General features: G+C 61.9%; 51 protein-coding genes and 8 pseudogenes (1 of these 59 only partly in view). 39 read left to right on the top strand and 20 right to left on the bottom strand.

The features are described from left to right. Window positions 1–811, bottom strand: partial view of a bifunctional 5,10-methylenetetrahydrofolate dehydrogenase/5,10-methenyltetrahydrofolate cyclohydrolase gene (locus tag ACFWYE_RS26050; RefSeq protein ID WP_379115086.1) — the 5' portion only. It extends 116 nt beyond the left edge of the window; only the first 811 of its 927 coding nucleotides appear in the window; the start codon lies at window positions 809–811; its stop codon lies beyond the left edge, outside the window. A 299-nt stretch (window positions 812–1110) separates the two neighbouring features. Next, window positions 1111–1941: a L,D-transpeptidase gene (locus ACFWYE_RS26045; protein ID WP_379115085.1), complete on the bottom strand. Its 831-nt coding sequence runs from the start codon at window positions 1939–1941 to the stop codon at window positions 1111–1113. 220 nt (window positions 1942–2161) lie between these two features. Here ACFWYE_RS26045 and ACFWYE_RS26040 point away from each other — a divergent pair, with 220 nt between their 5' ends. Then, window positions 2162–2797, top strand: coding sequence for a DNA-3-methyladenine glycosylase I (locus tag ACFWYE_RS26040; RefSeq protein WP_379062806.1), 636 nt, complete (start codon window positions 2162–2164; stop codon window positions 2795–2797). Between the two features lie 2 nt (window positions 2798–2799). Here ACFWYE_RS26040 and ACFWYE_RS26035 read toward each other — a convergent pair whose 3' ends face one another. Then, the gene (locus ACFWYE_RS26035; RefSeq protein ID WP_379115084.1) at window positions 2800–3045 is read right to left on the bottom strand and encodes a hypothetical protein; all 246 of its coding nucleotides are present in this window, start codon (window positions 3043–3045) and stop codon (window positions 2800–2802) included. A 300-nt stretch (window positions 3046–3345) separates the two neighbouring features. Between ACFWYE_RS26035 and hisS the strand changes: the two genes are divergently transcribed. The 5 genes from hisS (at window position 3346) to ACFWYE_RS26010 (ending at window position 9098) form a co-directional block, all read left to right on the top strand. Continuing rightward, window positions 3346–4845: a histidine--tRNA ligase gene (gene hisS, locus ACFWYE_RS26030; RefSeq protein ID WP_379115083.1), complete on the top strand. Its 1500-nt coding sequence runs from the start codon at window positions 3346–3348 to the stop codon at window positions 4843–4845. Next, window positions 4842–5210, top strand: coding sequence for a VOC family protein (locus tag ACFWYE_RS26025; RefSeq protein WP_379115082.1), 369 nt, complete (start codon window positions 4842–4844; stop codon window positions 5208–5210). The genes hisS and ACFWYE_RS26025 overlap by 4 nt, the downstream gene beginning before the upstream one ends. Continuing rightward, window positions 5207–6325, top strand: a complete 1119-nt coding sequence (locus ACFWYE_RS26020) for an ATP phosphoribosyltransferase regulatory subunit (protein ID WP_379115081.1) — start codon at window positions 5207–5209, stop codon at window positions 6323–6325. The genes ACFWYE_RS26025 and ACFWYE_RS26020 overlap by 4 nt, the downstream gene beginning before the upstream one ends. Continuing rightward, on the top strand, window positions 6322–7023 hold the full coding sequence (hisG, locus tag ACFWYE_RS26015) for an ATP phosphoribosyltransferase (RefSeq protein ID WP_379115080.1): 702 nt from the start codon (window positions 6322–6324) through the stop codon (window positions 7021–7023). The genes ACFWYE_RS26020 and hisG overlap by 4 nt, the downstream gene beginning before the upstream one ends. 326 nt (window positions 7024–7349) lie before the next feature. Then, window positions 7350–9098, top strand: coding sequence for an AMP-binding protein (locus ACFWYE_RS26010; protein ID WP_379115078.1), 1749 nt, complete (start codon window positions 7350–7352; stop codon window positions 9096–9098). Window positions 9099–9102: 4 nt separating this feature from the next. Here the strand turns inward: ACFWYE_RS26010 and ACFWYE_RS26005 are convergent, their stop codons facing one another. Beyond that, window positions 9103–9540, bottom strand: coding sequence for an Lrp/AsnC family transcriptional regulator (locus ACFWYE_RS26005; protein ID WP_379115077.1), 438 nt, complete (start codon window positions 9538–9540; stop codon window positions 9103–9105). Between the two features lie 145 nt (window positions 9541–9685). On the opposite strand from ACFWYE_RS26005, the gene rocF reads away from it, so the two are divergent. Both rocF and ACFWYE_RS25995 read left to right on the top strand, forming a co-directional pair. Further along, window positions 9686–10606 (top strand): arginase, encoded by a 921-nt coding sequence (rocF, locus tag ACFWYE_RS26000; protein WP_379115076.1) that lies wholly within the window; start codon window positions 9686–9688, stop codon window positions 10604–10606. Between the two features lie 2 nt (window positions 10607–10608). Then, window positions 10609–11670, top strand: coding sequence for an ornithine cyclodeaminase (locus ACFWYE_RS25995; protein ID WP_379115075.1), 1062 nt, complete (start codon window positions 10609–10611; stop codon window positions 11668–11670). Window positions 11671–11673: 3 nt separating this feature from the next. Here ACFWYE_RS25995 and ACFWYE_RS25990 read toward each other — a convergent pair whose 3' ends face one another. Beyond that, a complete protein-coding gene (locus ACFWYE_RS25990) occupies window positions 11674–12585 on the bottom strand; it encodes a LysR substrate-binding domain-containing protein (protein WP_379062788.1) in 912 nt (303 codons plus the stop codon). Window positions 12586–12815: 230 nt separating this feature from the next. Between ACFWYE_RS25990 and katG the strand changes: the two genes are divergently transcribed. Beyond that, window positions 12816–14999, top strand: a complete 2184-nt coding sequence (gene katG / locus ACFWYE_RS25985) for a catalase/peroxidase HPI (RefSeq protein WP_379115074.1) — start codon at window positions 12816–12818, stop codon at window positions 14997–14999. 106 nt (window positions 15000–15105) lie between these two features. On the opposite strand, the gene ACFWYE_RS25980 is transcribed toward katG, so the two are convergent. Continuing rightward, window positions 15106–15783 (bottom strand): MIP family channel protein, encoded by a 678-nt coding sequence (locus tag ACFWYE_RS25980; RefSeq protein ID WP_379115073.1) that lies wholly within the window; start codon window positions 15781–15783, stop codon window positions 15106–15108. 178 nt (window positions 15784–15961) lie between these two features. Between ACFWYE_RS25980 and ACFWYE_RS25975 the strand changes: the two genes are divergently transcribed. From ACFWYE_RS25975 to ACFWYE_RS25955, 5 genes are all read left to right on the top strand, one after another. Continuing rightward, window positions 15962–17251 (top strand): RsmB/NOP family class I SAM-dependent RNA methyltransferase, encoded by a 1290-nt coding sequence (locus tag ACFWYE_RS25975; protein ID WP_379115072.1) that lies wholly within the window; start codon window positions 15962–15964, stop codon window positions 17249–17251. Window positions 17252–17450: 199 nt separating this feature from the next. After that, the gene (locus ACFWYE_RS25970) at window positions 17451–17909 is read left to right on the top strand and encodes a PaaI family thioesterase (RefSeq protein WP_129411191.1); all 459 of its coding nucleotides are present in this window, start codon (window positions 17451–17453) and stop codon (window positions 17907–17909) included. Window positions 17910–18008: 99 nt separating this feature from the next. Further along, window positions 18009–18650 (top strand): 5'-methylthioadenosine/S-adenosylhomocysteine nucleosidase, encoded by a 642-nt coding sequence (locus ACFWYE_RS25965; protein WP_379062781.1) that lies wholly within the window; start codon window positions 18009–18011, stop codon window positions 18648–18650. 73 nt (window positions 18651–18723) lie between these two features. Then, window positions 18724–20280 (top strand): glutamine-hydrolyzing GMP synthase, encoded by a 1557-nt coding sequence (guaA, locus tag ACFWYE_RS25960; RefSeq protein ID WP_379115071.1) that lies wholly within the window; start codon window positions 18724–18726, stop codon window positions 20278–20280. Window positions 20281–20572: 292 nt separating this feature from the next. After that, window positions 20573–21829, top strand: a complete 1257-nt coding sequence (locus tag ACFWYE_RS25955; protein WP_379115070.1) for a tyrosine-type recombinase/integrase — start codon at window positions 20573–20575, stop codon at window positions 21827–21829. On the opposite strand, the gene ACFWYE_RS25950 is transcribed toward ACFWYE_RS25955, so the two are convergent. Both ACFWYE_RS25950 and ACFWYE_RS25945 read right to left on the bottom strand, forming a co-directional pair. Continuing rightward, a complete protein-coding gene (locus tag ACFWYE_RS25950; protein ID WP_379115069.1) occupies window positions 21795–22076 on the bottom strand; it encodes a helix-turn-helix transcriptional regulator in 282 nt (93 codons plus the stop codon). The genes ACFWYE_RS25955 and ACFWYE_RS25950 overlap by 35 nt on opposite strands. Before the next feature lie 342 nt (window positions 22077–22418). Further along, a complete protein-coding gene (locus tag ACFWYE_RS25945) occupies window positions 22419–22649 on the bottom strand; it encodes a hypothetical protein (protein WP_379115068.1) in 231 nt (76 codons plus the stop codon). A gap of 119 nt (window positions 22650–22768) precedes the next feature. Here ACFWYE_RS25945 and ACFWYE_RS25940 point away from each other — a divergent pair, with 119 nt between their 5' ends. Then, window positions 22769–23056, top strand: coding sequence for a DUF2158 domain-containing protein (locus tag ACFWYE_RS25940; protein WP_379115067.1), 288 nt, complete (start codon window positions 22769–22771; stop codon window positions 23054–23056). A 92-nt stretch (window positions 23057–23148) separates the two neighbouring features. On the opposite strand, the pseudogene ACFWYE_RS25935 reads toward ACFWYE_RS25940, so the two are convergent. The 6 genes and pseudogenes from ACFWYE_RS25935 to ACFWYE_RS25910 form a co-directional block, all read right to left on the bottom strand. Continuing rightward, a pseudogene (locus ACFWYE_RS25935) lies at window positions 23149–23250 on the bottom strand (ATP-binding protein); the annotation flags it as partial. Beyond that, window positions 23248–23532, bottom strand: a pseudogene (locus ACFWYE_RS25930) (IS21 family transposase); the annotation flags it as partial. The pseudogenes ACFWYE_RS25930 and ACFWYE_RS25935, both read right to left, overlap by 3 nt. Window positions 23533–23766: 234 nt before the next feature. Then, a complete protein-coding gene (locus tag ACFWYE_RS25925) occupies window positions 23767–25650 on the bottom strand; it encodes a right-handed parallel beta-helix repeat-containing protein (protein WP_379115066.1) in 1884 nt (627 codons plus the stop codon). 219 nt (window positions 25651–25869) lie between these two features. Continuing rightward, window positions 25870–26581 (bottom strand): annotated as a pseudogene (locus tag ACFWYE_RS25920) (transposase); the annotation flags it as partial. Then, on the bottom strand, window positions 26547–26687 hold the full coding sequence (locus tag ACFWYE_RS25915; protein ID WP_379115064.1) for a hypothetical protein: 141 nt from the start codon (window positions 26685–26687) through the stop codon (window positions 26547–26549). The pseudogene ACFWYE_RS25920 and the gene ACFWYE_RS25915, both read right to left, overlap by 35 nt. Continuing rightward, on the bottom strand, window positions 26684–26908 hold the full coding sequence (locus tag ACFWYE_RS25910; protein ID WP_379115063.1) for a DDE-type integrase/transposase/recombinase: 225 nt from the start codon (window positions 26906–26908) through the stop codon (window positions 26684–26686). The genes ACFWYE_RS25915 and ACFWYE_RS25910 overlap by 4 nt, the downstream gene beginning before the upstream one ends. Between ACFWYE_RS25910 and ACFWYE_RS25905 the strand changes: the two are divergent. The 7 genes and pseudogenes from ACFWYE_RS25905 to ACFWYE_RS25875 all read left to right on the top strand — a co-directional run. After that, window positions 26866–27587 (top strand): annotated as a pseudogene (locus tag ACFWYE_RS25905) (IS21 family transposase); the annotation flags it as partial. The gene ACFWYE_RS25910 and the pseudogene ACFWYE_RS25905 sit on opposite strands and share 43 nt — an antisense overlap. An 809-nt stretch (window positions 27588–28396) precedes the next feature. Continuing rightward, window positions 28397–28756: a RidA family protein gene (locus ACFWYE_RS25900; RefSeq protein WP_379115167.1), complete on the top strand. Its 360-nt coding sequence runs from the start codon at window positions 28397–28399 to the stop codon at window positions 28754–28756. A 170-nt stretch (window positions 28757–28926) separates the two neighbouring features. Then, window positions 28927–29793, top strand: a complete 867-nt coding sequence (locus ACFWYE_RS25895; RefSeq protein WP_379115062.1) for an aldose 1-epimerase — start codon at window positions 28927–28929, stop codon at window positions 29791–29793. A gap of 385 nt (window positions 29794–30178) precedes the next feature. Continuing rightward, a pseudogene (locus tag ACFWYE_RS25890) lies at window positions 30179–30496 on the top strand (Arm DNA-binding domain-containing protein); the annotation flags it as partial. A gap of 30 nt (window positions 30497–30526) precedes the next feature. After that, window positions 30527–30706: pseudogene (locus ACFWYE_RS25885) on the top strand (hypothetical protein); the annotation flags it as partial. A 28-nt stretch (window positions 30707–30734) separates the two neighbouring features. After that, on the top strand, window positions 30735–31112 hold the full coding sequence (gene trbK-alt, locus ACFWYE_RS25880; protein ID WP_379115061.1) for a putative entry exclusion protein TrbK-alt: 378 nt from the start codon (window positions 30735–30737) through the stop codon (window positions 31110–31112). Then, a pseudogene (locus tag ACFWYE_RS25875) lies at window positions 31033–31194 on the top strand (P-type conjugative transfer protein TrbL); the annotation flags it as partial. The gene trbK-alt and the pseudogene ACFWYE_RS25875, both read left to right, overlap by 80 nt. Window positions 31195–31370: 176 nt before the next feature. Here the strand turns inward: ACFWYE_RS25875 and ACFWYE_RS25870 are convergent. The 3 genes from ACFWYE_RS25870 to ACFWYE_RS25860 form a co-directional block, all read right to left on the bottom strand. Continuing rightward, window positions 31371–32258: a sugar phosphate isomerase/epimerase family protein gene (locus ACFWYE_RS25870; RefSeq protein ID WP_379115060.1), complete on the bottom strand. Its 888-nt coding sequence runs from the start codon at window positions 32256–32258 to the stop codon at window positions 31371–31373. A gap of 165 nt (window positions 32259–32423) precedes the next feature. Then, complete coding sequence (locus tag ACFWYE_RS25865) at window positions 32424–33464, bottom strand: zinc-binding dehydrogenase (protein ID WP_379115059.1); 1041 nt, start codon at window positions 33462–33464, stop codon at window positions 32424–32426. Continuing rightward, complete coding sequence (locus ACFWYE_RS25860) at window positions 33452–34474, bottom strand: LacI family DNA-binding transcriptional regulator (RefSeq protein WP_379115058.1); 1023 nt, start codon at window positions 34472–34474, stop codon at window positions 33452–33454. Before ACFWYE_RS25860 ends, ACFWYE_RS25865 begins: the two co-directional genes overlap by 13 nt. A 206-nt stretch (window positions 34475–34680) precedes the next feature. Here ACFWYE_RS25860 and ACFWYE_RS25855 point away from each other — a divergent pair, with 206 nt between their 5' ends. Genes ACFWYE_RS25855 through ACFWYE_RS25815 form a run of 9 tightly spaced genes read left to right on the top strand, consistent with a single transcriptional unit; the run spans window position 34681 to window position 43893 of the window. Next, the gene (locus ACFWYE_RS25855) at window positions 34681–35826 is read left to right on the top strand and encodes a hypothetical protein (protein WP_379115057.1); all 1146 of its coding nucleotides are present in this window, start codon (window positions 34681–34683) and stop codon (window positions 35824–35826) included. Continuing rightward, window positions 35823–36890 (top strand): Gfo/Idh/MocA family protein, encoded by a 1068-nt coding sequence (locus ACFWYE_RS25850; RefSeq protein ID WP_379115056.1) that lies wholly within the window; start codon window positions 35823–35825, stop codon window positions 36888–36890. Before ACFWYE_RS25855 ends, ACFWYE_RS25850 begins: the two co-directional genes overlap by 4 nt. A gap of 2 nt (window positions 36891–36892) precedes the next feature. Further along, window positions 36893–37900: a Gfo/Idh/MocA family protein gene (locus ACFWYE_RS25845; RefSeq protein WP_379115055.1), complete on the top strand. Its 1008-nt coding sequence runs from the start codon at window positions 36893–36895 to the stop codon at window positions 37898–37900. 17 nt (window positions 37901–37917) lie between these two features. Beyond that, entirely contained in the window at window positions 37918–38949 is a 1032-nt protein-coding gene (locus ACFWYE_RS25840) for a Gfo/Idh/MocA family protein (protein WP_379115054.1), read from the top strand. Next, window positions 38946–40028: a Gfo/Idh/MocA family protein gene (locus ACFWYE_RS25835; protein ID WP_379115053.1), complete on the top strand. Its 1083-nt coding sequence runs from the start codon at window positions 38946–38948 to the stop codon at window positions 40026–40028. The genes ACFWYE_RS25840 and ACFWYE_RS25835 overlap by 4 nt, the downstream gene beginning before the upstream one ends. 24 nt (window positions 40029–40052) lie before the next feature. Then, on the top strand, window positions 40053–41303 hold the full coding sequence (locus tag ACFWYE_RS25830; RefSeq protein WP_379115052.1) for an ABC transporter substrate-binding protein: 1251 nt from the start codon (window positions 40053–40055) through the stop codon (window positions 41301–41303). Between the two features lie 21 nt (window positions 41304–41324). After that, window positions 41325–42281, top strand: a complete 957-nt coding sequence (locus tag ACFWYE_RS25825) for a carbohydrate ABC transporter permease (protein WP_379115051.1) — start codon at window positions 41325–41327, stop codon at window positions 42279–42281. Beyond that, window positions 42278–43105, top strand: a complete 828-nt coding sequence (locus tag ACFWYE_RS25820) for a carbohydrate ABC transporter permease (RefSeq protein WP_379115050.1) — start codon at window positions 42278–42280, stop codon at window positions 43103–43105. The genes ACFWYE_RS25825 and ACFWYE_RS25820 overlap by 4 nt, the downstream gene beginning before the upstream one ends. A gap of 29 nt (window positions 43106–43134) precedes the next feature. Continuing rightward, complete coding sequence (locus ACFWYE_RS25815; RefSeq protein WP_379115049.1) at window positions 43135–43893, top strand: glutamine amidotransferase; 759 nt, start codon at window positions 43135–43137, stop codon at window positions 43891–43893. 113 nt (window positions 43894–44006) lie between these two features. Here the strand turns inward: ACFWYE_RS25815 and ACFWYE_RS25810 are convergent. From ACFWYE_RS25810 to traA, 3 genes and pseudogenes are all read right to left on the bottom strand, one after another. Then, window positions 44007–44233: pseudogene (locus ACFWYE_RS25810) on the bottom strand (helix-turn-helix transcriptional regulator). A 290-nt stretch (window positions 44234–44523) separates the two neighbouring features. Next, window positions 44524–44733, bottom strand: a complete 210-nt coding sequence (locus ACFWYE_RS25805) for a helix-turn-helix transcriptional regulator (protein WP_379115048.1) — start codon at window positions 44731–44733, stop codon at window positions 44524–44526. A 128-nt stretch (window positions 44734–44861) separates the two neighbouring features. Further along, on the bottom strand, window positions 44862–47855 hold the full coding sequence (gene traA / locus ACFWYE_RS25800) for a Ti-type conjugative transfer relaxase TraA (protein WP_379115047.1): 2994 nt from the start codon (window positions 47853–47855) through the stop codon (window positions 44862–44864). Between the two features lie 183 nt (window positions 47856–48038). On the opposite strand from traA, the gene ACFWYE_RS25795 reads away from it, so the two are divergent. The 8 genes from ACFWYE_RS25795 to ACFWYE_RS25760 form a co-directional block, all read left to right on the top strand. Next, window positions 48039–48365 (top strand): conjugal transfer protein TraD, encoded by a 327-nt coding sequence (locus ACFWYE_RS25795; RefSeq protein ID WP_379115046.1) that lies wholly within the window; start codon window positions 48039–48041, stop codon window positions 48363–48365. Between the two features lies 1 nt (window position 48366). Further along, a complete protein-coding gene (locus ACFWYE_RS25790) occupies window positions 48367–48606 on the top strand; it encodes a conjugal transfer protein TraD (protein ID WP_379115045.1) in 240 nt (79 codons plus the stop codon). A gap of 108 nt (window positions 48607–48714) precedes the next feature. Next, window positions 48715–48894 carry a DUF882 domain-containing protein gene (locus ACFWYE_RS25785; protein WP_379115044.1) on the top strand — a complete coding sequence of 60 codons (180 nt, stop codon included), beginning with the start codon at window positions 48715–48717 and terminating at the stop codon, window positions 48892–48894. 361 nt (window positions 48895–49255) lie between these two features. Beyond that, complete coding sequence (locus tag ACFWYE_RS25780; protein ID WP_379115043.1) at window positions 49256–50740, top strand: ROK family protein; 1485 nt, start codon at window positions 49256–49258, stop codon at window positions 50738–50740. Beyond that, complete coding sequence (locus tag ACFWYE_RS25775) at window positions 50737–52251, top strand: sugar ABC transporter ATP-binding protein (RefSeq protein ID WP_379115042.1); 1515 nt, start codon at window positions 50737–50739, stop codon at window positions 52249–52251. Before ACFWYE_RS25780 ends, ACFWYE_RS25775 begins: the two co-directional genes overlap by 4 nt. Continuing rightward, window positions 52238–53263, top strand: coding sequence for an ABC transporter permease (locus ACFWYE_RS25770; protein ID WP_379115041.1), 1026 nt, complete (start codon window positions 52238–52240; stop codon window positions 53261–53263). Before ACFWYE_RS25775 ends, ACFWYE_RS25770 begins: the two co-directional genes overlap by 14 nt. 41 nt (window positions 53264–53304) lie before the next feature. After that, window positions 53305–54270 carry a substrate-binding domain-containing protein gene (locus ACFWYE_RS25765; protein WP_379115040.1) on the top strand — a complete coding sequence of 322 codons (966 nt, stop codon included), beginning with the start codon at window positions 53305–53307 and terminating at the stop codon, window positions 54268–54270. Window positions 54271–54616: 346 nt separating this feature from the next. Continuing rightward, window positions 54617–56526, top strand: a 1910-nt coding sequence (locus ACFWYE_RS25760; protein WP_379115039.1) for a formyltransferase family protein, incomplete at its 3' end; no start/stop codon positions are given.

The following is a 56526-nucleotide window of genomic DNA, read 5'->3' as shown; positions in this document are numbered from 1 at the left end:
GGCCGACGCCGCCCGGCACCGGCGTGATCCAGGACGCCACTTCCTTGACGCTTTCGGTGTCGACGTCGCCGACGATGCGGGTGGTGCCGTCCGGCAGCGTTTCCGAATTGATGCCGATGTCGATGACGGCGGCGCCCGGCTTCACCATGTCCGCCTTGATCAGGCGCGGCTTGCCGACCGCAACGAACAGCGCATCGGCGCGGCGCGCATGCACGGCCAGCGAGCGTGTCATGTGGTGGCAGACGGTGACGGTGGCGCCTTCGCTCATCAGTAGGAAGGCGATCGGCTTGCCGACGATCTCGGAATGACCGACGACCACGACTTCGAGACCCTTCAGGTCGAGCCCGGTTTCCTTGAGCAGCTCGACCGAGGCGGCGGCGGTACAGGGGGCCAGGTCGAGCTGGTTGTAGACGATGTTGCCGATCGAGGCCGGGTGCATGCCCTCGACGTCTTTCAGCGGATGCACCGCGCTCTGCAGCGCCTTGACCGGGATATGCTTGGGCACCGGGCGCTGGATGATGATGCCGGTGACGCGCGGATCGGCATTCATGCCATGGATGGCTGCCTCGAGTTCGCGCGCGGTGACGTCGGCCGGAAAGCGGCGTTCCTCGAAATCGATGCCGGCCTGGGCTGCCTTGGCGCGCTGGTTGCGCACATAGACATCGACCGCGTCGACATCGCCGACGGTGATCGAGACCAGCTTCGCCGGAAAGCCCTCTGAGCGCGCCTCTTCGGCGGCGATGCGGACACTTTCAATGATGCGCTTGGCGACGGGGCCACCCTTCAGGTAGCGGCTGTCGGTGGTGGACATGGGCGGATTTCCAAAGTTCTAGCGTTTGCAAGTGCTAGAGCGCCCTTTGCGCGTCCGAATAGACGCGCGGCGCTCTCGGTTGCGGGCGACATAGCAGGAGAATGCCGCCGGCGGGAGGCTGAATCCGTCCTGCCTTAGTCGATTATGGTCACTGGCGGCCAAAAACCCGTCTAGCGGGCGAAAGCAGAAAGGGCAGCGCGGCGTTGCCGGCTGCCCTTTCTGGACCGGCCATGTCCCCACAAGGCCCGTCCCCCGTTATTTCGTCGGTCGGCGGTTGAGGCCGACTCAATGCGCAAACATTACATCACGACGACCGTCGTGCCTACCTTCACCCGGTCGTAGAGGTCGACGACGTCCTCGTTGCGCATGCGGATGCAGCCGGAGGATACGGCGCCGCCGATCGTCCAGGGCTGGTTGGTGCCGTGGATGCGATAGAGCGTCGAGCCGAGATACAGCGCGCGGGCGCCGAGCGGGTTTTCCATGCCGCCGGCCAGGAAAGTCGGCAGGTAGCGGCCCTTGGCCTTTTCGCGTGCGATCATCTCGCTCGGCGGGCGCCAGTCCGGCCACTCGCGTTTCTGGCTGACCTTGTGCGTGCCGGCCCATTCGAAGCCCGGCTTGCCGGTGCCGACGCCGTAGCGGCGCGCCTTGCCGCCTTCCCCTACCAGATAGAGGAAGTTCTGCGTCGTATCGATGATGATCGTGCCGGGTTTTTCCTTGCCGTCAAACGCGACTTCCTGCGGCAGGTAGATCGGGTTGATCTGCGGCCGCGCCACTGTCCGCCGAACCTGCTGGCCGGGCACTGCTGCGGTGCGCACGCGGTCGGTTCCGGCCTGCGGCCTGACCTGACGGTATTGGACGCGCGGTTGCGCCTGGCCGTAATATTGATCCTGCGGGGCGGCCTGGCGGTAACGTACCTGCGGCTCTCCCCATGGCCGGACGGCACGGCTCGCCCTGACCACGCCCGGCGCGCGGCCGAGCTGCGTGACCCAGGGCGCCGACAGATCCGGGCTCACCATCACCGGCGGACGCTCGGCGTAGCGGTCATTGGCAAGGGCAGGGGTGGCAATCGCCGCCAGCGCACCGATTGCGCCGAACAGAGGCAGAAAAAGCTTTCTCGTGGTTGTTCGCATGGGGACGCACTCTCAACTCGATCGTCGCGCCGCGCAGGAAACGGGTGTTCCTCACGGCCTCGATCGGCATGTTGTCCGGATGCGGCAAGCGAATGGTGAATCGCGAACGTTTAAAATGCCGCTTTGTCAGTAAACCTTTTGGTGTGGTTACCGGCCGGTTCAGGAATCTGGTAAAGCCCCGGTAAAGCACGCCTTCCAGGCGTTAACGAATGGATTTGCAATGAGTGACAACAATGGTTTGATCACCGGGGAAGACGGCGTCACCCGGTGCGCCTGGCACGGCAACCTGCCCGACTACCAGCTTTATCACGACCATGAATGGGGCAGGCCGGTGACCAGCGACCGCCGCCTGTTCGAGAAGATCTGCCTGGAAGGGTTCCAGTCGGGCCTGTCCTGGCTGACCATCCTGCGCAAGCGCGAGGCTTTCCGCGAGGCGTTCGCAGGTTTCGATTTCGACAAGGTCGCGCGTTTCACCGATGCCGACGTCGAGCGGCTGCTGACCAATGCCGGCATCATCCGCCATCGTGGCAAGATCGTCTCGACCATCAACAATGCCGGACGTGCGCAGGAACTGGTCAAGGAGGCCGGCTCACTCGCCGCCTGGTTCTGGAGCTTCGAGCCGGGCCCGCAGGAGCGGCCTGCGGTGGTCGACATCGCGCATCTGCGCGCCAACCCGACCACGGCGGTATCGACACGCATCTCGAAGGAACTGAAGAAGCGCGGCTGGACCTTTGTCGGCCCGACCACCGTCTACGCCTTCATGCAGGCCATGGGCATGGTCAACGACCATATCGAGGGCTGTGTATGCCGTGCCGAGGTCGAGGCCGAGCGGCGGGCGCTCGCACGACCGAAGTAATTTCAGCCGCGTGACAGCATCAGCCCTATGATGATGGCGGTGATGGTGGCGAGCGCCGGATAGATCACCAGCAGCCCGGTGATCAGGATGTCGCCGAGACCCGAACCCTTGCGTTCGGCTGCCGGCACCTCGAACGGTCCGGCTTGCTGGCTGACCGTGGGCGCGACGGTTTCGAGGCGACGCAGCGGGATCACCTGTGCCGTCATGACCGGTTCATCCAGCAGTTCGATTTTGTGCGCTGCGGCCATTTCAGTGCAAGTCCTTGGTTTCAAGCCGCTTATCAGCGTCGATTATGTCGGCACGATGCTGCGATAATGGCCAAATTGGTGCGTTTTGGCGCATTTGGCCGCAATGGTTGACGAGTGGTTAGCCGGGGAAGCCGCGAGGCCGGCATTCCGCCGTTTCTGCCGCCGCGAAACCGCTATCGCGCTGCAAGGTGTTGTCTCCGGCAAACGCCTTGCCGCACCTGCCAGCATCGGCTAGGACAACCGCGCCGCGAAAGCGGCAGTTTTCGACATGCCTGCACCATCGACAGCGAGTTCACGACCATGGCCGACAAACCGGAAAAGATGAAGGCGCGGCTGCCGCGCGGCCTTGTCGACCGCAGCGCCGAGGACATCCGCGCCGTCGAAAAGATGATGGCCACCATTCGCGCGGTCTACGAGCTCTACGGTTTCGAGCCGGTCGACCAGCCCCTGATCGAATATACCGACGCACTGGGCAAGTTCCTGCCGGACCAGGACCGTCCCAACGAAGGCGTCTTTTCCTTCCAGGACGACGACGAGCAGTGGCTGTCGCTGCGCTATGATCTGACCGCACCGATGGCGCGTTTCGTCGCCGAGAATTACGAGCGCCTGCCGAAGCCCTATCGCAGCTATCGTTCGGGTTGGGTGTTCCGCAACGAGAAGCCAGGCCCTGGCCGCTTCCGTCAGTTCATGCAGTTCGATGCCGACACGGTCGGCACGCCGGGCGTGGCGGCGGATGCCGAAATGGCCATGATGATGGCCGACGTGATGGAAGCGCTGGGCATCGGGCGCGGCGACTACGCCATCCGCGTCAACAACCGCAAGGTTCTCGACGGCGTGCTGGAGGCGATCGGCCTGGGTGGTGACGACAATGCCGGCCGCCGGCTCACGGTGCTGCGTGCCATCGACAAGCTCGACAAGGTCGGGCCGGACGGCGTGCGTGCGCTGCTCGGCAAGGGCCGCCTCGACGAGAGCGGCGACTTCACCAAGGGCGCCGGACTGGACGCCGCGCAATCCGATCGCGTGCTGCTTTTGACCGCGCCGGGAACGGGCGACCTTGCCGACACGCTGGCCAAGATGCGTGAGGCCGTCGCAGGCTCTGAACGCGGCGCCGAAGGCGTGCAGGAACTGCAGGACATCGGCGCGATGGTCGCGGCCGCGGGCTATCTCGACACACGCGTCAAGATCGATCCTTCCATCGTTCGCGGCCTCGAATATTACACCGGCCCGGTCTACGAGGCGGAACTGCTGGCCGAGATCCCCAACGACGAAGGCAAGATCGTGCGTTTCGGTTCGGTCGGTGGTGGTGGACGCTACGACGGGCTGGTCTCGCGCTTCCGCGGCGAACCGGTGCCGGCGACCGGCTTCTCCATCGGTGTCTCGCGCCTGATGACGGCGCTGAAGAACCTCGGCAAGCTCGACACCTCCGACATCCTGCAGCCGGTGATCGTGCTGGTGATGGACAAGGACACGGAAAGCCTCGGTCGCTACCAGAAGATGGTGTCCGATCTGCGCCGGGCGGGCATCCGCGCCGAGCTCTATCTCGGTGGCGCCGGTATGAAGGCGCAGCTGAAATATGCCGACCGGCGCGGTTCGCCGATCGCCGTCATCCAGGGCTCCAGCGAGCGCGAGGCCGGTGAGGTCCAGCTGAAGGACCTGATCGAAGGCGCCAGGCAGGCGGCGGCGATCGCCGATCACGCCGAATACAAGGAAGCACGGCCGGGCCAGGTCACGGTGAAGGAAACCGATCTTGTCGCCGAGGTGAAGAAGATCCTCGCCGCGCAGGCCGCCGAGCGCCAATGACCCTGCTCGCCATCGATCACGTCCAGCTTGCCATGCCGGCCGGGCGCGAGCCCGACGCACGCGCATTCTATGCCGGCATACTGGGCCTGACCGAAGTGGCGAAACCCGACGACCTCGCAAAACGGGGCGGCTGCTGGTTTGAAAGCGCTGCGGTCAAGGTGCATCTCGGCGTCGATCCCGACTTCCACGCTGCCGCCAAGGCGCATCCGGCCTTCCTGGTCGACGATGTGAAGCGGCTGGAGGTATTGGCGACAAAGGCTGGCTACCGGACGGCTACAGACGTGCCGCTGGAGGGTTATGAGCGCATCCATGTCTATGATCCGTTCGGCAACCGCATTGAGCTGATGCAGAAGGTGGCGTCATGAGGAGGCCTCCTGCCTTTGCCGAAGAAATGGTGACGCTGCTCGAACGGCGTGGCGTCGGCCTTGTCGACGTCGCGGTGCTGCAGCCCGCCGATCCGTTCCTGGACATGGCCGGCGAGGACCTGCGCCGCCGCATCTTCCTGACCGAAAGCGAGACCGGCCAGACACTCTGCCTGCGTCCCGAATTCACCATTCCGGTCTGCCTCGACCATATCGCCAGCCAGGCAGGCACGCCGCGCCGCTATGGCTACCTCGGCGAGGTCTTCCGCCAGCGCCGCGACGGCGGCAACGAGTTCTTCCAGGCCGGCATCGAGGATCTTGGCGACAGCGACACCGCAGCAGCCGATGCCCGCAGCGTCGCCGACGCCCATGCCTTGCTGTCGATGGTGCTGCCGAAGCGTGCGCTTTCGGTCACGCTGGGTGACCAGGCCATCTTCGAGGCGGTGCTGGCAGCACTTGGCCTGCCGCGCGGCTGGCGCATGCGGCTCGCCCGCGCCTTCGGTTCGAAAGCGATGCTGGAGGCGGCACTTGCCGACCTCGCCAACCCGCCGCGCAACGGCCAGCTGCCGCCGCCGGTTGCAACACTGGCACTGGATGCCGACCTCGACGCCCTGACGACGCATATCGCCGCCGACATGGAAAAACTCGGCCTTTCCGCTTCCGCCAGCCGGACGCCGGCAGACATCGCGCGCCGGCTGATCGAGAAGGCGCAACTGCGTTCCGTACGGCTCTCGGAAGAGGCTTTCGCTGCGCTGAAGACATTCCTCGCCATCCATGTGCCATTGTCGCAGGCGGCCGAGGCGTTGCAGGGGTTTGCTTCCAATGCCGGGCTGGCGCTTGGCTCTGCGCTCGAGACCTTCGCCGCCCGTGCACAGGCCGTTGCCGGCCATGGCCTGACGGGCGATGCGGTCCATTACGACGCCGCCTTCGGCCGTCCGCTCGACTATTATACCGGTCTCGTCTTCGAGATCGCATCCGGCGACGGCGAACGCCCGCTGGTCGGTGGCGGACGTTATGACCGCCTGCTGACGCTGCTTGGCGCCAAGGGCCAGATCCCGGGCGTCGGCTTCTCTGTCTGGCTCGACCGCATCGAGGCGCTGCGGGGTGACGCATCATGACCGTGACGCTGGCGATCCCGTCCAAGGGGCGGTTGAAGGAACAGGCGCTGGAAGTGCTGGCCAGAGCCGGGCTCGCCGTCAGCCTGCCGGAAGACGACCGCAGATATCACGCCCGCATCGCCGGTCGTGATGACATCGACGTGGCCTTCCTCTCGGCTTCGGAAATTGCCGGCGAGATCGGGCAGGGCGCCGTCGATCTCGGCATCACCGGCGAGGACCTGCTGCGCGAGAACCTGGCAGACTGGCAGTCACGCGCCGAGATCGCCGCGCGGCTCGGCTTTGGCCATGCCGATGTCGTGGTGGCGGTGCCGAACATCTGGTTCGACGTCGACAGCATGGCCGATCTCGACGATGTCGCCGCCGACTTCCGCCAGCGCCATGGCCGCAGGCTGCGTATCGCCACCAAATACTGGCGGCTGACGCAGCAGTTCTTCACCGCCAAGCACGGCATCCAGGTCTACCGCATCGTTGAGAGCCTGGGCGCGACGGAAGGCGCGCCCGCGGCAGGCTCGGCCGACATCATCGTCGACATCACCACCACCGGCTCGACGCTGAAGGCGAACCATCTGAAGATCCTGTCGGACGGTATCGTGCTGAAGTCGCAGGCCTGCCTCGTTGCCTCGAAGAAGGAACGCAAGCCGGCCGATGCCGCCCTTATCGCCGACGTCGCCGCGAAGGTCGCTGCATCGCTGGGCTGAAGCTTTGGCCCTTCGGTGCGTCCTTCGAGGCTCGCTTCGCTCGCACTCAGGATGAGGACCGTTTTGCAAAGTCTCTTCATTCTGAAACATTGGAGAATTCAAGAGGCCTGCACGGCGGTCCTCATCCTGAGGTGCGAGCCGCATTTCGGTTGAAGACATGGCTTATCTGTTGCGGGGCGAGCCTCGAAGGACGCGCCGTCAAGTGCTGACCTCAGTCCTCGAGATAAGACAGTTCTCGTTTCGCCGCTTGCGCCATCCGACTTTTGGCCTGATTTTCGGATCGGTGGTCGGCTGCTAGCCTTCCATCGCTAGCGGAGGAGGAGGCCATGGCGATCAACCCGGACGAACTGAAAGGCACGCGACCGTCGAACCCCGCTCAGGCGGGCATTGTCTTCATTGCCCCGAAGGAAGGGCTGTCGCATGTCTCGGGCGAGCGCCTGCAGCCGCTGCTCGACAAGACCATTCCGCAGCTTTTGGCCGACACGGTGCGCGCTTATGGGGCGCGTGATGCCGCGGTGTTCCCCAGCCAGGACAAGCGCTTCTCCTGGGACGAACTGGCGCGCGTCGTAGACGACTTCGCAGCCGGGTTGGCGAAGCTCGGCCTGGTGAAGGGCGACCGCGTCGGCATCTGGTCGCCGAACCGCTGGGAGTGGCTGGTGACGCAATACGCAACCGCGCGCATCGGCCTGATCCTCGTCAACATCAACCCTGCCTATCGGCTCGCCGAGCTCGAATATGCGCTGAACAAGGTCGGCTGCAAGGCGCTGGTCACGGCGGCGCAGTTCAAGACCTCCGACTATCTCGGCATGATCCGCACACTGGCGCCTGAGATCGACAGTGCCGAGCCCGGCAAACTCGCGTCGAAGAAACTGCCGGCGCTGAAGACTGTCATCCGCATGGGCGATGAAGTTTCGCCCGGCATGTTCAATTTCGGCGACGTGCTCGATATGGGCACGGACGCCGACCGCGCCGGGCTCGATCGCATCAGCGCGAGCCTGACGCCCGACGATGCCATCAACATCCAGTTCACCAGCGGCACCACCGGGGCACCGAAGGGAGCCACGCTCACCCACGCCAATATCGTCAACAATGGCAATTTCGTCACCGCCGCCATCCGGCTGACCTCGAATGACCGGCTCTGTATCCCGGTGCCCTTCTATCACTGCTTCGGCATGTCGATGGGCTCGATGGGCTGCGTGTCCAAGGGCGCCGCCATGGTCTTCCCGGGTGAGGGCTTCGACCCCGGCGTGACGTTGAAGGCCGTATCCGAAGAGCGCTGCACCGGCCTGTACGGCGTGCCGACCATGTTTGTCGCCATGCTCGACCATGCCGATTTCAAGAGCTTCGACCTGTCGTCGCTGCGTACCGGCATCATGGCCGGTTCGCCTTGCCCGATCGAGGTGATGAAGAAGGTCATCGCCCTGATGAACATGTCCGAGGTGACGATCGCCTACGGCATGACCGAAACCAGTCCTGTCTCCTTCCAGAGCGGGGTCGACGATCCGCTCGAAAAACGCGTTTCGACCGTCGGGCGCATCCATCCGCATGTCGAGGTCAAGGTGGTGGATGCCGAAGGCGAGACCGTGCCGGTCGGCGAACGCGGCGAGCTGTGCACCCGCGGCTATTCGGTGATGAAAGGTTATTGGGAAGATCGGGAAAAGACCGACGAGGCGATCGACCCGGATGGCTGGATGCACACGGGCGACCTTGCCACCATCGACGAGGAAGGTTTCTGTAACATCGTCGGCCGCGTGAAGGACATGGTCATCCGCGGCGGCGAGAACGTCTATCCGCGCGAGGTCGAGGAATTCCTCTACCGGCACCCGAAGGTCAAGGAAGTGCAGGTGTTCGGCGTGCCTGACGCCAAATATGGCGAGGAGATCGCCGCCTGGGTCGTGCTGAAGCCGGGCGAGACGATGAGCGAGGAGGACATCAAGGCCTTCTGCGCCGGCCAGATATCGCATTACAAGGTGCCGCGCTACATCCGCTTCAAGGACAACCTGCCAATGACGGTGACCGGCAAGGCGCAGAAGTTCGTCATGCGCGACGCCATGGTCGAGGAACTGGGTCTCTAGCCTGTTAGAGACGCGCCCGCGTCGAGCGTGGCGTCGCGAGCAGCAGCGTGGTTTCCGAGCCGGTGATGGCCGGAATGAGCCGCACCTTGCGCAGCACGGCATCGAGCTGCGTCAGCGTTTCGGTGTTCAGTTCGACGACGAGGTCCCAGCGGCCGTTGGTGGTGTGGATGGCCGAGATTTCAGGGAAACCGCCCAGTGCCCGCACCACCCGGTCAGCGGCATGGCCTTCGACCTCGATCATCATGATGCCGCGTACGCGCTGTTCCAGCGCATCCGCCCGCAGGATCACGGTATAGCCGAGAATCTCCCCCTGCCGCTCGAGCCGTTCGATGCGGGCACGCACCGTCGCCCGCGATACGCCGAGATCGCCGGCAAGGTCGGAGATGGAGCGGCGGCCGTCATGCCTGAGCAATGTCACCAGCTTTTCGTCGAGTGAATCCACGCCGGAATATCCATGATCGACCATATTGGCATTCGATATTGTCGAAATGATAAGGCAATGAGCGTTATTTGCCAAATCAGTTTGTTCATTCCGCCAGTCGAGTGCGCTTTACTCGAAGGCAACGAGACAGGTTGGGAAGAACGCCATGCGTTGCAGGATAGTGGGTGCGCCGGAGCAGGACGGCGCCGGGCATCTGGGATGCGAGATGGGGCCAAGCGCGCTGCGCACGGCAGGGTTGATTTCGGCGCTGACTGAACTTGGCCATGAGGTCGAGGATCTGGGCACGGTGCAACCGGCCGCGGCCCAGCCGGTCACACATCGCAATCCGGCGCTGAAGAAGCTGCCGGAGATCGTCGCCTGGACGGCCGCGATCGCAGAGGCAGCCTACCAGGCCAGCAACGACGCCATGCCGATCTTCCTCGGCGGCGATCATGCCATTTCCGCCGGCACGCTGTCCGGTATCGCCCGTCGCGCCGCCGAAACCGGTCGGCCGCTCTTCGTCCTGTGGCTCGACGCGCATCCTGACTATCATACGCTCGACACCACCACGAGCGGCAACCTGCATGGCGTGCCGCTTGCTTATGCCAGCGGCCTGCCCGGCTTTGACGGTGTCTTCCCGGACCTGCCCGTGCGGGTCGAGCCGACGCGCATCTGCACCCTTGGCCTGCGCAGCGTCGATGCGCCTGAGCGCGAGGCGCTCAAGGCAGCCGGCGTGACCGTGCACGACATGCGAGCCATCGACGAACATGGCATTGCGCCCTTGCTGCGCGCGTTCCTCGCGCGTGTCGCCGACGAGAACGGCCTTCTGCATGTAAGCCTCGACGTCGATTTCCTCGATCCGTCGATCGCGCCGGCCGTCGGCACCACGGTCCCGGGCGGCGCCACCTTGCGCGAGGCGCATCTGGTCATGGAAATGCTGTCCGACAGTGGGCTGGTCACCAGCCTCGATCTCGTCGAGCTCAATCCTTTCCTCGATGAACGTGGCCGCACGGCCACCTTGATGGTCGACCTGACGGCCAGCCTGATGGGCCGTCGCATCATGGACCGTCCGACGAGGAGCTTCTGACCATGACCGCAGCGAAGCTGAACATCGTTCCGTTCGTGAGCGTTGATTCCATGATGAAGCTGGTGCTGGCCATCGGGGTCGAGCGCTTCCTGACCGAACTGGCCAGCTATATCGAAGAGGACTTCCGCCGCTGGGAACTGTTCGACAAGACGCCGCGCGTCGCCTCGCACAGCCATGACGGCGTCATCGAGCTGATGCCGACCAGCGACGGCCGGCTCTACGGCTTCAAATATGTCAACGGCCACCCGAAGAACACGCGCGAGGGCCTGCAGACGGTGACCGCTTTTGGTGTTCTGGCCGATGTCGGCTCGGGCTATCCGATGCTGCTGACCGAAATGACCATCCTGACGGCGCTGCGCACCGCAGCCACCTCGGCGCTGGTCGCAAGGTACCTGGCGCCGAAGGGTGCCCGCACCATGACCATCATCGGCAATGGGGCGCAGTCGGAATTCCAGGCCATCGCCTTCAAGGCCATCACCGGCATCGACAGGCTGCGCCTCTACGACATCGATCCGTCGGCCTCGAAGCGCTGTGCGAAGAACCTCGCCGGCATGGGCTTCGACATCACCATCTGCGCCTCCGGCCAGGAGGCGGTGGAGGGAGCGGACGTCATCACCACGGTGACGGCCGACAAGCAGTATGCGACGATCCTGACCGACAACATGGTGGGCTCGGGCGTGCACATCAACGCGGTCGGCGGCGACTGCCCTGGCAAGACCGAGCTGCATCGCGACATCCTGCTGCGCTCCGACATCTTCGTGGAGTTCCCGCCGCAGACGCGCATCGAGGGCGAGATCCAGCAGCTGGATGGCGATCATCCGGTGATCGAGCTGTGGCAGGTGATGGCGGGCAAGGCAGCCGGGCGCACCAGCGACAAGCAGATCACGCTGTTCGATTCGGTCGGCTTTGCCACCGAGGATTTCTCGGCGCTGCGTTATGTGCGCGACCAGCTGCAGGCCACCGGCCTCTATGAGGAACTCGACCTGCTCGCTGATCCCGACGAACCGCGCGACCTCTTCGGCATGCTGCTCAGGGCAGGGGCAAAAGAGGATCTTACAGCCTAGTTCCTAATGGGCGTGCGCGACACCGGCCCGCACGCCTTTCAACACCTGGACCAGCGCCTTGCATTCCGCCTGGCGATGGCCGTTGCGCCGCCAGGCCAGTGCGACGGTGCGGGAAGGCATCGGTTCGGCAAAAGGCACGACGCGCAGGTCGGGCAGTGCCGCGGTCGGTGCCACCGCCATCTCCGGAACCAGGGTTACCCCGAAGCCATGTCCCACCATCTGCAGAAGCGTGGTCAGGCTGGTCGCGCCGTAATTCGCCATGGCGGTCGGGCGCACGCTGCCGCACAGCTGCAGCGCCTGTTCGCGCAGGCAATGGCCTTCTTCCAGCAGCATCAGTCTTTCCAGAACCGGGCTTTCCGGTGGCACGGGAGGTGCCACCAGGTCGGGCTCCGCGCGCGGCACCGCCAGGAAGAAACGGTCCTCGAACAGGGCTTCCGTCGTGAGTCCCGGCTGGTCGAGCGGCAGTGCCGCGATAAAGGCGTCGAGGCTGCCGAGTGCTGCCTCCTCGGCCAGCGTGTCGGTCACCGCCTCGCGCAGTTCGAGCCGCAGTTCCGGATAGCGCTGCCGCAGTTCCGGCAGGATCGACGGCAGCAGATAGGGCGCAACCGTCGGGATGATGCCGAGCCGGAAGCGACCTTCCAGCGCCTTGCGGCCTGCCATGGCGGCCTCTTCGACGTCACGCGCCGCCGCCAGCGCCCGCGTGATCAGCGGCAGCAGCGTCGCGGCCTCCGGCGTCAGGATGGCGTTGCGGCCGGAGCGGTCGAACAGCTTGCTGCCTAGTTTTTCCTCCATATCGGCGATCTGCGCCGAAAGCGCCGGCTGGCTGATGCCGCACAATGCTGCCGCCCTGCCGAAATGCAGCGTCTGCACCAAAGTCTCGAAATACTGCATCTGCCGCAGTGTCAGTTTTATCATAAGAAAAAACTATCGAAAAAAACAGAAAAGGCAATTTGCTTTTATAGAATGGAGCTTTTAGGCTGCCATCGTTCCACAATTCGGCGGGCGCCTTTGGGCAGCTCTTCGGCAACCCACCCATTCACGAGGGAGGCAGCCATTATCAGCCTCTCTCCAGACCAAAGTCCGCTGTGTACCCTGTAGGGTGTATGGGATTTGGCATCGTTTGAAGATCAGCGTTGGAGAAAGAAATGGACGCAAAGACCGACGACAAAAGCGCAGGCAAATGCCCGTTCAGCGGCCAGGGACCGAAAAACCAGAGCTGGTGGCCGAACCAGCTGGATGTCCAGATCCTGCATCGGCATTCCAACCTGTCCGACCCGATGGGCGAGGCGTTCGACTACGCCAAGGAATTCGAGAGCCTCGACCTCGACGCAGTCATCGCCGACCTGAAGGCGCTGATGACTGACTCGCAGGATTGGTGGCCGGCCGACTTCGGTCACTATGGGCCGCTGTTCATCCGCATGGCCTGGCACAGCGCAGGCACTTACCGCATCGGTGACGGCCGCGGCGGCGCTGGCGCCGGCCAGCAGCGGTTTGCCCCGCTGAATTCCTGGCCGGACAACGTCAATCTCGACAAGGCCCGCCGCCTGTTGTGGCCGATCAAGCAGAAATACGGCCGCAAGCTCTCCTGGGCCGACCTGCTGATCCTGACCGGCAACGTCGCGCTGGAATCGATGGGCTTCAAGACGTTCGGTTTCGCCGGTGGCCGTGCCGACGTCTGGGAGCCGGAGGAGCTCTATTGGGGGCCTGAAGGCGTCTGGCTCGCCGACGAGCGCTACACCGGCGATCGCGACCTGCAGAATCCGCTCGGCGCCGTGCAGATGGGCCTGATCTACGTGAACCCGGAAGGGCCGAACGGCAGGCCGGATCCGCTGGCTGCGGCACGCGACATCCGCGAGACCTTTGCGCGCATGGCGATGAATGACGAGGAGACCGTTGCGCTGATCGCCGGCGGCCACACCTTCGGCAAGACCCATGGCGCCGGCGACGCGAAGCTGGTCGGAGCCGAGCCGGAAGCAGCCGGCATCGAGCAGCAGGGCCTGGGCTGGGCGAATGCCTTCGGCACCGGCAAGGCTGGCGATGCCATCGGCAGCGGCCTGGAAGTCATCTGGACGACGACGCCGACCAAGTGGACGAACAACTTCTTCTGGAACCTGTTCGGCTACGAGTGGGAGCTGACCAAGAGCCCGGCCGGGGCCCACCAGTGGACGCCGAAGCATGGCATGGGTGCCGGCACGGTGCCGGACGCACACGACAAGTCCAAGCGTCACGCGCCGTCGATGCTGACCACCGACCTCGCCCTGCGTGTCGACCCGGCCTACGAGAAGATTTCGCGGCGTTTCTACGAGGACCCGGACGCGTTCGCCGATGCCTTCGCACGCGCCTGGTACAAGCTGACGCATCGCGACATGGGCCCGCGCGCCCGTTACCTCGGCAAGCTCGTGCCGGCTGAAGTGCTGCCCTGGCAGGATCCGATCCCGGCGGTCGACCATCAGGTGATCGACGAGGCCGATATTGCCGCGCTGAAAGCCAAGATCCTGGCGTCGGGCCTGTCGGTGTCGCAACTGGTGTCGACCGCCTGGGCCTCGGCCTCGACCTTCCGCGGTTCCGACAAACGCGGCGGTGCCAACGGCGCGCGCATCCGCCTTGCCCCGCAGAAGGACTGGGCGATCAACCAGCCGAGCGAATTGAGTGCGGTGCTGCAGAAGCTGGAGGCGGTCCAGGCGGAGTTCAACGCCGCGCAGCCCGGCGGCAAGAAAGTGTCGCTCGCTGACCTGATCGTGCTCGGCGGTGCCGCAGCGGTCGAGAAGGCGGCCAAGGATGCAGGCCAATCCGTGACGGTGCCGTTCACGCCCGGCCGCATGGACGCGTCGCAGGATGATACCGACGTCGCCTCCTTCGCACCGCTCGAACCGGTCGCCGACGGTTTCCGCAACTACAGCCGCGGCGCCCAGCGTCTCTCGGCGGAGACGCTGCTGGTGGACAAGGCGCAGTTGCTGAACCTGACCGCTCCGGAGATGACCGTGCTGCTTGGCGGCCTGCGCGTCCTCGGCGCCAATACAGGCCAGTCCACGCATGGTGTCTTCACCGAACGGCCGGAGACGTTGAGCAACGACTTCTTCGTCAACCTGCTCGATATGCGCACCGAATGGCGGCCTTCCGCCACCGAGGGTGTGTTCGAAGGACGCGACCGCGGCACCGGCGAGGCCAGCTGGACCGGCACCCGGGTCGACCTGATCTTCGGCTCGCACGCCCAGTTGCGCGCGCTTGCCGAGGTCTACGGCAGCTCCGATGCGCAGGCGACGTTCGTGAAGGACTTCGTCGCGGCCTGGAACAAGGTCATGAACGCCGACCGCTTCGACCTCGTCTGAGTTCGAGCTTAGCCAAAACAAAACAGGCGCGGAGTGATCCGCGCCTGTTTCACTATCGGGCGTTAGGCGCGGCACCCGGTTGAGCGCCGCACCTGATGGTTTCGGTTCAGTCCTTTTCGAACATGCCGGTCTTGGCGACGACGCCGGCAATGGCGCCGCCGATCAGCGGAGCGACGATGAACAGCCAGAGCTGGCTGATGGCTGCACCGCCGGTGAACAGCGCCGGGCCGATCGAGCGTGCCGGGTTGAGCGAGGTTCCGGTCACCGGGATGATGGCGAAGTGCAGACCCGCCAGCGTCAGGCCGATGACAAGCCCGGCGAAGGCCGTCGAGTGCTTGCCGCTGGTGACGCCGAGAATGACGGTCACAAACGTGAACGTGCCGATCAGTTCCCAGAGGAACGCAGAACTCATGCCCCATTTCGTCTCGTCCCAGCCATTGGCGCCGAAGCCGCCGGTATGGCCGCCGGTCTGTCCCGAAACGATAACCCACAGCGCCAGCGAAGCGATGATGGCGCCGATGATCTGCGCGATCCAGTAGGGGATCACGTCCTTGGCCGGCAGGCGACCGGCCAGGAAGACGCCCAGCGTGACCGCCGGGTTGAGATGCGCGCCGGAAATCGGTCCGATCGCGTAGGCCGCGGCGATGAGGCCGATGCCGAAAGCAAGGCCGATGCCTTCCTGTCCGAGCGGCAGGGCGCCGCCGAACCCTCCGGTCACCACCGAAGCGGTGCCGATGAACACCAACAGAAATGTACCCAGAACTTCAGCCAGATAAGATTTCATAGTCCCTCTCCTCGAAAGGGCCCTGCCAGGCTCTGGCAAGAGCCGCGAATCGCAAGTGGGAGCGTATGCTTAAGCCGAACCGTTTTAAAGCAGTGGATATTACGCCAGTTCAACAGCTTGTGCATTCGGGTTGCGCCCATTACAGCAGGGACGAAATCAATCCTTTGCGGCGAGACGAATGCGACTGGGCGGAAGGCTGGCGGCAGCCATCGAGGTTCTGGAAGATATCAACCGACGGCATCGCCCGGCGGCGGATGCCCTGCGCGACTGGGGGCTGTCACATCGCTTTGCCGGTGGCGGCGATCGTGCCGCGATCGGCAACATCGTCTACGATGCGCTGCGTCGCAGACGCAGCGCCGGCTGGCTGTTCGATGACGAGACGCCGCGCGCCGTCGGTTTCGGTGCGCTCTTGCTCGAATGGGGGCAGACGGCGCAGTCGCTGAATGCCGCGCTCGAAGGGGACAAATTCGCGCCGCCCCTGCTGAGCGAGGCCGAACTGGCGACCGTTGCCGGGCGCAAGCTTGCCGATGCGCCCGACGAGGTGCGCGCCGATTGCCCCGACTGGTGCGTGCCGCTGCTCAAGGAAGCCTTCGGCGAGGCATGGGTGGAAGAAGGGGCTGCCCTTGCAGCCCGTCCGCCGCTCGACCTGCGCACCAACACCTTGCAGGCTGATCGTGCCAAGGTGCTGGCGGAACTCGCCGAGACGGGCGCCGAGCCTGCGCATCTCGCCACCCAGGGCATTCGTATCGCGCCGATCGCCGGCGATGGCCGCCACCCCAATGTCCAGGCCGAACCGGCTTTCCAGAAGGGCTGGTTCGAGGTGCAGGACGAAGGCTCGCAGATCGCCGCGGAACTCGCCGATGCAAAACCCGGCATGCAGGTGCTCGATTATTGCGCCGGCGCCGGCGGCAAGTCGCTGGCCCTGTCGGCGGCGATGCAGAACAAGGGGCAGGTCTTTGCGCATGACGCCGAAAAGCAGCGTCTGGCGCCGATCTTCGACCGCATGCGCCGCTCCGAAAACCGCAACATCCAGGTGGTCGCGCGCGAACAGGAACTGGCACCCCTGACCGGTCATATGGATATCGTGCTGGTCGATGCGCCCTGCACCGGCTCCGGCACCTGGCGGCGTCGGCCCGATGCCAAATGGCGGCTGACCAGCCGTCAGCTCGATGCGCGCAAGGCCGAACAGTCGGCCATCCTCGATGTGGCCAGGGGTTTTGTGAAACCCGGCGGCCTGCTGGTCTACATCACCTGTTCGGTCTTTCCTGACGAGAACGGCGAGCAGGTGTCGGCTTTCCTGGCACGCCACAAGGGCTTTGCACCCATCGACCATGCCGCACTGTGGCAGGCGCGGTTCCCTGGCCATGACGCTTCGGCCCGCATCGGCTCGCAATTCGGCATTTCGCTGTCGCCGGCGCTGAGCGGTACCGACGGTTTCTATTTCTGCGCCCTGCGCAAGGTTGCGTGATGCCCTGGCCCATGCTGCAATGCAGCATGGGCATTGCCTGCGCGATGCCTCTGCGGTAAGCCGGCTATCGCATCGGCTCGAAAATCGGAAACGATTTTCGGAAAGTACGATGCGCAGCTAAAAGCATGATCCTGGAAAGTTTCTGGCTTTTTGGGCAATGAGCGGATGGCAATCCGCTGACACCTTGGGGGCAAACGCCATGGCAGCCAAGATCGTACCGGCCCCGAACTACGAGGAGCGCGTCAGGACCTCGTTCTCGCGCCAGCAGGCCATGGCCACGATCGGCGCGGAACTGACGCTGGTCACGCCGGGCATCATCGAGATCGAGATGCCGTATTCGACGGCGCTGACCCAGCAGCATGGCTTCCTGCATGCCGGCGTGATTTCCACGGCGCTGGATTCTGCCTGTGGTTACGCCGCCTATTCGCTGATGCCGGAAAATTCCGGGGTGCTGACCATCGAATTCAAAGTGAACCTCCTGGCGCCCGGCAAGGGTGAACGCTTTCTGTTCCGTGGCTCGGTCACCAAGCCCGGCCGCACCATCATCGTCGCCGACGGCCAGGCCTACGCCTTCGCCGCCGATGGGGAAGCAAAGCTGATCGCCACGATGACCGGCACCATGATGACTGTGACCGGACGCGAAGGCATCGAGGGGTGAGCAGCCGGTTCGCGAAGCGAATTCGTCGTGTAACTGACACGACGAAACGCTACGCAGGCCGCACCAAGCCGTAGCGTCCTGTCCCGAGGTGTTTAGCCAATGAGCCCCAGTTCCGCAGACCTGCTTGTCGATCTCGCCGGCCGCAAGGTCCTGTTCGTCATGGCGGCGGATGCGGAATATGGCCCGCATCTGCAACGGCTGTTCAAGCCGTTGATGACCGGCGTCGGCCCTGTGGAGGCGGGGGTGCGGCTGGGCGCCGAGTTCGCGCGCCTGCAGATCGCCAATCGATTGCCCGATCTGGTCGTCTCGCTTGGCTCCGCCGGCTCGCGCCGTCTTGAGCAGACCGGCATCTATCAGGCGACGTCCGTCTTCTACCGTGACATGGACGCTTCGGCGCTGGGCTTCGAAAAAGGCGCCACGCCTTTCCTCGACCTGCCGGCGACCTTGCCGCTCGGCCATCGCATCGCCGGCATCGAAGGCGCGACGCTTTCCACCGGCGCCAACATCGTGTCGGGTGCGGCCTACGATGCCGTCGCCGAAGACATGGTCGACATGGAGACCTTCGCGGTGCTGCGCGCCTGCCAGCTGTTCTCGCTGCCCTTGATCGCGCTGCGCGGCATCTCCGATGGTGCGGCAGAGCTGAAGCATGTCGGCGACTGGACCGAATATCTCCACGTTATCGACGAAAAGCTGGCCGCCGCCGTTGGCCTGCTCGCTGCATCACTTGCCGCCGGCAGTTGAGACATTGACACCGTGACAATCCTTCCGGGGTGAGCCCATTGCGTCGAATCGGTTCTTTCTCTAAAGGCTCGCCATGACGACACATCCCCAGACAGTTCTCATCATCGACTTCGGCAGCCAGGTCACGCAGCTGATCGCCAGGCGTTTGCGTGAGGCCGGTGTTTATTGCGAAATCGTGCCGTTCCAGTCGGCCGACGAAGCCTTCAGGCGGATCAATCCGAAGGCGGTCATCCTCTCCGGCAGCCCGCATTCCACCGTCGATATCGGCAGCCCGCGCGCGCCAGAGGCGGTCTTCACGGCTGGCATTCCCGTGCTCGGCATCTGCTACGGCGAACAGACCATGTGCGCCCAGCTCGGCGGCAAGGTCGAAAGCGGCCATCACCGTGAATTCGGCCGCGCCTTCCTCGACGTCGAACAGGATTGCGCGCTCTTTGACGACGTCTGGGCAAAGGGCACCCGACACCAGGTGTGGATGAGCCACGGGGATCGCGTCACCGCCATCCCGCCAGGCTTCAAGGTCGTCGGCACCTCGAACGGCGCGCCGTTCGCCGCGATCGCCGACGAAGAGCGCAAATTCTACGCCGTGCAGTTTCATCCGGAAGTCGTGCACACGCCCGACGGCGCCAAGCTCTTGCGCAATTTCGTGCACAAGATCGCCGGCATCGAGGGCGACTGGACCATGAAGGCTTACCGCGAGCACGCGGTCGAGGCGATCCGCAAGCAGGTCGGCACGGGCAAGGTGATCTGCGCGCTCTCGGGCGGGGTCGATTCTTCCGTCGCCGCGCTGCTGATCCACGAGGCGGTCGGCGACCAGCTTACCTGTATCCTGGTCGACCACGGACTGATGCGCAAGAACGAGGCGGCCGATGTCGTCGCCATGTTCCGCGAGCACTACAACCTGCCGCTGATCCTTGTCGATGCCTCCGACCGCTTCATCTCCGCGCTGGAAGGCGAGAGCGATCCGGAAAAGAAGCGCAAGACCATCGGCCGCCTGTTCATCGAGGTGTTCGAGGAAGAGGCCAAAAAGCTCGGCGGCGCCGATTTCCTTGCGCAGGGCACGCTTTATCCGGATGTCATCGAGAGCGTGTCCTTCACTGGCGCCACCTCGTCGACCATCAAGTCGCACCACAATGTCGGTGGCCTGCCCGAACGCATGAAGATGCAGCTCGTCGAGCCACTGCGTGAACTGTTCAAGGACGAGGTGCGCGTTCTTGGCCGCGAGCTTGGCCTGCCCGACAGCTTCATCGGCCGCCATCCCTTCCCGGGACCGGGCCTGGCCATCCGCTGCCCGGGCGGCATCTCGCGAGAGAAGCTGGAGATCCTGCGCGAGGCCGATGCCATCTATCTCGACGAGATCCGCAAGGCCGGCCTCTACGACGCCATCTGGCAGGCATTCGCGGTGTTGCTGCCGGTGCAGACGGTGGGCGTCATGGGCGACGGCCGCACTTACGAATTCGTCTGTGCCCTGCGCGCCGTCACGTCGGTGGACGGCATGACGGCCGATTTCTACCACTACGACATGGAATTCCTCGGCCGCGCCGCCACCCGCATCATCAACGAGGTGCGTGGCATCAACCGTGTCGTCTACGACGTGACCAGCAAGCCGCCGGGCACGATCGAGTGGGAATGATTTTTGTCCATCCGAGGGTATCCGAAACTACGCCACAGTTCTCCATAACCCATTGGTCAAAAAGAAAAATTACCTCAGCATCTATCGATATCTATCGGTGGGCACAGATCAGGCGTGACGGTCTGCGTGACGGGTCTCGCCCATATTGATCAGCTCCAAAATCCGAAGTACCGTCAGGGCAGATGAGGTCCTTGACGGTACTTTTTTGGCTGTAAGTAACTGATACTAAGCCATATTTTCCGCGCAGGGCCGCCCAAAACCGGATGACGGTACTTTTTGGAGGTGTCGCGGAATGCTGACGGATGCTGCGATCAAGGCCCTGAAGCCACAGAGCAAGATGTACAAGGTCGCGGATCGGGACGGCATGTACGTTCGCGTCATGCCTTCGGGAGCGATATCCTTTCGACTCGACTACCGCCTGAATGGACGGCGCGAGACTGTCTACCTAGGAAAGTACGGGCGCGACGGAATCTCACTGGCCCGAGCTCGCGAACTCTGCATTGATGCAAGAAGGGCCGTCAGCGAAGGGCGGTCACCCGCGATCGAGAAGCAACGCGAGAAGCGACGGATCAAGGAAGCCAAGAGCTTCGGCGAGTTCGGAGAGAAATGGCTCCTGAATGCGCCGATGGCTGACAGCACGCGGGCGATGAGGCGTTCGATCTTCGAAAGGGAACTCCTTCCAGTATGGCGCAATCGGCTTCTCACGGAGATCACGCCGGACGATCTGCGTGCGCATTGCGGGAAGATCGTCGATCGCGGCGCGCCGGCGACGGCGATCCATGTTCGGGACATCCTGAAACAAATCTACGGGTTCGCCATCCTGCACGGCGAAAAAGTTGCAAACCCAGCCGACGACGTCGGCCCGGCATCAATCGCGACCTTCGTACCGAAGGATCGCTCGCTATCTCCTACCGAAATCCGGATCATGCTCAGGCAGCTCGAGAACATCGCGACGCTGCCGACCATCCGGTTGGGGATGAAACTGTATCTGCTGACGATGGTGCGAAAGAGCGAGCTGCAGGATGCAGTTTGGGATGAGGTGGATTTCGAGAATGCAGTCTGGACGATCCCGAAGGAGCGCATGAAGCGATCGAAGGCTCACAACGTTTATCTCTCCCGCCAGACTCTCGACATCATGACCGCGCTCAAGACCTGTGCGAGCAACTCGCGATATCTGCTTCCGTCCAGGTACGACGCCGATGCTCCGATGTCGCGCGCCACCTTCAATCGCGTGACCTATGCGGTCGTTGAGCAGGCCAAGAAGGATGGGCTGCCGCTGGAGCCGTTCACCGTCCATGACCTGCGGCGCACGGGCTCTACGCTGCTTAACGAGCTAGGCTTTAACAGCGATTGGATCGAGAAGTGCTTGGCGCACGAGGACGGACGTTCATCGCGCGGGGTCTACAACAAGGCGGAGTACGAGGTCCAGCGTCGTTACATGATGCAGGAATGGTCGGACATCATAGACGCTTGGGTGGAGGGACGTAAACACACACCCGTGCTCTTGCCGCCGGCTATGCCTCTGATGGAGCTTGATCCTGCCCTTTGACTGGCCGCGTTTTCCGATTTGAAACGTCCGGGTGCTGAGCGCGTCGGATCGGCAAGGCGCGGCGCGCCAGCAGCCAGGCCTCAACTTCAGCTAAGTCCCAGACGATGCATCTAGGCGATAGCGCAAAGCGGCGGGGAAATTCACCACGCTGCTCCATTTCGTAGATCGTGCTGTCGGCCAGCGGGATCATCTGCCGCAACTGCTGGCGTCGGATAGTCCGTCGGAGTGGGGTGTAGGATAACGCCATGCTTTTCTCCTATCACTTGAAGGTCCAGGAGATAGAAAGCAATAGATCTTGAAAGATGGAAGTCCCGTCATCGCTCCGTGCGGGAATAGCGTATCATAGCGTGCAAATCGGATGGGTGTTTAGGGACGGGTCTTGGTTATTCCGTATGTTGTTGCTTGATAAAATACCGATGGTGCGAAAACTAGTGCCGGGCATTGGGGCAGTCGACCATATCGCAGAGCGCCGCCATTCATTTCATCGCAGCCGACTTGGTGAGGCTGCCGTAGGCGTTACCGTCATCCAACGCGTCCTGTGCCGCGAGGTTCCCAGCAGGGAGAACCCGGCGAGTTTCAACAGGACGCTTCATATGACATCGGTATCTTCTTCCAGCACGACTCCGCTTCCATCTTCGCCGGACTTGCTCCGATCGCCATTGCAGTCTCCCTGGGTTTTCTCGCGTTCAGCTTTCCCTTTGGAGCGCTGTCGCTTGAAATCGGCGGCCGCCTCGGCTGCGGCACGGTAATCGTGGGCTCCGTCATCGGCCTGCAGGATCGGTACACCATATATATATCCATACATATTGACGTTGGGCACGGGGCGATCTCCTAGCATGTGCGTGCCTCCACCCATGGTGATGGGGACGTGAGCGGGCTTATTGTGACCTTCTCCGGTGCCTGGCGAGGACAGATAGGTATCGAGAAGGACCGCGGAGAATGGATGTTACCGAATTCAAGCCCGGCGATCTTGTGCGGGTGAAGTCAGACGGGCCGATCATGACGGTCGAACAGGTCGGGAAGACGGCCATGCTGGAGGAGGATGCCGTCTGGTGTGTCTGGTTCGAGAAGGTGGGCAACAAGCAGGTCGCGCGGAAAGACACGTTCGCGCCGGTCGTGCTGGAGAAGGCTGAGAAGCCACGAGCCGCGTTCTCGTCGGCGTCGTTCGGGCGTAGCGTGGTGCCTCATGCCGTTTCGCGGCCTGTTCATCGGCATCGACCGTTATAGCTCGACCGGCATCGATGAGCTGACCTGCGCGCGTCGCGACGCGACGGCGCTGGAGGCACTGTTCTTCGACACGCTGGGCGGCAGCACCGTCTTGTCATCTTGGCATCGCCGAAGACGCTAGCCCATTCGCTGAAGCTGAGATTGATGGTGATAATGACGCTGGTGCGCTCGTAGAGTTTGCTCAGCAGGTGGAAGGAGCCGTCATAGCCGAGGCTCACAAGATCAGAATACAACTGCTTCATCGTCCGTTTCTGCTTGCGGCTCTTTTTGGATTCCGTCTTCAGCCAGACCGATAAATGATCTGCAAACGGATCAAGCTTGCTCGGTCGCTCCGGTGCCTTCAGTCTCGGCTGCACGTCGCCGCCACGCAGGTATTTGCGGATAGTATTCCGCGATAGGCCCGTCCTGCGGCATATCTCTCGGATCGATAGATCATCCCGAAAATGCCAGCGTCGGATTACGCTCAGTAACGCCATGTCGATCGCTCCAGAGCCCCGCTGAAACCACAGGGGATGATTGAAACATGGGTCAATTCTCAGTGATATTTTCCCGCAATCCCGGGTTAGCTCTCAGTGCAAATCAACAGCCCGCCCACAAAATCCTCATGCTCCCCCAGAACTCCAGCCGCCAGATTCTTCAAAGCTTTACGTGGGTGGTGTGCAACCGCAAGATCCTTGTCGCGGCGGCCGGACCTATGCGTCGCCTTGGCGTCAGGTCTTTAACACATTGGCCCGACAGGCGATCGAGCGGACCGTATCAGCGTTGTAGTAGAGCCGTGGAGGTTCGATGTCCTCCTGCGTCGTCCAGCTATTGCCTTCCACCCACAGGCCAGTCCCCAGCTCGGCGCGAATGCTGCCGCGCATCTTCTCTGCAACCGGCGCCTCCTTGAGATTCGTCACGCGGTTGTTCCTGATCACCAGGTTCTTGAACGAGGAGGCTTGTACTACGGGGCCCGGCATTTCTGTAAATTCGTTCTTCTCAAGCAACACTCCATCGAACAGAGGATACGCAGTGCTGGCGTCGCCGACCACCTTCGTGTCTAACTGAATGACTGGTCCATCGTCGGCTCCGTAGGAATTGGATGACTCGAACTTGTTCCCCCGGATGATGACGTTGCGCGCGCCGAAGCCCTCTGCGTCGAAAGGGAACGCGTATGGTTGCATCAGCATGGCCGCGAACTGGTTATGAAAGAAACGGTTATCTTCGACGAGCCAGTCGGCGCTGTTGCACAAGATGCCTCGCGCCCGATTCTCGTGGAAGTAGCAATTGCGAACAATGACATTGTGTGAACCATAGCGTCGATTGAAGAGAATGGCGTCATTGGCGATGCGCGTGGGAAGCTTCTGGCTGAAGATCAGTGTGGCTTCGCTCTTCTCGGAGTCCACGGCGACAGATTTCAGCTTGGCGGTAAAGCCGGTCGGCGATAGATCAGCCTTGCGGAGCTCGACTGGATCGCCAGCCGAGAAAGGAGTTCGCCAATCGATGAAGTTGGTTGCGACCAGGGTGTAGTCATCCACGCGGCGGACGCCCATGTGGATGTTGTCGTGAATGTTCACGCAGTCGTCGCCCATGAAGCTAAACTCGCACCGCTCAAGCCGGATGAAGCCTTGCGACTGCCCGACATGAAATCCGTCGGCCGTGGTGGTGATGGATCGGAGCTCGTTGGCAGGAGGGGCGATGCGGCAGTCGACCAGCTCGAAGTGATGCTGATCGCCGCCAGTGACGAATCCCTCGCCGGGAAACGTGTAGATGTTCACGTTGCGCAACGAGAGATGGGAATTGCCGACCATGACAACGGCGTGCTTTTCGTAGGTGTAATGGCGCAGTAGGTAAAGGCGGCCTACGATGGGGTTGATGGGTTCGGTTGGCCACACGCGCACCGTTTGCTCATCGAGCTTCTCAATCTTGGTGGGTGCGAAGCCGTCGAACTCCGTGCCGGCGCCCGGTGCACGCAGCTCTTCATCGAGCGGGTTCATCGTGACCCAAACCTTGGGATCGAGCGGCGCAGCCGTCTCGAAGCGCATCACGAAATTCGATTGATCGTCGGCCAGTTCGGTAACTCTGCCTACCCAAGCAGGCGGATCGATCGCGCAATCCCAGTCCAGATTGAAGTTGGAGAACACCGATCGTCGGCAGTTCTTGATCGAGATGCCTTCGCCACCTTCGATCAGGTGGAAGAGAAACGTCGCCCCGCCGCCATCGAAGGTGAAGTCACTGAACCCATCGAAGACAATCGATTCGCCGGAAGTGAAGCGGTAGATGCCCCTGCCGACGACAAGCTTGGCCGCCTTTGTCTTACGGCACTGGTCGAGCGCGGCCTGTAACGCAGCCAGGTTGCGGTCCGGTCCATCGACCGGAGGCTCGACACCATCGGCAATGGCACCGAAATCAGCCAGATGGAAAACCGGCCCATTGGGGTTCGCCGGCGCATCAATTGTAAAGGGCTGCGCCCCGGTGGCTCTGGGCGTCGCCGCGCTTCCGATCGATTCGGTAAGGGAATGTTCGGCCCATCCCGAGCCGCGCGCGATCGGCGCCGCGCTCCCTGGCGTGGGGGCTGCCAGCGACCAGGGCACGGCGAAGGAAGCCGCGGACATGGCGACGCCCTTTAGGAACCGTCGACGCGATGTGGCAGCCGCCGGGAGCGGCTCACGCCTGTCTCGCGCTAGGATTGACGCTTCTTCGATTTCGGACCGATGCTCGTCGCACATCTAGCTCTCCGGCTCCGCCCCGACGCACAGCTATCAGCACAATGTGGGCCAAGATGTCAATCGGCATGGAATGGGGGTCTGGCGCACTCTCGCCGCATCTCGCGATCATACGGAACCGATCAAGCGAGCTTGGAGCAGGTCAATCTTCGCTCGGCCGCACATCTGGCGCTTGACGAGCTTGAGCTTGGTTACCTGCCCCTCGGTCTGGCCGTTCGACCAAGGTAACTCGATTGCGGTACACACGGCCGCCTCGTCTTTAACGACGCCGCGTGCAAAGGAGGCGACGAGGCCTTGCAGCGTACGCTCGATCCACCTGGGGAGTCCTTCGGGATCCTTGCTGCGGACCAAGGCATGGAAGTCTGCGATGGTCTCGCGCGCCTCGACGAGGGCCGGGACGCGGCCTTCGACGGCGGCGACGATCACTATTTCGGCCTTCGAGAGGTTGTCGCGGCCGATTGTCATCAGCCGCGCGATGGTGCGGGCCGAGGGGCCGCGCGTCAGCGTGCCGGCATCCGCCTTTTCGGCTCGGCGCTGGCGGGTCGCCCATTCGCCGACGACGCGCAGGGACCCACGGAAGCCCTGACCTTTGAGCTTGCGCCAGAGATCGGTTGCATTCCTGGCTCCACTGTCCCACTGCGCGTTGGGGCAAGTGGAGTTCCCGCGAACTCTCGCGGGTCCGGAAGACGTCGCTGCGCTCGCCTCGGGCGACGGCGCGCACGGCGTCGAGGAACGCCCTGCTGGCGTTCTCCATGAGGTGCCAGCGATCAGCAACCTGGACAGCATCAGGCAAGGCGCGCGTGATAGCCTCGCCATAGCCTTCGCTTGTTGTAGGCTTCCTCGATTAAGTGAGGAAGATACTCGATGACGTCCTCGAAGGTTTCGAACGCCATCGGGTAAACGGCCTCGACCTTGAGCGTCTTCATGAAGCTCTCGGCCTTGGCATTGTCATAGGGATTGCCCTTACGCCCATCGACCTGATCAGATCGGCGTCTGCCAGGACCTGTCGATAGATCTCCGCTGCGTATTGAGCCCCGCAATCGGAATGATGAATGCAGCCGGGTGGCGGCCGTCTGCGGGCGATCGCCATCTTAAGGGCTGCCGTGGTCAGGCGCGCATCAATGGATCGGCCGATGGCATAGCCCACAACGAGGCGCGACCATGCGACTCTGTCATTGCCGCTGTCGTTCGGGCCTATCCGCGCGAGACGCAGGAGGCAGGAGATGGTGTTCGACGCACATGACCGGGCGTTCGCCTTCTTCCGCGGCGCCTGCACACGTGGCATCTACGACAACATGAAGACGGCGGTCGACGCGATCTGGTGCGCGAGCGCTTCTTCACGCCGAGGTTGCGCTTCAAGACCCTGGAGGATCTGAACGGCTGGCTGGCCGACAAGTGCGTCGCCTACGCAAAGGCGCACAAGCATCCCGATCAGGGCACGCGCACGGTATGGGAAATTCGAGGAGGAGCGGACCAGCTTCATTCCCTATGCCGGCCGCTTCGACGGCTTCCACTGCATTCCGGCCTCCGTGTCGAAGACCTGCACAGTGCGCTTCGACAACAATAAATACTCGGTGCTGTCGCGTGCCGTCGGTCGACCGGTCGAGATCCATGCCTATGCCGATCGCATTGTCATCCGCCAGGACGGCGCGGTCGTTGGAGAACACGCCCGCTGCTTCGGCCGCAACGAGGTGGTCTACGATCCCTGGCACTATGTGCCGGTGCTGGCTCGCAAGCCCGGAGGACTGCGCAACGGCGCACCTCTCAAGAACTGGGTTCTGCCGTCGGCCATGGAGAAGGTGCGCCGCAAGCTCAAGGCCGCCGCGCCTCCGATCCCACAAAACCTTACTTGCTTCCAAGCAACCAAGGCTTTTCCGAACCTCTCGGTTCCGAAGGGAACGTCCAGCAAGCGTCACAGACAAAGCAGCTTCCGGTGCGAGCGCATGGTGGCGGGCTTTGCCGTCACGTGTTCTCAGGTGGAGGCTTTCCGATTGAAACGGCGGTCCCCGGCGGGCATTATCATAAAGCGCTTCCATGCCGCGCTATTCGCACAATGTCATCAAGTGCCGAGCGCACCAGTGGCCAGGGGAAATCCGTACAGTCCCCGAAGTATTCGCCTTCACGCATGACCACATCGAGCTTGCCCGCTACGCCACCAAGCGTCGTGGCGGGCGTAGCCGTCAGGGCGTCTACCAGTTCCTGCTCACGGGCGGCGGCGACCCGTTCCGCCTGCATAGCTACGGAATAGCCAACGCGTTCATCCTCGGCGTCCCGGCGGGCCTGATGAGCGGCCAGATCGGTCTCAGCTACCTCCTCGACAGAAACATTGAGCGTCGTCGGTATTTACCGGAACTCGGATTCGGGGCGAAGCGAAATTTTCGTGCCTCAATGATCATAAATCATACATTATTTTTTGACATTTGCGTAGTATGTCGGTATTGGCCGCTGCTCGTTGGACACATTTTTGCATTGCGCTATGAGAGGATGACACGTGGTTACAAAGAAGATTTGCCCACCTCGCTTTCCGGCAGAATCGTCATTGTTACCGGAAGTGGAGCCGGTATCGGCCTTGGTGTCGTCGAAGCGGTCAGCGCTGGCGGCGCCCGCGTTGTCGTCGCTGAGAAACAAGACACCGATTGGCGGCACGGGTGCGCACGGGCTACCGTTTTCAAAAGCAATGCGCGCGGGCGATTTCGTTTTTGTCTCTGGTCAAGTCGCATTCGATGACTACGGTCGCCTCGTTGATGGAGGAATCGAGGCACAAACGTCGCAGGTCCTTCGCAACATCGAAGCTGTTTTGAAAGAAGCCGGCTGCACACTCGATGATGTCGTGAAGGTCAACGTCTGGCTCGATGACCCAAGAGACTTTGGTCGATTCAACGCGACCTACGCCACCTTCTTTCCAATGCATCCACCTGCGCGCTCCACTGTCGAGTCGCGTATCATGATTGACGCCAAAGTCGAGATCGACTGCATTGCCTACAGCCCTGCCTGACCTGTTGCCCATAGCCCCGCCGGAGTGGGCAAGGCTGCTTTTAGCTCATTTTGTTATGCGCACGCATGGTTCCAGAAACGCTGCCCGATCGGTGCAGCTGGAATCGATCGCTACCCAGAACACGGACACCAGCGGTGATGCAACACTTAAGGACGAAAACAAGCTCGCTGGTGATCCAGCCCGAATGTGGGTCGATCCGCGCATGGCAGGTTTGGCACGGTGGCCGATTCCGCGACTTGCTGCGTCCGGTCGACCTCGACGTCGTGAACGAGGCAGAGCCACTTGTCATGGGATGCTTTGCTCTCGTGCCCTATTCGGGTCCCGTGCTCGGTGGGCAGTTCAGTTTCCTTGGCAATACATATCGGCTCCCGAGAACCCATCATAGCCAAACGACACCGATCCACGGTGACGGGTGGGTTTCACCTTGGCAGACAAGCTATAAGGCTAAGGCCAGTCTGGATCTGGTGCTCGAGCATACTGGCGTTACCGGATTTCCCTTCAAATACAACGTCCAACAGAGATTTCGGCTGTCGCCAAACTGGCTCGAGGTAGAGTTGGCGGTGACAAACGCCGGGCAAAAGTCGATGCCGATCGGCATCGGCTTTCACCCGTTTTTCCCAAAAGACGATGACACAACTGTAAGAGCAGTAAACCCGCTGGTATGGTCGCAGCCGGAGTCGGGAGAATCGAGCGATCCACAACCAACGCCGCCAGAATGGGACTTCTCGGCTGGTCGCAAGCTTGAAGGTATGGTTCTCGATCATTGCTTTTCGCAGTGGGGCCGCCAGGCAATCTTGACTTGGCCAAGTCGCGGCTACAGCCTTGTCCTTGAAGCAGACGAAGCCCTCGACAAGCTTGTGCTCTTCGCGCCTGACCAAGAGGGCTATTTTTGTGTCGAGCCGGTGAGCAATGTGGACGACGCATTCAACAAGATGGCTCGTGGGGCGTCCGGACATGGCGTGCAATGCCTCGCGCCTGGAGGCAGTATTTCGGGCCGCATGCGACTACGCTTCGTCGATCACGCCGCGACATCCTAAATATCGGAATACCTTCGATGCCAGCGAGTTTAGGCGCAAGGCCAAAGCAGGGCGGTCGGTTGGCATTCGTCCGCTGGCGCGAACGTGGTGTCCTTCGCGGCCTATCGTGAACTGTCGGAAACCAACTCTAAGTACCTGATTTGAAAAGTATAAATTTTCCCCATCTATCGGGAACTATCGCGTGCAAAAGGACCGCTCCGACGGTCCTTCTGACCGTTTTCTTGTCCGAGCGCTTACCGTCAGCCCAATTCGGCTGATGACGGTCTTTTTTCGGAAGATAACGCGCTGAATTTGTTGGGGAAAGCAGCGTTTAAGCGGCCGAATTTTGCTCGACGGTCCTTTTAGGCTGCAAGTCGATCAATTTCCGCCGGAAATGGAGGTCACCTTGCTGACGGACACGGCGCTTAGGTATCTGAAATATAAGGCAAAAGACTGCAAGGTCACCGACCGTGACGGTATATACGTCCTGGTCAAGAGCTCCGGCGCGCTGACCTTCCGGTACGACTACCGGATCAACGGCCGTCGCGAGACCGTAACGCTCGGACAATACGGGCCGGACGGCGTAACACTCGTCCGCGCGAGAGAATTGTGTCTCGATGCGCGCCGTATGGTGAGGGCGGGAATCTCGCCTGCTTAGGAGAAGCAGCGACAGAGACGCCGCCTGAAGGAAGCGAAGAGTTTCGGCGAGTTCGGGGAACGCTGGTACAAGGAACGGCGGATATGCTATCGGCTCATGCTTGCAGCCGAGGGCCGCGCGGCCGCGCTGGAAGAAGCGCGGCATGCGGCCGCCGAAGAGCAGGCCCGCGAGCAGTTCGGTCGTTTCATGTCTGGCCGCAGCTACAGCCCGTCCACCGAGATGTTCCACGACTGGGTGGACCGCTTGCGATGGTTGCGAAGATCGCCGCCCGGATGATTGCTGTTCTTGCCGTCGGCGCCGGGCCATGAGTGCTGCCCTCATGGCCCGGCGCGGCAGAGGCACGGAGGACGCCGCCTCCCACTTCCTCCGGCATCCGGGCGGCGAGCCAGCAACTGCCGAACTTGCGCGCTGCCGTAATGTCGGCATCGCGGCCGCCGGCGATCCTGCCTGCAAAAAGGCGTGGGCTCAAAACCGCCGTCGTTTCCTTCGGACCGGGGAGCCCGAGCATCCGATCGCTCCGAAATCCAAGGGGCTTGGCAATGGCGTGCAGGGCAATGAGACCCTGAAACCGTCAATCCGCCGATCAGTCTGCCGGTGTCGCCATGAACGACGTCGGCGTCATCGATCGCTTCCTCGAGACCTTCACCTCCTACATCGACAGCGGCTTCGGTCTGCTCGGTAGGGAGGTGGCGTTCCTCACCTCCTCGCTGATCGTGCTGGACATCACCTTTGCCGGCCTGTTCTGGGCCTGGGGCGCCGAGGAGCGCCCGTGGCTGGCTTGTCTTGCCTGTCCGCAGCGAGCCGCTTGATGACATCACTTATCACCGGCAGATCCCGGATGCGTGTTTAGCGTGCTGCTGCGTGCCCGACAATTCGGCGCGCAGCGGTAAGATCATCAATCGATAAGGGGTTGAGGCCGAAACTCCGAAGCGGGCGTCGGTCACAGTTGGGTCGTCCTTTCGATAGCGGGGGTGCGTTCCAATATTTCGGCGAGGAAGCGGACGCTTCGCTCGGCGGCGGACAAACCGTCCTCGAACGCTACGTTGGTGCCCTCGTTTGGCGGCGTCTCGACGACAAGCCTGCCCCTATAACCGACCTCCTGGAGTGTCTGCAGGCATTCACTCCAGGGTACATCACCGTCGCCACAGGTGCGGGTCCCGCCACCGGGACCGCGCCCGTGGTCTTTGGCATGTACAAGCCCGATCCGGTTGCCGAGTTCCAGGACCCAGTTCTCCGGAAAAGGTTGCTTGTCGGCCAAGGCATTGCCTAAATCTAGACAAGCTTTCACGGCCGGCGATCCCACGTCGTCGAGCAGGGCTCGGAACTCGCGTGGACTCTGCAGGAAGCCGATGGGAACGTTCTCGACGGTGATCGTAACTCCGTCGGACTCGGCGTACCGAGCTGCCTGCATTAGCGTCTGCACTGCAGCGTCGTATGTGGCCTCGTAGGAAACACGCCGCTCCTGCGAGCCGGGGACGACGATCACGGTCTCCACGCCGAACTCGCGCGCGACGCGGAAGCCATCGCGCATGGCGCGCAGCGCGCGCCCACGCACGTCCGCGGACTGTGAAGCAGGATTGTGGGTGAAGAAATGGCGCAGCGCGATACCGCTCACTCGCAACCCATTGCGTTGGAGCGCATCCTCGAGTTCCTGCTTCATGCCGAGCGCCCAGTCGAAGGTCCAGCGCTCGTCGTCAAAACCGATCTCGATTCCGGAGGCACCGGCGCGGGCAAGCCGCGAGAATACGCGCTCGTCGATCGTGAGCGTGTCAGGCTCCCAACCATAAACGGTCCAGAGGTTGACGGCGATGTCCTTGTTCAACGCCATGGTGTGGTCCTTTCGTTTGCGGGGGCGCTTCGATGCTTTGGTGCGGAAGCAAGTGGTCTCGATTCCGGATGCCCCGGCGCGGGCAGGCACGAGATGGGCGCTCATCGATCACGAGCGCGCCGGGCTCCCAGTCGTCGACGGCGGGGTTGACGGCGATGCCACGGATCAACGCCATTCGACCAGTACCTTGATCGCTGTGTCCGGCCGGGTCTGGAGCGCCTCGTAGCCTTCCCCGATCCTCTCGACTGGGAGACGGTGCGTGATCAAAGGGGCGACCCGGACCTCGCCTCGGGCCAGCAATTGCAGGCTCTGCTCGTGCGTCCGTCGCCATGTCCAGCGATAATAGGGGTCCGGCAGTTCCAGCTTCGGGCCGGCCTGGCGCGAGACGATGACGTCTAGCTCGCGTGCGAACAGATCCCAATAATCGAAGATGATCGGACGCGCGTACATGCCTGCGAGCACGAGTCGGCCACGCTCGCACGCCAACCGACCAGCGGCCCCGGCGAGCTCCGCCGAGCCGCCCGCCTCGATCACGACGTCGGCCCCTCGTCCGGCGCTCAGCGCCGACAGCCGAGCTTCCGCCTCCGCTACAGACTGCGCCTTGACAACCGCGGTCGCGCCCAGCAACTTCGCAACATCGAGCCGGCTCGCAATCCGGTCGACGGCGACGACACTGCGCGCACCCATTGCCCGGGCGATCTGGAGAGCGATCAGGCCGACTGTACCTTGCCCGAGGACGACAACGTCGTCGCCGAGCGATACGGTTGCTCGCTGGAGGGCGTGCAAGGCTATCGACGTCAGGACCATGAAAATCGACGTTTCCGGCTCGAGCCCTTCCGGTAGCCGAAACGCCTCGTCCTCGGGCACGGCGACAAGCTCACTATGCGCTCCCCAGCACGAGTGCAGACCCGGGAAGCTCGGCGCGCCCTCGCAGACGACCCAGTCGCCCTCGCGCAGGCCACTCACGGCCGGCGCGACCTCGACGACGCGACCGACATTTTCGTAGCCAGGCACGAGCGGATACCGGATCGCCCCACCATGGACGCCGGGAAGGTTGCCCGCGAGCACGGCAAGCTCGGTGCCGGCGCTGATGGCGCTGAGATGGGTCTCCACCAACACCTGCCCAGGCCGGACAGAGGGACGAGGGATCTGCCGGACCTCCACCTGCCCGGGCTTTGGGACAACGACGACCTTCAAAATATCCACCTCGCTCTCGCCCCGGATGATTCCCGCACCACCAGCTCGCTCGGAAGCACCAGCGACCGCGGTCGCACCTCTTCGCCCTCGATCAGGCGGAGGAGCATCTCCGCCGCATTCCGCCCCATCTCGCCGATCGGCATCCGTGCAGTGGTTAGCGACGGCTGCACGTGTGCTGCTAAGGGCTGGTCGTCAAATCCGGTGACAGCGATGTCATGCGGCACGCGTAGCCGTCGAACGCGCGCGGCATCGAGGCAACCGGCTGCAATCACGTCGCTGGCGGCGACGACGGCTGTCGGTCGCACCGCTGCCGGAGCGTTGAGCAAGTCCTGCAGCGATTCAAAACCGTGCCTCGCCGTGAACGGCCCCTGCCGCTCGAGTTCGATGCGATGCGCCAGTCCGTGCTTTTCGAGTGCCCGCCGATACCCATCGCGCCGGAGGATGCAAACGCTGAGGTCGAGCGGTCCGTTCACGAACGCAATCTGCTTGTGGCCGGATCCGATCAACTGCGCGGTCAACTCGAAGACCGCCTGATCGTGATCGCAATCGACCCAGAGGACCCGGTCGTCGCGATGCCCGACGACGACCGCGGGGAATCTGCGCTCGACGAGTTGGTCGAGCAAGTCGTCGCCGACCCGGACATCGGTAAGGATGAGACCATCGAGCCTGCCGCGCGTGACCTCGGCAAGAACGCGACCGTTCCGGTAATCTGCGGGCACGCTCAGCAGCATCAGGCTGTAGTCCGCCTCCCCCACGACGTCGCCGACCGCGCCAAGCAGTTCGGGGAAGACCGGATGCATGACCAGTTCGGACGGAAGCACCGGGAAAACGACTCCAATGGCGTACGCCTGCTTTGTCGCAAGGTTCTTGGCGAAGAAGCTCGCCTGGTAGCCCTGCTCGGCAATCAGCGCGAGCACCCGCTCGCGCGTTTCTTGGCCGACGCCGTCGCGTTCGTTGACGACGCGCGAAACCGTGCCCGTAGACACCCCGGCCATCTGCGCGATGTCAATGATCGTCACCCGGCGATTTGTGGAGGCCTTGCGGCTGAAAGCGTTCAGTGAAAACGTTCCTTGGATAACGATTTACGCAAACGCTTGCGTAATGGATTTAATAAGAATACGGTAACTGTGGCTGAAGTCAAGATGCTCGCCGAGAAAGCGCGTGGCGACAAGATCAGGTTTCGGCCGGCAAACGAGCTGGAAACGTCTGGGACGAAGTCGGGCCAATGCGGCAGGAACTGGTGAAACAGGTTGTTGACAAAATTGGGCGGGGCGAGGTGGGGGCTGCGGGCAAGTCGATGACGATCGGCTTCGATGGATTCATCGATTCGATCGTGAGGATAGTCAGAGAGCACAGCGAGAGCGGCGCGGAGCACTATCGGTCGAAAGCCAGCTTTGGCCAAAGCCTTACGCAACTGGCGACACGCAATGCGAGTTTCGAACTCACCGAAGTCACGACAAAGATCGGCGGCAATATGCCGATCGCCGCCCACGCGCTCGCCCGGTTGGGCGTGCACGTGAGGTGCATCGGCATGCTGGGATGCCCCGTGCCTGATCCGCACTTCGCGTCGATGGACGGCAACTGCGAACTGCACAGCTTCGCTAATCCGTCCCACAGCATGGCGCTCGAGTTCGAAGATGGGAAGATCCTGCTCGCCAAGAGCGACTTGCTGCGGACGATTGGATGGCAGGAGATTGCAAGGACGCTAGGTCTGTCGCGCCTGATTGATCTCTATCGCGATGCCGACGCGATCGGATTTGCGAACTGGGGTGAGATCGACCGCGCCACCGAGATCTGGGAGGGTGTCGAACGGGACATTCTTCCGCATATGGCGATTGGAGCGCCGCGAATCGCCCTTTTCGACCTCGCCGACAGCAGCCGGCGGACGGCTCAGGAATTCCGGCGCCTAGCGGCGCTCGTCGGCCGCCTCACGGCGCGGTGCGAGACGGTGATGTGCCTCAACGCGAACGAGGCGCTGGCGCTAAACGCGGTGCTTGGCGGCGATGAGCATGAGTCGGATGTCGGCACGGCCGGCGAGGCGCTCTTCGCCGCACTGGACGTACACACGCTGATCGTTCGCCATGCTCGGGCCGCGAAGGCCTGGACCCGGAACGGAGTCGTGGAGGAGGACACGTTCTATGTCGAGCGGCCGCGGCTTTCGACCGGCGGCGGTGACAATTTCAACGCCGGCTACTGCTTCGCCCGCCTCGCGGGGCTGGATGTCGAGCAAGGCCTGGTCATCGCAGCGGGAGTGGCGGGTTTCTACGTGACCGAGGGCGACAGTCCGACCCTCGAACAGCTCGGTGGGTTCCTGATGGAGCGGGCGCCTGCCGCGGACATGCCGGCGAGACAGGTGGGAGGGATGCGATGACCGACCCCGTGCGACTTGGCGTCCTCGGCCTCCACAACCACTACCATGCCTTCCCGATGGCGGACTACATCACCAGAGGGATCGACGGCGTCGAGCTCGTCTCGGTCTACGATCCGCGCCAGGCATACGCGGCCGACTATGCCCGCCAATTCGGCATTGGCGCTGTTGCCGGCTCGCGGGCCGAACTGCTGGCCGACTCCTCGCTTGATGGCGTGCTGGTGATGTCTTACACGGCTGCCCATCGCGACGATGTCCTCGCCTGCGCGGCGGCCGGAAAGCACGTCCTCCTCGACAAGCCGATCGCGATGACTGTTGCCGAAGCCGACGCGATGGTGAAGGCGGCGGACAAGGCCGGCGTCGTGTTTATGCTGGCCTACCATGTTCGCTACCTGCCGGCTTACCAGAAGGTGCGGGAGATGATCGCGAACGGCGTGATCGGCCGCCCTCTGACAATGAAGATGTCGATCCGGTGTCCACTGCAATATGTGACCGACACACCGACATCGAAGACTCCCGGCTGGTATGTCGACCCGAAGCTCGCGGGCGGCGGCGGGTTCCTCGATCATGCGGTCCATTACACGGATGCGATGCGCTATCTGCTCGGCAGCGAGGGCCGAACCGTATACGGCAAGATCGCCCGTCTCACGGATCACAAGATCGACCTCGACGACTACGGCGTTTGCGTCATCACCACAGACAAAAGCGAGATTGTTACGATCGAGAGCACTTGGCACGCCGCCGACTGGTACAGCCCGATGGCGAGCCCGGAGGAGTGCCTGATCGTCGGAACGCTCGGCGAGATTCACGTCCATCACCAGAAGAGCCCGCAGTTGGAAGTATCGGGTCGCGGCATTGCCGGTCGTCAGTATTTCGACTGGAAGGGCGATGACCGCCAGATGATCTCCTACCGCAACTTGGTGATCGAGTTCGCGCGGGCAATTCGGGCGAGAGTCAGACCTGGCGTCGACGGTCGCGACGGCCTCAAGGCGCTGGCGATCATCGAGGCGGCTCATGCCTCCTCTGCCCTCAGAAGGGAAGTCAGCATCATGGAAACGGGAGTTTGAGTATGGAGCAGGTGACACTAGGGGTCATCGGGGCGGGGCGCATCGCCCATGTGATGTGCGACGCCTACGCGGAGTTGCCGCAGGCTAAGCTCTTAGCGGTGACCGATGTAAACCGCGCTGCGGCCGACACGGTAAAGTCGAAGTACGGAATGGAGAAGGTTTACGCGACGTACGAGGAGCTTCTTGCCGACGACGCGATCCATGCGGTGGTAATCTGCACGCCCACCCCCACGCATGCGGCGATAACCATCAAGGCCGCGGAGGCCGGCAAGCACATCTTTTGCCAGAAGCCGATGGCCCTCACGCTTGAGGACTGCGACGCGATGGTCGCGGCGGTGAAGAACGCAGGAGTCGTTCTGCAGATAGGCTTCATGCTCCGCTTCACACCGCCGTTCGGCGAAGCCAAGAAGTGGCTCGACGAGGGCGAGATCGGCGACGTCGTCGGCATCACCTCGTCGCTGTTCGGTTGGGTGCCATCAGCCGATTGGTTCTACGATCCGAAGATCGGCGGCGGAGTGCTCATCGACTCACTCTCCCACACTTTCGATCTCTTCCGCTGGTACAACGGCGACTTCGCCACGGTGTACGCCAGCGGCGGTGCTTTCGTCCTCGATGGAGCCAAGCGCTACGGCACCGCGGACAACGTCATGGCGCACTTCCGTTTCAGGAACGGCACAATAGGGAACCTCTATGGTTCCTGGACCAGCGGCTATGGGGATCTGACCGTCCAGGTCTACGGCACCAACGGCACCATCTCCATCGACCTGATGGAGAAGCAGGGCGGTAGCTTCTACATCCGCAATCGACGCAATGAGAGCTCCAGACCTCAGGGCTGGAGCAACATGGGCATCCTCTGGAAGTACGGCTACCAGGGCGAGGCCCGCCATTTCATCAATACGCTCCTCGGCAAGGCAAAGCCAATGCCGACCGGCGAAGAAGGCCGCGAGGCCATCCGGGCGCTCCTGCTCGCAAGCAAATCCATGCGGACCGGCAAGATCATGAAGCTGTGATGGAGCAATCGAAAGACATGGCAATCGGAGTAGGCATCGTCGGCGCAGGCTTCTGGTCGAAGCTCGTCCATATCCCGTCCTTTCAGAAGCTCCCCGGCTACGATCTCGTCGGCATCGCCTCAGGTCATCGCGCCAATGCCGACGCGACCGCCAGGGAAACCGGTATCCGGAAGGTCTACGACAGCTATCGGCAGCTGATCGAAGACCCGGACATCCGCCTCGTCGATATCGTCACGCCGAACCATCTGCACCGCAAGATCGCGGTCGCGGCGATGGAAGCCGGCAAGGACGTGATCGTCATCAAGCCGCTCGCAACGAACGTGGCAGATGCCGGCGCCATCCTCGACGCTGCGGCGAAGCGTGGCCGCACTGTCTTTTACGCCGAGAATGTGCCGTTCGTGCCCTCCCTCATCGCCTTCAAGGCGCTGGTCGACCAGGGTCTCTACGGCCACATCTTCCGCCTGAAGTCGATGCATGGCGTCGGCGGACCGCACGCGAGCTGGTTCTCCGATCCCAAGCAGTCGGGCGGCGGGGTGATCATCGACATGGCCGTCCACGGACTGGCCTTCCTGCAATGGTTCGCGGGCGGTGCGAGGCCGGTCAGTATTTACGCCGATGCCGGGACCTTCGTGCACAAATTTCCGGTCGAGGACACGTCGGTCCTCATCGTCCGCTACGACGACGGCAAGCTGGCCCAGAGCGAGGATAGCTGGTCGCTGCCCGGCGGCTTCGACGGTCGCTACGAGGTCTATGGCACGAGTGGCCACGGGTTCGTCGATACGCTCTACGGCCATCCCATCCGATCCGTTCTCGGCCGCGACAGCGAGGGCGGCTCGAATGCGATTCACTATCACGCCGTCGATGACCATTTCATCAAGGACGGCCACCTCGGCATGATGGCCCATTTCCTCGATTGCCTCGAGAACGGCATGCCCTGCCGGTCGAGCGGCGAGGACGGCCTTCGGGTCATGGAACTGGTCGATGCCGCCTACCGGTCGGTCAAAGCTGGTCGGTCGATTGAGATTTCTTCCGCATGGGGACAAGCATGACCAAGCTCAAGGTCGCAATGATCAGTTTCGATCACATTCATGCCGATATGCGCCTGAAAGCGCTGCTGGAGCAGCCCGAAGACGTCGAGATCGTCGCGATTTCGGAAAAGGACGAGGCCCGCGGGCGGGCGTCGCAGAAAAAGTATGGCGGCGAGTTCTATCAGGACTACCGCAAGCTCCTGGAGCGGAAGGACCTCGATTTCGTCTTTATCCACTCGGTGACCTCCGAGCACCGGCAGATGGTGCTCGATACCGCCGCCGCCGGCATAGATCTGTTTTGCGAAAAACCTCTCGCCGCGAGCTACAGCGAGGCTAGGGAAATGCTGGCCGCCGTTGAGAAGGCCGGTATCCGCCACACGACCGGCTTCAACAGCCGTCTCATCCCCGAGGCCGAGCGCGCCAAGGCGATCTTCGACACCGGCGTTCTCGGCAAGATCGTGTCGATCCGCTCCTTCCTAAGCTCGATCGGGCCCAAGGAACTCGGTTGTCCGCCATACATGTGCGACTGGATCCTCGATGCAAAGAAGGCCGCCGGCGGCGCGCTTATCGACGAGGGAGTCCATGCCATCGACCTGATGCGATGGTTCCTGGGTGACGTCGAGAGTGTCTTCGCTATGACCGCGAAGACCGTCAAGACCCAGCTCAACGTCGAGGACAACGCGATCACCATGCTGCGCTTCCAGAATGGCGTGCTCGGTGAGCTGAACACGTCATGGAGCATCAACATCGACGTCGGCATGAAGAACACAATGGAGATCTACGGGTCCGAAGGGACGATGATCGTGGAACTCACCTCCAAGGCGCCCAAGGTGGCGGTCTACACTGAGAAGCCGACCGCCGACCCGAAACTTGGCGGATGGATCGAACCGCAGATCAAGCCGGATTCCTCCGATCCGCACGACTACACGAGCTGGCCCGCGCACGCGATCCATTTCAAGCGCGAGATTAGCGACGTGATCCGCCGGCTCAAGAAGGACATTCCGTTCGACATCACTTTTGAGGACGGGGTGAAAGTCGCCGAGGTCACCAGCGCGGCATACGCGTCCGCGGCGAATGGAGAGTTGGTAAAACTGGCGTAAGTGGAAGCAAAGGGAGGACTATCCATGAGGAAGCTTACAGTCGCAATGTCGGCAATGCTGCTTGCCGCCATAACCGGAACCTCGGCGATGGCACAGCAGGACGTAACGCTTACTGTGTCGCGCTGGTCGGGGCAAAGCGCTGACGCCCAGGCCGAGCTGATGAAGCGGTTCACGGAGGAGACCGGCATCAAGGTCAACCTCGACGCCGTAGACTGGAGTCAGCTCAAGCAGAAGCAGGTGTCGAGCCTTTCCGGCGAAACCGGCCAGTACGACCTGGTGATGGTGCACGACACCTGGTTGAAGGAATACGTGACATCCGGCTACCTGCATCCGGTCGATGAGTTCTTGACCGACCAGAAGTACATCGGTCCGGATTTCGATATCAGCGACTTCGCCAAGGACATGATCAACGGCGCCACCGTAGACGGCAAGTTCTACGGCTTGCCGACGAACCCGGCCGTTGCGATCTTCGTCTACAACAAGGAGATGCTCGACGCCGAGGGCATTGCGCCGCCCAAGAACTGGTCGGAGCTCGTCGCGGCCGCCAAGCACTTCAGCGAGAAGGGGACAGGCGTCGCGCTTCCCGCCCAGCAGGCCGGAGCGCCGGTCGAGATTTGGGCATCGCTGATGCGCTCGCTCGGCGGCGACTACTTCACCGCCGACGGCAAGCTCAACATCGCAAGTAAGGAAGCGATCCAGGCGGCCACGATGTGGAAGGAGCTCAACCAGTACGCCGTGCGCGGCAGCAACAATTGGCACTGGGGCGACACCAACAAGCAGATCCAGCTTGGCGACTCGCCAATGGCCATCGTCCTCTCCGGTATCGCGGCGGATCTCGAGAATCACGAGAACAGCCGTGTTGTCGGCAAACTCGGCTATTCGGCAATACCCGCGCCCGACGGCAAGAAGCCCTATGGCGTGATGAACTTCTTCTGCTGGTGCGTGGCGGCGAACAGCCCGCATAAGGCGGAAGCCTTTCAGCTTTCGGGATGGCTTACCAGCAAAGCGCAGCTCACCCGGCTCAATCTCGAGATCATGCCCGAGATCGGCGGGCGCACTTCAGTCAGCAAGAACCCGGAGATTGTCGCCAAGCTCGGATTCCTCGGCGCCGTAGGTGAAGCGCTCGCCACTTCGGGCACGTTGCCGAGCGATCCAAATGCACCCAAGGTCAACGATCGGATCGGCGCGGCGCTTTCAGCAATCGTGGTGAACGATGCCGACCCGAAGGCCGAGTTCGAAGCCGCACGGGCCGATCTCGCGCCGCTCTATCCCTAGGTTCGGGCCGGATCGATTGAAATGCACGTCCCTCCCGGTTCAAATCTCGACAAGGCGAACACGGTGATATCCGGCCGATCAAACCACCTTAGAAGCGATCGCACCCTGGGGGTACTGCTAATCGCGCCCGCCGCGCTTGTCGTGTTCATCGCCATGATCGTGCCGCTCGCCTACGCGGTCGTCATGAGCTTCTTCGACTACAAGGTTGGAGCGGAGGCTTCCGCGCGCTTCATCTTCCTCGATAACTACCTCCATTTCTTCGGCGACCGCCAAGCCATAAAGGCACTCGTTACGACGATCGTCTTCTCGGTGTCCGCGCTCGCGCTCGAGCTGGTCATCGGCACGCTGATCGCGGTCATGCTGATGACCATCCCGAGTGGCCTCGCGAGTTTCTTCCGCACCGTCTACACGATGCCGCTGCTCGTCTCGCCGATCATCATCGCGCTGATCTGGACGCACATGCTCGATCCCTCCTACGGGCTCGTGTACTACCTGCTCGGGTTGGTCGGCCTCGACCACGTCTTCGGCGGCCTGACGCAGCCGGGCTGGGCGCTGTTCAGCATCGTTGTCGTCGACGTCTGGCAGACGACGCCCTTCGTACTTCTGGTCGTGACGTCAGGCCTGTCCTCAATATCGAAGGAAATCTACGAGGCGGCGGAGGTCGACGGCGCCGGACCGATCCGCACGCTGATCCAGATAACGCTGCCGCTGATCGTGCGCGTGCTTATCGTTATCACGATCATTCGCGGCATGGATGCTTTTCGTGTCTTCGATATCATCTTCGGCCTCACCAAAGGCGGGCCGGCCGATTCGACGCTGTCGCTCAGCATCTACGCCTTCCGGCAGGGCTTCGACTACCACGCCACAGGATACGCCATTACCATCTCGCTTTTCATGATGGCGCTGCTCGCCATCGTGTTCACGCCTCTGATGCGCTTCTTCAATGATGAGAACGCACCGGCGAGGGTGGCGCGATGACGGTTGGCCGCGCCGTCCGGTCGGTGACCAAGTATGCCGTGCTTGTCCTCTTCGGCCTCTGGTCCGCGGTGCCGATCGTCCTGGTCGTCCTCAACTCGTTCAAGCGCAGGCTCGACATCTTCAAGAATCCCCCATCGCTCGTTTTCGAGCCGACGCTGTCGAACTATCGCAAGATCTTCCTCACGGACGACTATCTCGCCTACTACAGGAACTCGATTGCCATCACCAGCATGACGACATTGCTGTCGATTGTCTTCGGGCTCTTCGCCGCATACGGATTGGTGTATTTCGGACTCAAGCAAGCCGGCAAGATTGCAAACATCTTTCTATGGGTAAAGATGATCCCGCCGATCACCATGCTGCTCCCGCTCTCCTCGATGCTCTACCTGCTCGACTTGCAGGGTTCGTATCTTGGTCCGGTTCTCGCGCACACGTCCCTGAACCTCGCTTTCGTGATCTGGTTGTTCATGAGTATCCTCAAGGAACTCCCCTCCGAGATCATCGACGCGGCCACGGTCGACGGCTGCACCAAGATGCAGACCTTCTGGTTCATCGTCGTGCCGATGGTGCTCCCGGGCATTGCCGCATGCACGGTGCTGTGTGCCCAGTACTCCTGGAACGAGCTGCTATTCGTCCTACAGCTCACCCGGCTCGACACCTACACGCTGCCGGTCGGTATCTCGAAGCTCGCCGGGGAGATGGCGGGCGACTGGGGCAAAAGCAGCGCCGCAGCCACGGTGACGATGTTGCCGATCATCATCGTCGGCTTCTTCGTGCAGAAGTACATCGCTCAGGGCACCACCAGCGGAGCCGTCAAGGGCTAGTTTCATCACCGCAGGATAATCGAGGGGCCATGAACAAGGAGTCGCTTTCCGTTCTGTTTGTCGGCGAGACCAACATCGTCCATATGATAGAGCACAAAGGTCTCGATGCGCTCGAGCTCACGCGCTACACGGAGTTCGCGACGCCGGTTCGCAATCTGTTCGAGGCACAGGGCCACCGTTTCACGCATGTCGCCTGCCACATCGTGCACGAGCAGTTCCCATCTACCATCGAAGGCATCCGGCGATACGACGTGGTAATCCTCAGCGACATCGGATCGAACACGATGCTGCTTCACCCGGATTACCTCAACCGAACGGTGAATTCCCTGAAGCTCATAGAACAGTACGTGGCCACCGGAGGTGGCTTCATCATGATTGGCGGATATTTCAGCTTTACCGGCTTCCAGGCCAAGGCGCGCTATAAGGACACGCCTATCGAAGAGCTTTTGCCGGTGACGATGCAGCCCTATGATGATCGTGTGGAGATCCCGGAGGGGGTGAATCTCACGCTCGATCCCGCGCTGAGGCATCCGATTGTTGACGGTTTGCCACGTGAATGGCCGCACGTCTTCGGCTACAATCGTCTGACTGCGAAGGCCGGTGCCACAGTGCTGGTGAAATCCGAGCGAGGTGACCCAATCATTGCTGTCGGCAGTTACGGTGATGGCAGGGCCGTTGCGTACGCCACGGATTGCGCCCAAGACTGGGCGTCGCCGCAACTTCTAGGGTGGGAGCACTACGGCAAGCTTTGGAATGGCCTGCTGCGTTGGACTGCCGGCGGTTCTTAGCGCGGGTGTTTGTGCAGCAGTCTCCCAAGTTTATTATCATATTGGTAATTCGCCAACTTCTCTGGATCGAGTTGAAGCTGGTGCCGGTGAGTGGGGCATGTTCCTCGTGATCATCACGGGTGATCATCGGTGCGTTCAGGGAGTCGCCTTGCTGCACGGCAGCTCACTCTATTCTTTCGTCCCACGCTTCAAGCTCGTCGACTGGACAGAGGACGGCTTTGCCGACCTTAACGAAGGATGGGCCGATATTCATCGCCCGCCAGTTCCGAAGCGTTCCAACCGAAACGCCACCGCGATAGCGCTTCGAGACTTCCTCGGGGGTGAGAAACTTTTCGTCCAACGTCAGCCTCCCGCGCCAGTGTATACTTGCGAGCCTTCTGCCACTCCTTGCACAGTCGAACTGTTGGGTCGTCTTGCGGAGCCTCGCTCGACTGGCTCTGCCGCGTCGAGACGTCGAATGGCCGTGTCCTGCGCGCCGCAGCTGCTCCCGCCAACAACCGCGGGCGCGTGACGGAGGGCAAAGCCGTGCTAAACGGCGGTGGCGTAGGCGTTCGCCTTGCGCGTCGGTCAAGCGACGGGTGACGCAAGACTCGTTGTCGGGGACGACCGACCTCAATGAGATTGAACCGTCTAACCGTCAGCTCCACCTTTCCGCCTCCAACGAACCGGATCTTCAACCCAGCGATTGATTTCGGATTCATGCCACCCAGCACCATTGACGCTGATCTTGATCTGAGCCGGGAAGGAGCCTTCGGCGATCTTGCGGTAGAGGGTGGAGCGGGTAAGCCCCGTCCGCGACAGAACGGATCTGAGACGGATGATACGGTCTGGTTCTCGCATGGTCGTCCTGCCTGCTACTGGATGTCTCTGGCTGCGATGGAAACCAGATGAGCAGGACCTTGCACGCCCGCAAGGCGCGTAATTTCAGGGTGCTGTCATAGCGAAGCGCCGGCTGTAAATCGGACGGCTTACAGTCCGATGCCACGTCCCCTGCCGAGATCGATACCGTGCGTGAAGGCGAGCTCGGCACCGAGACGGCGGCCGGTTTCCATCCCGATGCCGAGCGCTTTCTTGTGGTTGGCAAGGATAGATTCAAGCTGCGGATCGCGTTCGAGGCTTTTAGCCATGTCGCCCATCTGTGAGCGGGTCGCCCGATAGCTGGCCATGTCAGCGGCCCGGTACTGACGCTGGCTGGTCTGATCGAGCTTTTGCCAGCGTTCGACGAAGCGCGCGGCTCTGGCGTTCAGATCGAGGCTCGCATCGTTGCTGCGTTCGTTGCGGATTTCCGTTTCGAGTTGCAGCGCGCGAATGGCGCGATTGACCTTGCCTGTGGCCGCTTCGTGAGCGAGTTCTGGATGTTTGACGTAAGCCGCCTCGGCATCGCGCCAACCATGCGGCCGCACCTTGTCGAAGGCCTGGCGCGCCTTGTCGAGGTCGCGCATGCGCTCGGGACTGACCCTGTCGTTCGTTTCTCCAGCGATGACAATTGCGTCGACGGCGCGGGCATGGCGGGTGAGGGCATCTGTGCGGGCTTTGCGCATCACCGCTTCCGGATCTTGCGACGCGGTAACGTTCGGCTTCGCAATGTCACGGCGCGCTTCTTCGCCTACATCTTCTCTTATCGGCTCGCGCCGACTTTCCTGGCTCGGCGAGAGCAAGCCGCTGATGCGGTCGCGCAGCCTTTCCGGCAGGATGCGCCTTATGATCTCAGCGACACGTTCGGTGAAGGTAATGCCGCGCCGTTCGGCATAGAGCCGGGCCGGATCCGCCGTCTCGTAATCCGATGCCATATCCTTGGCGCGGTCGCGCGACAGCGTGCGCGCGAGCCGGTCCGGATTGGCAAAATCATCGTTGCCGTAATGGAGATCTACACCGTCACGATGGCGCGACAGGGCGACATAGGTGCCATGCGCATCCATGCCAGATGTGGCGAGCACATGAGTGCGATCAACCGTCATGCCCTGCGCCTTATGGATGGTTGCCGCATAACCATGGTCGATGCGATCATAATCCTTGAAGTCGAAGGAGACAGAACGGCCGTCGTCGGTGCGCACCGTCATGGTCCGCGTGTCGACCTTTTCGATGGTGCCGAGCGTGCCGTTCTTCACGCCAAGCCCGCGATCGTTCTCCAGGAACATGATGCGATCGCCGCTGGCGAAGTGGCGCATGCCACGGTCGACGGTGACACGGACCTCGTCACCTAAATCGCCTGCTTCGCGTATGCGATCACGCGCTGCCTCGTTGAGGATGCGAACCTCATCATTGGTGTGCGTGAGGATGATGCGGCTTTGGCCTGATTGTCGCTGCCGCTCGCGGTCCCAACGCTCGATCAGATCCTGTCTGGCCTGCTCGCGCGTTGCCGCCTCGTGCACCATGTCGTGAGAACGGTATGCTTCAAGTGCATGGCCAATCCTGGCCGTCGCGAGGTCGCGTGTGGCGTCGCGTTGCCAGCCATCGCGCTGACGCCGCACCTCACCGATTTCAGCGCCGCCATGACGTTCGTGGATCGCGCGCAATGCGGCGCCCGCCTCGATGGCCTGCAACTGTTGCGGGTCACCGACCAGAACGACTTTCGCGCCAACTGCGGCCGCATGGGACAGTACGCGCTCCAACTGGCGCGTGCCGACCATGCCGGCCTCATCGATGATCAGCACATCGCGCGAGGAGAGCAAATCACGATCGTTCGACCAGCCATGTTCCATGCTGGCGATGGTGCGCGATGATACACCCGATCCACTTTCGAGATTCTCGGCGGCAATGCCGGAAAGGGCGGCGCCGCGGACGCGGTAGCCGGCGGCCTCCCATGCCTCGCGTGCCACGCCGAGCATCGCGCTCTTTCCCGTTCCGGCATGGCCGATCACGAGCGCAAGATCACGCCCATCGGTGATATGGGTGAGCGCATCCTGCTGCTCGCCCGACAGTCTTAGACTGTTCGCCTCGGCCCGCACCAGCGCTATATCTCGATCCCGATCTCTGACCGCATGGCGCTCGCGTTCGGCCATGCGTTCCGCTGCTGCGTGCAAACGCTGTTCGGCCGCGATCATGTCGCGTGTTGTGAAGCGCTCCATGCCGCGGCCGTCGCTGCCGAGTTCGACCAGGTCGGCTGAACTTCCCAATGCGTTCATCACCGCGTTGAACTGCTCCAGTCCATCACTATGGCGGTGCGCGAACATTGCCATGTCGCGCCGCGTAAAGGTCGATTGCTGCTGTGTGATGGCGTCCAATGCCAAAGCGGGGTTGGCGAGGATTTGCGCGCCATTGTTGCGCGCAATCTCGCGATGCAGTTCGGCGCGGTCGGCAACGTCGACAGCCTCGGCTTCTATACGCTGTGCCGATGCACCGATCTGGCTCTGAGGTTCCAGCGCGATGCCCTGTGCTTCCAGGCTGCGATGGTCGATGCGGACGTCGATATCGAGATCGGCCAAGCGCTCATTGGCAAGCTCGGCCCAGCGTTCGCGCCAGCGCCCGATCATCTCCGTGCGGTTCCAGTCCCGCACCTTGGGACCAAATCCGTTCTCGTCGACCGAGCGCATGGTGAGCATGACATGGGCATGGGGTTTCGCCACACCATCTTCACCGATATCCCAATGCACGTTGAGATCGGCGATCATGCCGGCCTCGACGAACTGCGCCTGCACAAAGTCGCGAGCCAGTTCGATACCTTGGGCCAGGCTCAACTCGCGGGGCAGGGCGAATTCCACCTCGCGAGCAAGCTGCGCGTCCATGCGTTTCTCGAAGGCCTCGACATTGTTCCAGAGCCGTTCACGACCACGCCAGTGCTCGGGTGCACCATCGGGCAACAGCACCTCAGAATGGACGACGCCACGTTTGGCAGAGAAGTCATGGCTGCGTTCGATCCGCTCGTCGCGCAGTCGCGAGGCCGACCGGTAGGCAGCAGACGCCACCGCACTTGAGCCGCTCTTCCGGCCAATGACCTTGACGTGAAGATGATAGATCGCCATCGCGCCCTGATCATCAGCACATCCGAGCGCACGTCGGAACGACGTATAAGCGCGCCCTCCCTCGAAAAAATCTCGGGATGGACCGGCGTGTCCCAGACCGGCTTAGTGACATGGCAGCCTTTTGCGAGCCGCTCGGTTACCCTCATTTCATCGGCAGCTTGCCGCAAGGAAGGAGATCGCCGCATGCGTAAGCCACGTGACTACGACAGCGAACTGAAGGCGCTGGAGGACAAGGCAAAATACATCAAAACACGCAAGGTGCAGCAACTGGGCGAACTGGTGATTGCCACCGGTGGCGACAGTTTCAGCGCCGAAGAACTCGCCGGTGCACTGCTAGTGCTGGCCGAGACGAAGGATGTCACCAAGCGGGAGGCATGGGCCAGGCGTGGTGCCGCCTTCTTTCGTGGCGGATCACGGCGGCCTGCAACACCATCTGACCGCGATACTGGCGGCGCTCCGACACAACCGGGCGGCACGCAATCGCCGACAGGCGGCACTGGCGCGGCTTGACATGCGCGCATGGCAGGTCGAGCGCCGGAAGCGTACGAAACAGCTCATTGAGCTCGGCGGTCTCGTCGTCAAAGCCGGCATCGTTGAGTTGACCAATGACGATCGCGCCATAATCTATGGCGCGCTGCTCTGGATGGCGAACAAGCTCAAAAACGAAGAGAGCGAACGGGCGCGGGAACTATGGGCTGCAATGGGAAAAGAGGGCTTCAAGCCAAAACAGATTAACGAAGTGGGGGGCTAAAGATATGCGATCTTCGCGCAAGCGGGACGTTGAGACGAGACGAACGCAAAATGTTGCGTAGTCGTATGAGTCAAACCAATGACCAGACCGTAGAATTGGCGGTAGTGCTTGAAGCGTCCGCTTTGCGTCCTCATTTCAAACGTTGATCCAAATTTTCTATTGTCCGGCTACTATTCGACTTCAGGATCTCCCTTCGTTCATCTCGATGTGGGGCATGTGCGCGCATGGCCGCGCATGTCGCGCCCGGAATTGGCGCACATTTTCCCGAATGGTCGGCACTGCATCTGACGGCAGGGCGTTGCCAGCCTATGATCTGGCGATGGCTGACCACAGGCAGCGCATCAAGGCGAGGTCTGCCGCTGCAGCCGGCACCGCAGGAAAATCGAACTCCCCAGATGACGCATCGCTGTCCATAGGCGCTGCTCACCGCCATGCTTCCAACCCGCAAAAGCCGCGCGCTGGAAGCTGCCGCCTCGCAGGTCTCCGGCGGCAAGGTTGCTTCGGAACCATCATTCATCGACCTTGTGGCGATCGGTGCGCCAATTCCGGAATTTCGTTGCCAACCACGTGCCTCCGCTGAATACAGCAGCCTTCATTCCTTCGGCATTGTTCATTCGCGCTCACCGCACAGGCTTCCTGAGGCAGCCGGATGCAATTTCAATCCCGTCTCACCGCTTCAGGCTTGTCCGGGTCGCAAGGGCAATGGGGCAATTTCGGATGCAGCGCTCCTTGCCTGGGCGCCCGCGACCGCCAAGGAACTCAAACAGTTGTGCCTTCCGGCAAGCCTGCAGAATGCCGTGGCAAATCCATCGATGGGGTGAAACCGATCGAAACTTCGGCTTTAATCTGGCCGAAGATTGGCCTTGTAAGTTTTACTCATATACGAAAGGATTGTTCTAAGTCTGTGGCTTGTCGACAAGGGAGGGTCGGCATTCCAATCCCCTGGAGAAATTTAAGCCGTCGCGAACGCCACCTGTTGGAAGGCGCCTTCTGGATGTACGGCAGCTCGCGCCAAGGCCTGGCAACCTTGCTTGGTCTATCGCGCAGCAAGACAAATGGGCTGATCGCAGAACTGGTCGCACAGGGTCTGGTAGAGGAGACTGGACAAAGGCCGTCGACAGGTGGCCGTCGACCTCAAGCCCTCAGATTGCATCCGGATCTGGGGCTTGTTGCGGGGATCGATATCGGTGCAAAGGGCATGGATATTGCGTTGCTCAAACCGGACATGAGCGTCGTTGCCCGCCACCGAGAAGCAACCGATGTTCGCGAGGGGCCCGGCGCAGTGCTCTCGCGTGTTCGCACCAACCTGACGGCTCTGTTGAGGCAACATGGCGGCGACGGCTCGCTTCTTGCGATTGGAATGGGTGTTCCCGGGCCGGTGAACTTCGCCACCGGCCAGCTGGTCACCCCGCCGCTGATGCCCAATTGGGACAGCTTCTCCATCCGCGACTACATGCGCGACTTCACGGCTGCACCTTGCTACATCGATAACGATGTCAACGTGATGGCACTCGGCGTGTTGTGGCGTCTGCGCCGCCAGCACCGCAACTTCCTGGTCATCAAGGTTGGCACCGGTATAGGTTGTGGCATTGTCTGCAGCGGCGAAATCTATCGCGGACACACCGGTTCGGCGGGTGATGTCGGCCACATCAGCGTCGACGAAAACGGTCCCCTTTGTACCTGCGGCAATCGCGGCTGCGTTGAAGCCATGGCGGGAGGTCCGGCAATAGCGGAGTTGGCCCATGAGGCTGTGCGGCGTGGTGAAAGTCCTTTCCTGAAAGCGTGGATGGAAAGGCATGGTGAGATTGGAGCGGAAGCCCTGCGCGAGGCAAGCCGGGCCGGCGACCCGACCGCCGACCGGATCATTATCCGTGCCGGTGGCCTTGTCGGACAGATGCTGGCGTCCGTGGTCAATTTCTTCAACCCGTCGCACGTCTTTGTCGGAGGGAGCATGGCCAACCTCGGCCCACTCTTTCTCGCCGCCATCCGCCAGCGCGTCAACCTGCGCTCGACCGCATTGTCGGCACGTCATCTGGAAGTCGCGCCGCTTCCCTTCGTCAGCGACGCCGGGACGATCGGCGCCGGCGTACTGGCGGTACGGGAATCCTTGCGAGATGGGGAGACTATGCAATGAATACTTCCGCTCAAGCCGGCCTGGCGGTCGAATTCGACAATGTGGTCAAGGAATTCGGTGCCGTGCGTGTTCTCCACGGCATCAGCTTCGCGCTCGAACCGGGCAAGGTATACGGGCTGCTCGGCGAAAATGGAGCCGGCAAATCCACGCTGATGAAAATCCTGGCTGGTTACCAGCCGCAGACATCAGGCGAAATCCGGGTGAACGGCAAGCCCGTGACCTTCGCCAGTTCGCGCAAGGCGGAGGACGAAGGCATCGTCATGATCCATCAGGAGTTCAATCTCGCCGACGACCTGACAATCTCCGACAACATCTTTCTGGGTCATGAGATAAGGCGCGGGCTTCTGCTCGACGACAAGGCGATGCATGCGGCCGCGGCCGGCGTGCTCGGGCAGGTTGGGCTGACCATCGATCCGGCAACGAAGGTCAGCCGTCTCATCGTGGCCGAGAAACAGTTGGTCGAGATCGCCAAGGCGCTGGCACGCAATGCCCGGCTGCTGATCATGGATGAGCCGACGGCCACCCTGACCCCCTCGGAGACAGGCAGGCTGTTCAAGCTGATCGACCAGATGCGGGACAACGGCGTCACCATCATCTACATTTCGCATAAACTGGATGAGGTGGAGCGCATTACCGATGAGGTGATCGTCATGCGCGACGGACGCTTCGTCGGACGCTCGCCCACCAAGGATATCACGCGCAGGCACATGGCCAACATGATGATCGGGCGTGAGGTGAGTGATCTCTATCCGCCCCGCGCGCCAGTGCCCGCTGAAACCGCTCCGATGCTGCGGGTCAGGGATTTTTCTGTCCCGGGTTGGGCCTCGAACATCAACTTCGAAGTCCGCTCCGGCGAAATCCTCGGATTTGCCGGGCTGGTCGGCGCCGGCCGCACCGAACTCTTCGAGGGTATCCTCGGCTTGCGGAAGGCAAGCGGCAAAGTCCAATTGGCTGGCAAGGACGTCATCTTCCGCTCGCCCCGCGAAGCGGCCGACCACGGACTCACCTATCTGAGCGAGGACCGCAAGGGAAAAGGCCTGCACGTCAACTTTCATCTTCGCGAAAACCTTACCCTGATGGCGCTGGAGCGTTACGCGAATCCGCTGCTTAAGCCAGCAAGTGAAGACCGCGCCCTGGAGGTCGCGGTGAATGAATTCGGCATCCGTACCGGCACGCTCCGCAACAAGGCATCAGCCTTGTCCGGCGGCAATCAGCAGAAGTTGGCGTTGGCCAAGGTGCTGCATCCCGAGCCTAAAGTGGTTGTGCTCGACGAGCCGACGCGCGGCGTCGATATCGGCGCCAAGCGAGACATTTATCACCTCATCAACCGGCTGGCCGAAAAGGGGTTGGCGGTTGTCATCATCTCTTCCGAGCTGCTCGAGTTGATCGGCCTCGCTCATCGCGTGGTGGTAATGCGCGCCGGGCATTTCTCTGCAGAAGTGCACGGGGACAAGCTGACTGAGCAGGAACTGATCGCACACGCCACGGGGACCGCACATGTCGACGCCTGAGACCGCAAAAGACGCCACGGACGCAACGCGCTCACGTCAGTCCAAGGCGGCAGCCTGGCGCGATCGGATCCAGAGTTATGGGCCACTTGCTGGCCTGATCCTTCTCTGCATTGTCGGCACCTCCCTGAACGGTGACTTCGCTACGACCGAAAACATTCTCAATGTGCTGACCCGCACCGCCTTCATCGGCATCATCGCCGTCGGCATGTGTTTCGTCATTATCTCCGGGGGCATCGATCTCTCGGTCGGTTCGATGGCGGCGCTGATCGCCGGCTGCGTCATCATGCTGATAAACTGGGCCGGGCAGCATGTCGGATCGCCATTGCTGGCCGTTCTCATCGGCGCGGTTTCCGCGGTCGTTCTCGGCGGCTTCTTCGGCATGATCCACGGTCTGCTGATCACGAAAGGCCGCATCGAGCCGTTCATCGTTACACTCGGCACGCTCGGGATCTACCGAGCTTACCTGACCTACTTTTCCGGCGGCGGTGCGATCACGCTTGATAACGCGCTGGCAGACCTCTACGCGCCTGTCTATTACGGCTACTTCCTTGGCTTGCCGATCCCTGTCTGGGTGTTCGTGGGCGTAGCGCTTGCCGGCGCGCTGATCCTGAACCGCACTGCTTATGGCCGCTATGTGCAAGCAATTGGTTCCAACGAGCAGGTAGCCCGTTATGCCGCCGTTGACGTGGACTGGGTAAAGCTCAAGACTTACATGCTGCTAGGCATGTGTGTTGGCATAGCGACGCTGCTTTACGTGCCACGCCTCGGTTCGGCTTCGCCAACAACCGGCTTGCTTTGGGAGCTGGAGGCGATCGCTGCCGTCATTGTCGGGGGCACCGCTTTGAAGGGCGGAGCTGGCTCGATCGCCGGTACAGTGGTCGGTGCCATTCTGCTGTCCGTCATCAGCAACATTCTAAATCTGACCAGCATCATCAGCGTCTACCTGAACGCGGCGGTGCAGGGCTACGTCATCATCATCGTCGCTCTATTACAACGGAACCGGCGGTCGTGATCCACAGCACCACCAATAAAAGAAACTCAAGGAGAGACAAAGTGAAAGCGATTTGCAGACGTGTCGCATTGAAAGCCACAGTCGCCGCCGCCGCCCTGATGGCGTTGCCAGCCATGGCCGCCGAAAAGGTCAACCTTGGCGTGTCAATTCCGGCCGCTACGCACAGTTTCATGGGCGGCATCAACTATTGGGCCGCGCGGGCCAAGACCGAACTCGAGGCGGCAAACCCCGACCTGAAGGTTACCATCAAGACCGCCGCCAACGCGACGGAGCAGGCAGACCAGCTGCGCGACCTTTCGACCGTGAACAAGATCAACGCGCTGGTTGTCTTCCCGTTCGAGTCAGCCGCCCTCACCAAGCCGGTCGCCGACGTCAAGGCGAAAGGTGCCTATATCACCGTGGTCGACCGCGGTCTGACTGACCCGTCGATCCAGGACGCTTACGTCGCTGGCGACAACACCGCCTTCGGCAAACTTCCCGCCGAGTACATAGCCAAGCAGCTCAACGGCAAGGGCAATGTCGTCGCGCTTCGCGGCATCGCCACGACGCTCGACAACGAGCGCATGGATGCCTTCAACGCAGTGCTCAAGGAGCATCCGGACATTAAGTTGTTGGATGCGCAGTACGCTAACTGGAACCGCGACGACGCGTATAAGGTGACGCAGGACTTCCTGACCCGCTTCAAGAACATCGATGCGTTCTGGGCGGCTGACGACGACATGGCCTTCGGTGCCATCAAGGCAATCGATCAGGCCGGACGCAAGGACATCAAGGTGATCTTCGGTGGCGCTGGCGCCAAGGACATGGTCAAGGTCATCATGGATGGAACCGACCCTCGCATCCAGGCCGATGTCAGCTACTCACCGAAGTTCATCTATGACGCGGTCAAGATGACAGCCGAGGCGCGCCTGAAGGGTGAGAAGCTGCCTGCCAAGAACATCGTGCCATCGGTGCTGATCGACAAGTCGAATGCCAAGGAGTTTTTCTATCCCGACTCGCCTTTCTAAGCACTTCAAGCGGGCAACCGGCCCCAAACCATAACATCGACGGTGTGACGGCCCGGGCCGTCGTCGAACCTTCGCAGATGCCCGGTTCGCGAAGCATCGTCCTCTGGCGTCGCCCGGCCACCATGGTGGCCGGGCAGCACCATTTTTCGAATTTGTGGCAGAAAATTTGTGACTGGCGGATCAGATACGCCGAGTATTGAATATTATGTCACTCAAAAATTTGAAATATTTATGGGGAAATAATTAATTATATTCTCAGTGTTCCGACACTGTTGCAATTAACGGTTTGTTTGAATCGGGTGTTTTGTGAATATTTCGGCATTGTCAAAGATCTGTGAGAAATACTTTGACCGAAGCGGAACGATGCGAGCACGGGAATGACAAGGTTTGTATGGATGTCGATTGCACCTGTGTGATCGTAGGCAGTGGATCGTTCGCGATCCACTGTGCGCTTCGCCTTCGTATTGAAGGATATCGGATCCGGGCCGTACTTGCCTGCGATGATCTTTTCGCGAATTGGGCCAGGAGTGAAAATCTTCAACTGCTGGGCTCGGTTCCAGAGCTCGATCAATGGCTGTCCGTCGAAGAGGTGGGCTGGCTTTTCTCGATCGTAAATCCACAAGTCCTGCCGGCTTCGCTGCTCGCGCGCCTGTCAGCCGGAGCAATCAACTATCACGATAGTCCGTTGCCGCGTTACTCCGGCAGGCATGCGACATCATGGGCGATATTGTCAGGGGAAACGCGACATGGCGTCACCTGGCATCGGATGCTTGGCATGGTCGATGCGGGTGACATTCTGGTCCAGCGCCACTTTGCCATCGCGGACGATGAAACCGCGATCAGCCTGAATCTCAAATGTTACCAGGAAGCCGAGGCAGGATTCGACATTCTGCTTGCCGGGCTGAACGGCGCAGGCCTGCAAGCGCGTCCTCAAAGTTCTTCAGACCGAATGTTTTCGTCGCGCTACAGGCGCCCGGACGCGGCCGGCTTTTTTCGCTGGGATCGTCCGGCGCAGGATGCATCCAGACTGGTCCGTGCCATGGACTATGGTGTCGGGCGGGTGAATCCCCTGACGTGCGCGAAAATCTATCATCCTGAGATCGCCGTCAGTGTGGGACAGCTTGATGTACAGGAGAAAAATTCGGGAGCCGTGCCGGGCACATTGCTGGATATTGCCCCGGCTGGCTGGCGGATTTCGACGCATAGCCAGGACGTTGTCGTCAGCAAACTGACGAAAGCCGGGGGCGCCAAAACAGACCCGTGCGCTTTGGCATGCGATCTGGGCCTCAATATTGGCGACAGCTTGCCCATTCTCAGCGACGCTGAATGCCGCACGTTACAGGAAGTCCATCAGACCCTGGCGGTTCGGGAAGAATTCTGGCTGGAACGACTGGAGCGTTTCAGTTCGCCATGGCTGCCTTTCCTCCAAAAGCGCGATCCTCGTGAGGATGCCGGCATGGAGGTTACGGCGTGGCAACATTGCGCAGCATTGGACAAACTTGACGCAGGTTTGCGGATAGATCACCTCACAGCAAGCCTGGGGATTTATCTTGCGCGTGTGTGCACGACGCAGGAGTTCCAGATCGGCTGGAACGCTGGCATACCCACCCCTCTGCTCTCTCCGGCATTGGCACGCCTCGTCCCAATGGAGTTGGGTATCAGTCTCGCTTCGAACTTTGACGAGGTCATTGCCGCAGTTCGTGCTGAACGGGAAGCTCTGGCCAAGAACGGTAGCAGTTACCCGCTCGATCTGGTGAACCGCTATCCGCAGTTGGACGCAAATCGATCTCTCCATACTGTCTGTCCCTGGTCCGTGGCGGTCAATGTCATTGCCTCGCAGAAAGGCGACGGGCCTGGCGACCCCTGTGACGCGCTCGATACGCCTGGCGGATGTTTAACCCTGGAGATCCGAGAACGGGACGGAGCCATTCGATGGTTCTACCGTGCGGCGCTTCTTGATTCCAGTCAGGTAGACATCATTACGGGTCATTTGTTCGCTCTCGCGGGAGCCGGCTGCGACCCTGGACAGAAATCGCTGCCGGTCGGCCGGATTGACTTGCTTGGACCGCAGGAGCGCCGGCTTCTTCTCGAGGAATGGAATGACACTGCGGCAGCCTTTGCGGAGGACGCCTGCATCCATGAGCTGTTCGAGGCCCAGGCAGTGCGGTCGCCGGATGCGATCGCGCTGATCTGCGACGATGAAGAGATCAGCTATGGCGAGCTGAACATACGGGCCAATCGTGTCGCGCACCGGCT

It is taken from the genome of Mesorhizobium sp. NPDC059025 (assembly GCF_042739655.1).
Taxonomy (GTDB): domain Bacteria; phylum Pseudomonadota; class Alphaproteobacteria; order Rhizobiales; family Rhizobiaceae; genus Mesorhizobium.
This window is presented reverse-complemented; position numbering and strand designations above follow the sequence as displayed.

Coding starts and splice junctions, on each gene's coding strand:
- ACFWYE_RS26045 (WP_379115085.1), bottom strand. CDS start 1,941: ATGCGAACAACCACGAGAAAGCTTTTTCTGCCTCTGTTCGGCGCAATC.
- ACFWYE_RS26040 (WP_379062806.1), top strand. CDS start 2,162: ATGAGTGACAACAATGGTTTGATCACCGGGGAAGACGGCGTCACCCGG.
- ACFWYE_RS26035 (WP_379115084.1), bottom strand. CDS start 3,045: ATGGCCGCAGCGCACAAAATCGAACTGCTGGATGAACCGGTCATGACG.
- hisS (WP_379115083.1), top strand. CDS start 3,346: ATGGCCGACAAACCGGAAAAGATGAAGGCGCGGCTGCCGCGCGGCCTT.
- ACFWYE_RS26025 (WP_379115082.1), top strand. CDS start 4,842: ATGACCCTGCTCGCCATCGATCACGTCCAGCTTGCCATGCCGGCCGGG.
- ACFWYE_RS26020 (WP_379115081.1), top strand. CDS start 5,207: ATGAGGAGGCCTCCTGCCTTTGCCGAAGAAATGGTGACGCTGCTCGAA.
- hisG (WP_379115080.1), top strand. CDS start 6,322: ATGACCGTGACGCTGGCGATCCCGTCCAAGGGGCGGTTGAAGGAACAG.
- ACFWYE_RS26010 (WP_379115078.1), top strand. CDS start 7,350: ATGGCGATCAACCCGGACGAACTGAAAGGCACGCGACCGTCGAACCCC.
- rocF (WP_379115076.1), top strand. CDS start 9,686: ATGCGTTGCAGGATAGTGGGTGCGCCGGAGCAGGACGGCGCCGGGCAT.
- ACFWYE_RS25995 (WP_379115075.1), top strand. CDS start 10,609: ATGACCGCAGCGAAGCTGAACATCGTTCCGTTCGTGAGCGTTGATTCC.
- ACFWYE_RS25990 (WP_379062788.1), bottom strand. CDS start 12,585: ATGATAAAACTGACACTGCGGCAGATGCAGTATTTCGAGACTTTGGTG.
- katG (WP_379115074.1), top strand. CDS start 12,816: ATGGACGCAAAGACCGACGACAAAAGCGCAGGCAAATGCCCGTTCAGC.
- ACFWYE_RS25980 (WP_379115073.1), bottom strand. CDS start 15,783: ATGAAATCTTATCTGGCTGAAGTTCTGGGTACATTTCTGTTGGTGTTC.
- ACFWYE_RS25975 (WP_379115072.1), top strand. CDS start 15,962: ATGCGACTGGGCGGAAGGCTGGCGGCAGCCATCGAGGTTCTGGAAGAT.
- ACFWYE_RS25970 (WP_129411191.1), top strand. CDS start 17,451: ATGGCAGCCAAGATCGTACCGGCCCCGAACTACGAGGAGCGCGTCAGG.
- ACFWYE_RS25965 (WP_379062781.1), top strand. CDS start 18,009: ATGAGCCCCAGTTCCGCAGACCTGCTTGTCGATCTCGCCGGCCGCAAG.
- guaA (WP_379115071.1), top strand. CDS start 18,724: ATGACGACACATCCCCAGACAGTTCTCATCATCGACTTCGGCAGCCAG.
- ACFWYE_RS25955 (WP_379115070.1), top strand. CDS start 20,573: ATGCTGACGGATGCTGCGATCAAGGCCCTGAAGCCACAGAGCAAGATG.
- ACFWYE_RS25950 (WP_379115069.1), bottom strand. CDS start 22,076: ATGGCGTTATCCTACACCCCACTCCGACGGACTATCCGACGCCAGCAG.
- ACFWYE_RS25940 (WP_379115067.1), top strand. CDS start 22,769: ATGGATGTTACCGAATTCAAGCCCGGCGATCTTGTGCGGGTGAAGTCA.
- ACFWYE_RS25925 (WP_379115066.1), bottom strand. CDS start 25,650: ATGTCCGCGGCTTCCTTCGCCGTGCCCTGGTCGCTGGCAGCCCCCACG.
- ACFWYE_RS25915 (WP_379115064.1), bottom strand. CDS start 26,687: ATGAAGACGCTCAAGGTCGAGGCCGTTTACCCGATGGCGTTCGAAACC.
- trbK-alt (WP_379115061.1), top strand. CDS start 30,735: ATGAGTGCTGCCCTCATGGCCCGGCGCGGCAGAGGCACGGAGGACGCC.
- ACFWYE_RS25870 (WP_379115060.1), bottom strand. CDS start 32,258: ATGGCGTTGAACAAGGACATCGCCGTCAACCTCTGGACCGTTTATGGT.
- ACFWYE_RS25855 (WP_379115057.1), top strand. CDS start 34,681: ATGCGGCAGGAACTGGTGAAACAGGTTGTTGACAAAATTGGGCGGGGC.
- ACFWYE_RS25850 (WP_379115056.1), top strand. CDS start 35,823: ATGACCGACCCCGTGCGACTTGGCGTCCTCGGCCTCCACAACCACTAC.
- ACFWYE_RS25845 (WP_379115055.1), top strand. CDS start 36,893: ATGGAGCAGGTGACACTAGGGGTCATCGGGGCGGGGCGCATCGCCCAT.
- ACFWYE_RS25840 (WP_379115054.1), top strand. CDS start 37,918: ATGGCAATCGGAGTAGGCATCGTCGGCGCAGGCTTCTGGTCGAAGCTC.
- ACFWYE_RS25835 (WP_379115053.1), top strand. CDS start 38,946: ATGACCAAGCTCAAGGTCGCAATGATCAGTTTCGATCACATTCATGCC.
- ACFWYE_RS25830 (WP_379115052.1), top strand. CDS start 40,053: ATGAGGAAGCTTACAGTCGCAATGTCGGCAATGCTGCTTGCCGCCATA.
- ACFWYE_RS25825 (WP_379115051.1), top strand. CDS start 41,325: ATGCACGTCCCTCCCGGTTCAAATCTCGACAAGGCGAACACGGTGATA.
- ACFWYE_RS25820 (WP_379115050.1), top strand. CDS start 42,278: ATGACGGTTGGCCGCGCCGTCCGGTCGGTGACCAAGTATGCCGTGCTT.
- ACFWYE_RS25815 (WP_379115049.1), top strand. CDS start 43,135: ATGAACAAGGAGTCGCTTTCCGTTCTGTTTGTCGGCGAGACCAACATC.
- ACFWYE_RS25805 (WP_379115048.1), bottom strand. CDS start 44,733: ATGCGAGAACCAGACCGTATCATCCGTCTCAGATCCGTTCTGTCGCGG.
- traA (WP_379115047.1), bottom strand. CDS start 47,855: ATGGCGATCTATCATCTTCACGTCAAGGTCATTGGCCGGAAGAGCGGC.
- ACFWYE_RS25795 (WP_379115046.1), top strand. CDS start 48,039: ATGCGTAAGCCACGTGACTACGACAGCGAACTGAAGGCGCTGGAGGAC.
- ACFWYE_RS25790 (WP_379115045.1), top strand. CDS start 48,367: ATGCGCGCATGGCAGGTCGAGCGCCGGAAGCGTACGAAACAGCTCATT.
- ACFWYE_RS25780 (WP_379115043.1), top strand. CDS start 49,256: ATGCAATTTCAATCCCGTCTCACCGCTTCAGGCTTGTCCGGGTCGCAA.
- ACFWYE_RS25775 (WP_379115042.1), top strand. CDS start 50,737: ATGAATACTTCCGCTCAAGCCGGCCTGGCGGTCGAATTCGACAATGTG.
- ACFWYE_RS25770 (WP_379115041.1), top strand. CDS start 52,238: ATGTCGACGCCTGAGACCGCAAAAGACGCCACGGACGCAACGCGCTCA.